Genomic DNA, 57671 nt, shown 5'->3' with positions numbered 1-57671 from the left:
GCACATAATCCAGACCTGCTGCACGAGCAGCTTCTTCAACTTGTGCACTGGTTGGCTGATCCGAACCACCTTCCATATCCGGGCGGTTATTGATAATGGATTTAAAGCCTTTCTCAACTACCTGTGCGATATGTTCTGGACCAATTTGACCTGCAAAGCCTACATTTTCACTCATGATGTCACTCCATCATTTCATTTATAAAGATATGCTTTATGATAGCATTAAGCTTAAAAATGAGCAGAAAGATCTGAAATTTTTATAAACGAATACAACCATAAAATAACGCAACGGAGCGCGTATGCATGTATATACAGTTGAACCACTGTATGTCAAAAGCGGTCAAGATGTCATTGCTGCCGATTTTTATCGCCCCAAGAATATACAAAAACCAGCAGTCATTTTAATGGCACATGGTTTGGCTGCCTTACGTCATTTTGAACTGGTCAAATATGCCCAACGTTTTGCAGCAGCGGGTTATGCCGTCATTTTGTTTGATTATCGCTACTGGGGTGGAAGTACCGGACGACCACGAGAACTGGTTTCAATTAAAGCCCAGCTTGAAGACTGGCGAACTATGATTGCTCACGTTAAAGCACGTAAATCCGTGGATGCTAAACGTATTGTACTCTGGGGAACGAGTTTGAGTGGCGGATATGTACTAACACTTGCCGCAGAATCCAAAGATGTACAGGCCATTATGGTCCAAGTCCCATTTGTGGATGGTGCTGAAAGTGCCAAGTTGTATCCTTTACAGCAGCTGCCTAAAGCGCTGAAAATTTCCAGTCAAGATTATATGGGCTCTAAAGTCAGGATGACGCCACGAACTTTACCCGTCGTGGCCCAGAATGAACTTTGTTTCTTGCCAACACCCGATAGCTACGAAGGTTATCTGTCAATTGTTCATCCAGACCATTACTGGAGCGGAGAAATACCAGCCCGGGTATTCTTTAAACTGATCCGCTATCGACCGATTCAGGATGTGCGCAAAATTACAGTACCGGTTCTGTTTATCGCTGCGCAACAGGATAGCCTGATTCCGATTGAGTCTAGCCGTGAAACGGTAACCAATATCGCACCATTTGCCCAATATCATGAGTGGAATATGCGACATTTCGATATATATCATGGTGAATGGTTTGAAAAAGCAATTTCGACCCAATTAGAATTCTTACATCAATATATTGGAGTTCGTTAGATGATCATTGTATGTCCGTCATGTCAGGCCAAAAACCGTGTGCCTGAAGATAAACTCACCGCGAGTCCTGCATGTGGCCAGTGTCATCAGGGCCTGATTCCACTTGCGCCGATTGAACTGAATGAACAGAATTTTAGCCAGTTCGTGACTGGTAGTGATTTACCGATTCTGATCGATCTCTGGGCGGACTGGTGTGGGCCGTGCAAGATGATGGCTCCGCATTTTGCAACGGTAGCGCAGCAGTATCCAAATGTGGTATTTGCCAAAATTGATACGGAAGCGAACCCAAGACTCAGTGCTGCATTTAATGTTCGTAGTATTCCGACACTGGTTTTAATGAATAAAACTGATGAAATTGCTAGAATAAGTGGTGCACTCAGAGCACCACAGCTACAACAGTGGCTGGATCAGCATTTGAATGCCAAATCTTAATACCCAGGCCTGGAGTTAACGTGTCAGATTCTCATGTACAACCAGAGGGAATTCTTTCCCTACAGACGATTGCAATGCCAGCAGATACCAACTGGAGCGGTGACGTATTCGGTGGATGGATTGTTTCACAAATGGACTTGGCCGGTGCAATTCACGCAGAACGTTTTTCTAAGGGACGTTGTGCGACAATTTCGATTAATCAGATGACTTTTCTGGTGCCAGTAAAAGTCGGTGATGTGATCAGCTGTTATACCAAGATTCTGAAGGTAGGGAATACCTCGATTCAAATGCAAATTGAAGTATGGGACAGTCACGATGATTCCCGTCCCCCTGTACGTGTTACTGAAGGGGTATTTACCTTTGTTGCCGTGGATGTCAAAGGCAATAAGCGCCTGATTCCGGATGAAGCAAAACAAAAGTTCATTGATGCTCAACAAGCGAATTGATGAATGCAAAAACCAGACGATATGTCTGGTTTTTTATTTTTGAAAAATTAAATCATAAAATCTTGATTTTAAAACTTGTCCTGATTTTAAAGCTAAAGATCAAATCACTATTAAGCTCAGAAGAGTATGGTAGTCATCATCTCTATAAATAATAAGAATGCTTTAACTCGATCCCAATTTAATTAGTACAGATTATTAAAATATTAAGAAGCAACTCTATTTTTAAGTTGCGATTTTGCGATCCAGGCCCAGAGCATTTCACACTGAATCGGTGCTTCGCCAGATTCATCTGTTATGACGACCTGCACCAATGTTTCGCCTTTATCTGTATTTTGCATCAATTGCTGCTGTTCAGCAGTCAGAGTGGCTACAGCACGCATTGCCCCTTGGGTAGGACGTTTATAATCAATTTTGATACTTTTGATGAGGACGACTGCAGAATCAGGCACGTTCATTGCGGTGACAAATCCCGTGGCTGTTTCTGCAAGCAGTGCCATGGCACAGGCATGAACCTGACCAATATGGTTCTGCATAGCCTTATGATTGGCCATGCTGACCATGACCTGATCATGACTCACCTGTTCATAGCGAATTCGGGCAGAACCGACCATCGGCACCACACGTCCAAAGGTTTTACTCAGCAGTGCAGTACGAATGCCTTGAGGAAGTCGTGAACTTGCTTTTACCAGTTTGGAGAGTCGATTGCTTTTGGCCATGGTTCTATTATCCGAAAATAGACTGTCTTAGTCTTTAAAGTTGTTGAACTGTAAAGGCACACCAAATTGCTGTTCTTTGAGGAATGCCATAATTTGTTGCAAAGTATCGCGTTTTTTATCGGTCACACGAATCTTGTCGCCTTGGATAGAAGACTGCGCTTTAATGCCACTTTCTTTAATGGCTTTATTAATTTTTTTTGCGGTATCTGAGTCAAGACCGTCTTTCAGTTTAATCACCTGGATATAATTTTTACCTGAAGGTGCACCTTTTTGTGGATCAAGCGCCTGAATATCTACTTTACGTTTAAAGAAGTGATTTTCTAACATGCTATAAACTTGTTCACACTGGAAATCACTTTCAGTCTTGATTTTGATTTCTTTATTTTTTTCGTTCAGCTCGATTGAAACGTCCTGACCACGGAAGTCAAAACGGGTCGCAATTTCTTTTTGCGTGTTTTGAACTGCATGGTTTACTTCAAAAATTTCTAATTCAGAAACAATATCGAAAGAAGGCATAGTTTAGACCTTTACAAATGGAAAGAATATCTGAGATGCTAGGGATGTTTTCTTCATTTGCCAAGTGTTGTTTACATCAAAGGAGTGCGCAATGATCCGTAAACAAGAAATTACAACATTTGAGTTCCCAGAAGGTGCCGTAATCTGGGATGTACGTGATTCTAATGCTTTTGCTGAAGCACATATTAAGGGCGCGGTAAACCAGCCCATTAACGATCTTTCAGCAGATAGCCTTACTCAAGTGTCCACGGATCAGCCGATTTATATCCTGTGTGGTGGAGGGAGTAAAGCCCCTCGTGCTGCTGAAAAATTAGAGGGTTTTGACAGCTCTCGTGAATATGTCATCCTGATGGGGGGTACACGTGCTGCCCGTGATGCAGGCTTGCCGCTGGAACAGGGTGCCTGATTAAGCTTTAAAAAAGAAAAAAGCGCCGTCAGGCGCTTTTTTCTTAGCTAAATTTCTTCAATGGTCCCCTTTGAAAAAGGTGAGCCATATATGGCGCAAGAGGGGTTAAATTCTTTCTATAAACCCCTCCCTTACGGAACAGTGTTCCTCACCCTTTAATAAAGGAAGGGGCTTTAACACTAAGGTTTAAAATAAGGCTTTTTGGTTTTGATTTTCTTTTCAAAGCGTTTGACATCCAGTTTCTTCACTAGATTTGTGGATGCAGGACAAGCTTCTCCTAGAATCTGTGCAGCCAAAATTTCACTACACAATGGAGCAAATAGAAAGCCTTTGGAACCTAAGCCAGCCAGACTATAGATTTCCTGATCTGATTTGAGTTTTCCAAGCAAGGGGAAATAATCTTTGCTCTGGGCACGAACCGAAGCACGACCTTGCCATTCACTGACATCAGCCAAACTCTGTGCATACTCTGGAAATACTGAATGGATCAGTTCACGGTTATGGATATGATCTTCTTCCAGTATCTCAGTATCGTTACGATTCAGGCAGAATGAAGCACCGAGCAGCAAATGCTGTTCATCAAACTGGATACAGTAACCGCCGTAGCTATAGGCAATATTCGGATTGAGTGGTTGATCGCTATTTTTGAGCCAACTGACCTGTCCACGAATGGGTTTCAGTTCAGGATGCTCTTCAAGCAGCTGTGGCGTATTTAATGCGGTACAGACGATGACATGATCAAACTGGCCGAGTGAGCTATCACCATCAAATAATTCTGGACATGAGTGTGGTTCAATTCGGCTAATTTGGGCCTGGATATAGTGAATATTACTATGTTGCAGGATTTCATCACGCAACTGATAAGGCGATACAGCTCCCGCCTGTAACAACGACAATGCTGGATATTTCGCTGTTAAAGACTGCTGATTTTGATCTGGAACTTCTAGAATACCATCAGGATACTCATCAGCCAGAGCCAACAGGTTTTCTGGATTTTTCAATGCCAGCTGCTGAACCTGAATCGCGCGAAAGGCTTTAAACTGTGCATAATGATTTAGGGCGTGTTGCCAAGCCTGGGTCATTAAATGTTCAGCGCTTTGTGCAATCGGTGACAGTTTCGGATTGAGTAGCGCTAATGGATTACCAGAACCACCGGAAAGTGGTGCTGTTTGATCGAATAGGCTGACTTGATGACCACGTAGAGCAAAAGCCCAGGCTATACTTAAACCGGCAATACCAGCACCAATGACTGCGATCTGACGTGCCTGACATTTCAACTCTTTATTGAGCGAAGTTTTTTTTTGAGTATGATGTTCAGGAATTGCTGTTACTGGCTGTGCAAATTCAGGCGGATTCCAGATGGCTTTCAGCATTTCACGTTTATGACCAAAGCCACGTGGACGTGAAATCGAAATACCATGATTTCTAAGACCGCGTTTCAGTATACCTGCGACACTAAAAGAGGCAAAGGTGGTGCCATAATCCGAGAGTCGAACAATATTGTTCAGGACATTCTCTTCCCACATATCCGGATTGCAGGAAGGCGCAAAACCGTCCAGGAACCAGGCATTTACTGGCGCAGTTTTTTCAATGACTGGAAAGACATCATGTGCATCACCTAGCCATAAATCCACAGAAAAACGTTCTTCAGGAAAACTGAGGCGATGACAGCCAGCGATTGGGAGTGGATATTGGGAAATTAGCTGATCTGCAAGGGGTTTTAGTTCCGGCCAAGCATTTAAAGCACGAATCAGATCATCTTTTGATAGAGGAAATTTTTCTACTGAAATGGCATGCAGATGGCTCTGGTTATCTGGACGAACCTGTTGCCACAGTTGCCATAAGGCCAGAATATTGAGTCCTGTACCAAAGCCCGTTTCCCCTACACAAAAATATTCAAAAGGTTTGAGATCCGCGAGCCGGGTACCGAGATCATTACCATTTAAAAACACATGGCGTGTTTCAAGCAGACCATTGTCCTTGGAAAAATAAACATCACCGAACTGTTTGGAAACTGGCACGTCAATGCCATCTACCAACTGCCAATCGAGATCGGCAGTTTGAATTGCATGAGACAAAACGGATACAACCTTGAATACGTCAGGAGAGGGAATAGCTTACCACTGACGACGGCGTTTGGTATAAACATAACTCGCGATCAGGAAGCCAAGTAGTACCCCAACTGCCAATGTCGCAGCACCGTAAAGAAACATTTGTGCACTACGTTCACTTTGTAGCACCTGCACCTGAACGCCGAGATTATCGTTTTTCAGCTGTAGTTCCTGATTCTGGGTCAATGCTTCAAGATTGGCTTTTTCCAGTTGTTGCAGACGTGTCGCCTGATCTTTGACCAAAGCCTTCACTTTGGCATCTTGCTGAGCTTTATTCTGTGCAATATCTTCTGCAGTCAATGGCTTGGCAGCAGGATTTTGAACAAGAGGATTATTCGAAGCAGCCACTGGCATGATGCCAGGTTTATTGGCAGGCAGTGTTTGCGGTGGCGTATTGGCTACCGCGGGTTGCACAGTTGCTGGTGTATTTTGCGCTGGAGCAGCAGATTCCGCTGCCGATGTTGCTTCAACTGCCCAAGCAGTTGTACAGGCAAAAGATAAACCGATTAAACTGGCAATTACAGCGTGCATGAACCTTATCCTTGTGGGAATGCTTTATTGAATGGTTTAACGTCAATATGCGCATAGACGCCTTCTTTTAAGAATGGCTCTTCCTGTAACCATTCCTCCAATGCTTCACGGCTGTCAAAGTCCACAATGATGGTGCTGCCATAAAAACCTGCTTGAGGATTACCTGGTTCTTTTGGCATCGCGCCGGCAACGATTAAACGACCTTCATCATTTAATTTTTGCAGACGTGCAAGATGTTGAGGACGAATCGCAAGGCGTTTTTCGACAGTACCTTCCTGATCGGTACAGCTGACAACAAATAATGGCATGGCAGTTCTCGATGACTTAGTCTAACTTTTATTCAGCAGTTTTAAAGTATTTGCGCAATACAATGAACTGAATAATGATAAAGGAAAACATCACGATCATGTCACCAAATGCGGTAAATTCTCCCCAATATTTTCCATCCATAAAGATATAGGCAAAGAAGCAATGCAAGAAAGACATCACCGCAAACATTGCTGCCCAAGCATAGTTGAGCTTAAACCAGCCTTTTTCAGTTAAATTAAAAACAGGTCCAAACAGACGCTGGATTAATGGTTTTTTATCTTTACTGAACCATGGTGAAAGCAGGAATACGCCAGCAAAAACCAGATTCAGCAAGACAGCTTTTAAGCGGATATAGAAATCATCACTGAGTATTAAAGTGATTCCACCGAAGATTACCGTCATAAACAATACGATCCATTGCTGTTTGTCCAGACGGAATTTCTGCGAAACAAATAACGCGCCATAGACCACTAACATGGAAATGATCAGACCTGTGGTTGCCACAAGAATATTGTTATTGTCGACACCGCCTGCGGAGCCAATCAGCTGGAGTAATGGATGGTTGGTGTCTTTAGGATCTACTGTCTTATATAAATAAAAGAAAATAATGAGTGGCACAAAGTCTAAAAGTGCTTTCATGTTAGAGTATCTAAATCTGATCAAATAAATGTCATAGTATAGAGATGCACGGCGTAGATTTACATACACACAGCAATATTTCTGATGGAACCTTAAGTCCACAGCAGCTGGTTAAGGCCGCGGCAGCGAGCTTTATCCATACGCTGGCTTTGACTGATCATGACACCATTGATGGTTTAGAGCTGGCGCGTGAAGCCGCGAAAGATCACGAAATTAAGATCATTTCTGGGGTAGAAATCTCCAGTCAGTGGTCACGTCCGGCCACCAAGAAAAATTATGGCGTGCATATTGTGGCGTTAGATGTTCAAAATCCTGAACCATTGCAACAGGCTTTAGAACAGCAAAAACGGATTCGCGCTGAACGCTCAAAAAAGATTTGTGATCTACTGATACCATTGATTGGACAAGATATTTATCCAGATGTAGTCGCTAAGGTCGATAATATTCCAGACCGTGTCACGCGAACCCATATTGCCAAAACACTGGTTGAAAAGGGGATAGTCACCCGTCCACAACAGGCTTTTGATAAATATATCAAGGAAGGCAAGAAAGCTTATGTGAAGTTTGATGGACTGGGACTGGAAGAAACCATTCAGGTGATTCATGCCAGTGGTGGTTTTGCAGTCCTAGCGCACCCCACCCGTTATGATCTGTCTGCGACCAACATCCGTTACCTGATAGAAATTTTTGCTAGGTTCGGTGGGGACGCCGTTGAGCTGCCACCAGCAGTTGATCCGGCTTCTACCCGGCAGATGGTAGATCGGATGATTGCTGAACATGGGCTAAAAGTATCTGTAGGCAGTGATTATCATGGGGAAAATATGCCCTGGATTAAGCTCGGCCATATTCCAACAGTTAAAGACGGGCAAGTGGGCATCTGGGAAAGTTTTCGGTAACAGGCGTCAGGCTTCAATAAATAGAGACTGCTTTTGCTGCTGGATTTTTATGCCTAGAAGGCAGGCCAAAGCTAAACTCAGTAATGCCAGTTGCCAAGTTGTCGTAATCGCTGCCATCAGTAATAATGCTGCAATAAGCGTATAGTTCAGTAAATTGCGATAAAGAAAAGGATGGTTCCGGGAAATTACCGCCTGCTGGATGTCTGGATGATGTTTGAATTCTCGATAGCGTAGAAAATCGATCAAATTCGCGAGCGCCAGTTCCAGCTTGTCAAAATGTACTGCCTTGCAGGACATCCGATAGTACTTACCATAATTGGTACTCAGCTTAAGCGTATAAGTTGGAGAGTCATCTTCACGACTCGCCTGAATATGTACAATTCTTGGTAAGTCCAGCATGAGTCGACTGGGAATATGGTCGAAGTAAATCCGTCCGCGGAGCGGTGTCGCGATATAGTACTGCAAATGCTGAAAATTCTGGTCTCCATCATGTGCATACAGTTGAACAATCCAGCGTGTACGCCTCAGGTAATAGACCAGAACCTGCTGGCCGAAGAGCGCATCACTTGGTTGAACATGGATATCCAGATACGACTCTGTTTTAAACACCTGATTCAAATCGACATTAAACCATTGTGGTGCTTCATGCTCATTGATCTTTAATAGCAGTTGCTGCTGTTTGCGTAGCCGGGTCGTATGAATCTGACGTTGGCCCATAATGGTGGCATCTGAGCTGCGTAAGGCTCTTTCACGGATATCCTGAGCCAGTTTCGAATCAATCAGATGTTGCTGAATCAGAAAAGGAAATTTGAAATATTGTTTCCGGTCATAGCTTAGACCAAACACCAGTATGAAACTGATGAGAAGCAGTAAAATTCAGTATTGTTCTAATCCAGAGAATAAAATATCTTGCCAGGCCAATACACAGCCAAATGCGAACACGGCTCTGCTACAAAGCAGTAAAGCCGCTAAAGTTGCACCCAGACGCGTCACCGGTTGCGTTGTATAACGATGAATCCGTTGCTTGATAGTCATGAGATCTTATTTTTATTGTTTTCATTATTTTAATTTTGAATTGAATATATGAGCTGCGTTCAGCTGTAATCGTACTTATTATAATAGATTATGATCTTGGGCTTGAATAGGTGGGGGGGTGGGTTTGCCTAAAGTACCCAATAGTTCAATTTCAATGGTACGTACCATTGAATCAAGGGGTAAGTCATTGCTTTGCGTACCAAAAGGTTCTTCAATTTCTGAACTGAGCGCATCCAGTCCCAAGAAAGTGTAAGCCAAAATTCCGACCAGCAGCGGTGTCACCATTCCAAGGGTCGAACCCAGACTAAATGGCAGCATAAAGCAGAAAAAATATACGGTACGATTCAGCAAGACTGAATAGGCGAAAGGCAGCGGTGTGGTGGCAATCCGATCACAACCTGTCTGTACAATACTCAACTCAGCTACATGCTGGTTCATCTGCGCATAAATGATGTCTGAAATTTCGCCTTCTTTCAGGGCCTGCATAAATTCCCATTGAATCAGACTGAGGGTGTACTGTGGGGCATTGGCCTGTTGATAGAGCTGTTGCAGGGCTTGAGGACTCATGCCACTGGTCTGTACCAGTTCGGTTGGATTGGCAGTCTGATGCCGCAAACGATCGCGCAGTACATTGGCAAAGACAATTACATGCTGGATGACCCGCTCACGGCGTGCCTGCGTCAACATACGGCAGTCTCGGTCAAAATGACGTGCATTGGCAATCAGGATCCCCCAGAGCTTACGCGCTTCCCACCAGCGCTCATAGGCGGCAGAGTTCTTGAAACCAAGGAAAATCGACAGTACTACTCCGATCAGGGTAAAACCGACCAAGGGTAATTCCGGTAAATGTAAATAATTGGTATAAGATAGCCCGCCAATAATGGCAGAAATGAGCATGACCACGCCTAGAGGCGGCAGTACCTTAGGTAAAATCGTTCCCCGCCATGAAAATAATACTTTAAAGATACTGGGTTGGTCACGTACGATCATTTATTGGAATCATCACAATTTTTTTCATGATCTTGTTGAGTTGTGCCTGCTTTGTCAAGTGCTATCGTTCAGGGTTTTACCGTATTGATGAGTTGCTGTTCTGCAAAGGAAAAACTGCCTTCCCGGGCAATAATACAGTGATCAATCAGGCGGATTTCGACCAAGTGACAGGCCTTTGCAATCTGCTGGGTGAGTTCAAGATCTGCTGCGGAAGGTCGAGGCTGACCGAGTGGATGATTATGGGCAATCACAATCGAGGTTGCCTGTTGCTGAATGGCATGGCGTAGTAACTGATTAATCGAAATCTCACATGAATTAATCGAGCCATAAAACATTTTCTTAAAGCTGATTTTTCTTAACCCGGCATCCAGACACAGTACAGCAAAGACTTCCTGAGTTTCTCCCAGCAGTTCAAAGCGCAGATAGTCCATAATTTTGCGGGAATGATTCAGTTCCAATGCATCTTGGCGAAGGTGCTCGGCAATATAGCGCCGTCCCAGTTCCTTAACAGCCATCAGCTGGGTAAATTTACTGACACCCATCCCGTGAAACTGACTGATCTCTTGCAGTGGGGCATCCAAAAGAGTACTTAAATGACCAAAATGCTGAATCAGAAGTCGAGCCAGTTCCACTGCGGAATGCCGCTGGGAACCTGAGCGCAGGAAAATTGCCAGCAATTCGGCATCAGAGAGGCTTTGTGGGCCTGACTGTAACAGGCGTTCGCGTGGACGTTCCTGTTCAGGCCAGTGTTTAATCGAAAATTGCATATTTATTAGACTTATTTATTATTAATTATTGTTTTTCACACAAGAAGGTCTCTTGGGCATGATCTTATTTAATGCTATTGTGAGCGCCACTGCAACAGAAAGGTAGCCTGTTTGTGAGCTTCGACGTAAGTGTAATTCCTCATAAAAATATTATTTTAGCTGTGACAGGCGGTATTGCTGCCTATAAAAGTGCAATTCTGGTCCGTCGTCTGAAAGATGCCGGTTTTAATGTTCGTGTGGTCATGACTCAAGGCGCACAGGCCTTTATCACGCCGCTGACGTTCCAGGCACTGTCGGGTAATCCTGTTCATACTGAATTACTGGATCCAGAAGCTGAAGCAGGCATGGGGCATATTGAACTGGCACGCTGGGCGGACCTGTTACTGGTCGCCCCAGCAAGCTGCGATACTTTGGCCAAATTCGCTGCCGGTCTGGCCGATGATTTGCTCAGTACACTTTATCTGGCGACCAACGCACCGGTCTGGGTAGCACCAGCGATGAATCAGCAGATGTGGGCAGCCAAGCCGACGCAACGTAACTTGGCCACTTTGATTGAAGATGGCGTGCATGTGATTATGCCGGATGCAGGTTCACAGGCCTGTGGCGATGTAGGTTTAGGCCGTATGCCGGAACCGGAAGATCTGGCACGTCAGGTAACCGAGTATTTCCATAAGGCGCAACGAGCGATTGCAGAAAAATTTGGTCAGCTTGCAGGTAAGCGCGTCACGATTACCGCAGGTCCAACGCGTGAAGCGATTGACCCGGTTCGTTATATTTCCAATCACAGTACCGGGAAAATGGGTTTTGCCTTGGCTGCAGCCTGTTATGCCGCTGGTGCAGATGTAACTTTGATTGCAGGACCAGTGACGCTGGATACACCAAATGGCGTTAAACGTAAAAATGTCAGCTCAGCCGTGAAAATGCTGGATGAAAGTCTGCATATGCTAGAACAGGGCTGTGACATTTTTATTGCGACCGCTGCGGTTGCGGATTACCGCGTAGCACAAGTGGCAGAGCATAAGATTAAAAAAGCCGGTGATGAGCTGAATGTCGCACTGATCAAAAATCCGGATATCGTTGCAACCATTGCCCAACAGGAAAAACGTCCATTTATGGTTGGCTTTGCCGCAGAAACACGAAATATTGAAGAATATGCAGCTGGCAAACTGGTCGCTAAAAAACTGGATATGATTGCCTGCAATGACGTTTCCCGTGCAGATATTGGCTTTGCCTCAGATGAAAATGCCATGACGGTATTCTTTGCAGAATCTTATCATATGGAAAAACGTGATCTGGAAAAGGCTTCTAAACAGGAAATTGCCCAGCAACTGGTTGAAGCCATTCATGATGCTCTACATCATGATCCTTCTAAGGATGATGATTTCTAAGTTATTTTATAAAAAAGCCCTGCATAGTCAGGGCTTTTTTATTTCTGCAGAATTGACTGAATGTTCAAAAGAAAACCAAGTATTTTGACCTTGAAAGACACTTTTGGCTATTTCGTGCCCAGTTTGAAAAAGATAAAATCACCTTATAAGAATCAGAATTTTTTTATTTTCCAGCCTCACTAATTTGAGCACTGGGGGTGGTATGAAAAGAATAAGTCTATTGTTTCTGACCTTGCTATTGTTTTCCTGCAGTTACTTTGTCTCTATTGATGAACTGTCGCGCAATATTCAGTCTCAGATGCAACGTGAATTTAATTCCAGTCTGGATTATCGCCATTACCGGTTAAAAGTCATGGATGTAAAAATCATGGAACGTTCTGGTGATCATTTTCAGGCCATTTCTCAGATACAATATCAAGGCCAATCTTTTCCAGTTAAGGTCTCTATCCAGAAGGTGGAGCAGGGTTATAGCTGGCAGCTGGAAGATGATGCTTTTGCCTTTATTGATGAAGTTGAAATTCAGCGTTATGAACAGCAGTTACAGCAGGAACTGGCTATGATTTCTGCAGAATTCGAACAAGATGAAGGTTTTGGGAACGAGAAGGTCAATGAGATCACTGAGGCTGCAACGCGGGAATCCAGGACGACATCACAGCGGGTTGAAGAACCCATTCCTGTGGGAAATATTACCGCTTATACCCAATAAATTATCTAGTCAAAAAACCTTAATAAAAAAGCACCGGGGAAACGGTGCTTTTTAAATTAAAGATTCTGGGTTTGCTGTTCGAGCAGGTAGTCTTCAGTGCGTTTGATCGCTTCCTGAATATTGAACAAGGCATTTTCTACATCTTTTAAGGTTTTGGCATTACCACCGCTTAATGCCTGACGCCATTTACGCGCACCTGGCAAGTTCTGGAACAAGCCCAGAATATGACGGCTAATAATCGAGAGTGGTGCACCTTCTGCCATACGCTGGGCAATATACGGCATCATTTGTTGCATGATCTCAAAACGATCAGGAGCTTCAAGATTCCAAAATTGGCCTAACTCGGCCAGTAAATACGGATTGTGATAGGCTTCGCGACCAATCATCACGCCATCCACATGTTTTAAGTGTTCAACCGTTTCCGCATAGGTTTTGATCCCACCATTGATTTCAATTAGCAGCTCAGGACGTTCCTGTTTTAAACGGTAAACATCTTCATAACGTAATGGGGGAACTTCACGATTTTCCTTCGGGGATAGGCCTTGTAACAGGGCAATTCGGGCATGCACAATAAAATTATTACAACCCGTCTTCGCCACGGTGTCGACAAAATGCAGCATCTCTTCATAAGACTGCATATCATCAATCCCGATACGATGTTTCACCGTCACCGGAATATCCACGGCATTGCGCATCTCACCAATACATTCTGCGACTAGATCAGGCTCCGCCATCAGGCAGGCTCCAATTTTATTGTTTTGTACCCGGTCACTTGGGCAGCCGACATTCAGGTTGACTTCATTATACCCCCAATCCTGTGCCATTTTACTACAGGTGGCCAAGTCTTTGGGATTAGAGCCACCAAGCTGTAACACAACTGGCTGTTCTTGCTGATTAAAGTCCAGATGACGTTTGGCATCACCATGAATGATGGCACCTGTCGTTACCATTTCGGTATAGAGAATAATATTGGGATTAAACAGACGTGCAAAGAAACGATAATCTTTGGTGGTCCAATCCATCATCGGCGCAACACTGATTCGTGGTTGAAGTTGTTGTTCAATGGTTTTGAGATCAGTCATTCAAAATCACGCCTTAAGTTAGAAATGGAAGAGACAGCACGCCGTTGGGTCTTTGGGCGCTCACCGGCAGTGATACGACCAGTAAAAGAGGGCGCAATATTAGCATAAAAATAATCAGGCTTCATGGCTGAGTACTAGCACTGCAAGAAAGCCTTCTAGGAAATTAAAAAGTATTGAATTCATTCAAATAGATGCAGAGGTCAAGGAATAGTTTACTAAACAGTAAAAGAGTTTAAGATAAAGAAAACAGGATAAAAAAGGAGAAAAATAATGATGTTACTAGAAGAGATTTACAAAACAACAAAAGCTCAGCATTCAGAATATTTCAATCTGCGTATTCAACGCAGTCTAAGCTGGTTAAGAAAAGCGGTAGAGTTACAGGCCGATTATGATTTTCAGTTTCTGAGCCTGTGGATTGGTCTGAATGCTCTTTATGTACAGGAAAATGAAGATAGTCTTGATCAGCAGGCCTTATCACAATTTCTCCATCTCATCCTTAGCAAGGATCATGAGAAAAGAATTTCTCAAATTTTATTGGGTCGTTATGAGGTTACGCTGCATGCACTAGTGGATAATCAATATCTCACTCAGCAATACTGGGACTATCAACACAATAAAATCAGCCAAAATGATTGTCGTGAAATACTGAAGCAACAGAAAATAGAGATTCAAAAAGCAGTGGAACAGCAAAACATAATGAAGCTTTTGCTAGAAGTTTTTAAGCGTTTCACTATTTTAAGGCAACAAATTCTGCAGGGTGGAGTGAGTTATGCTAGTGCTGTATGCCGCAAGCAGATGCAGGAAAGTTGTAGTCTATTTTCAGCCTTGCTGAACACCTTTATCTATATATTGCTGGAACATGCAGCAGTGATGGATTCCGGCAAAGCCTACTATCCAGTGGTTCAAGTAAATTAGATGATCATTAGTTGGTTTTTACACGCGCATGATAAAACTGATCAATCAGGGCAAAGACGGTGGCAGCTAGTGCAAATATGAGTCCAGTTAGGCAGCTCATGCTCCAGCCACCATGATGCCACGCGTATACTCCCGCTGCAGAGCCACAGGCACCTCCAATAAAATACAGGGTCATATAAATAGAGTTAATCCGGGATTTGGCATCCGGACGCAGGCGGAAAATTACATTCTGGTTACAGCTATGGGTAATCGCCAGTCCCAGGTTAATTAGCGCATAACCTGCGATATAGCTAATCAAGGATGTGCCACCAAAATAGAGAAACAGCCAGCTGCCTGCCAGAATTGAACAGCCAATCCAGCTCAGCAGTTTGATATAACCTCGGTCTGCCCATCTCCCAATCACTTGAGTTGATAATGCGCCAAAAACTCCTACTAAAGTGACTAATCCCACCATAACATCTGCCAGATGAAAGGGAGACTGTGTTAATAGCAGGGCAATGGTAGAGAACAGAATACTCATCGCAGCAAAGGCAAAAGCACCGGTAAGAGAACGAAATACCAGTCGTGGTTCTTGGGCCAACAGACTGCCCATAGAGTGGAAAATTCTGGCATAGCTGATTCTGAATTTTGGCAGCGTCGGTAGCTGCCCACGTAAATAGATTCCCAGGCACAGCATCGAGACTGAACTCAATGCATAGATGACTTTCCAGTGAAACAAGTCAGAGAGTAATCCGGCAATACTGGTCGACAGCAAAATCCCGACCAGTAAACCACTCATCAGAAAGCCAATCACTTCACCAGTTTTTTCCGGTTTGACCGTCATGGCCGCTAAAGGAATCAGCACCTGTGCCGCCACAGAAAATAAACCGGCGATAACTGTCCCTAACCAGAGCATAGGCAAATTGATTGCTGTGGCACAGATCATCAGTCCCAGCGCAGCCCCCCACATCAGGGCAGGAATCAGCTTGGTCTTATTCAGCATGTCACCCAATGGCACGATGAACAGCAGGCCCAGTGCATAAGACACCTGAGCAAAGGTCACGGTCAGGGCGACTTGCGATTCAGGTACCTGATAATGTTGCTGAATTGATGAAATCAGAGGCTGACAGTAATAATTCGCCCCAGCACATAGACCACATGCAATTGCCATCAGCCAGAGCAAAGGCTTATTTTGACTGATATCCAGTGCAGGATTCATGACAGCTACCTTATAAGAAGCGGAAAACTATTTTTGATAATGGCATCAAAAAGATGCAAAGATTGCAGGCACTATAGGTCAAAATAGCACATGATAAAAGTAGAAAAATACAACAGAAATTGAAGACAGATCTGGTTATTACCATCTCTGAATATCTTCAAAACCATAACTGATGCGTATTTGATCTTTTTTTTTCTTACAAAGTATCTTAAGTTGTCGAAACGGCACTGAAGAAAAACATTGCAATTGAGTCCGAGATAAAACTGTATTTTATTGCACAAATATAGTGCAAATTTGACAATTTATGATGCTGAGCCAGTTTAAGGTATTAATATAATAAATGACTCAAAAATTATTTTTTAACGATTAATAGCGTAGTTTTAGACTTGAGTAGAATAAGTCAAAAGAGCCAATTAAATGAAACATTAAACTCAACTGATTTAAAAATTTTATGATTAAAAAAGGAAAAAGTTATAGGAAAACATGGTTTTCAGTAGTTCCAAATGAATCATTATAATTCAGTTAAATTTGTCAAAGAAGTCAAGGAATCAAAAAGTGCCCAATAAAAGTGCCTAAATTAGGGCATTCTGGCATGGCGGAAAAGGGAAGGATTACAGCAAAAAAAATGGAATGACTGTCAGAATGATCAATGTAACAAAGTGCAACAAAACTTAAGCTAAGAAAAAATGAACAAAAAAGGAAATATCCTTCAAGAGAATGAATATCGTTTATAAATTCAGCAGATCAAAAAAGCAGGGCCTAACTTATAAATGATATATGACAACATCATTTTTATGAATCATCAGTTCAAAATATGGCTATTTATTAAATAAATATTGGGTAGTATTTTGGAATAGTTTGATTAGAATCCAAAAATTCAACAAAAACACATCCTGAGGGGAAACATCGTTTTTGCGATGTTTACTTAAGAAAAAATTAGCTTGAGGGACGCTCATGCAAATCGGAATTCCAGCCGAAACTGTCGTCGGTGAACATCGTGTCGCTGCGACACCTGAGACAGTAAAGAAATTGATCAGCGCTGGTCATAGCGTGATTATCGAACGTGGTGCAGGGGTAAAAGCTGCCTATATCGATAGCGCTTATGAACAGGTTGGTGCAAAAATTACGGATGATGCCTATACCGGTAGCCAGATGATTTTGAAAGTTCGTGCACCGAAAGGTGAAGAAATTCAAAAATTACCTGCGAATGCTACGGTGGTGGCGATGTTTGACCCATACCGCAATACCGAGCTTGACCATTTCGCGGCACAGAATGTGTCTGCATTTGCATTGGAACTTTTGCCACGTACTTTATCCCGTGCGCAAAACATGGATGTCCTGTCTTCTCAGGCAAACCTGTCGGGTTATAAAGCAGTGCTTCTTGCTGCAGCAGAATACCAGCGCATGTTCCCGATGCTGATGACTGCTGCAGGGACGGTAAAACCGGCTCGTGTCGTGATCATGGGGGTAGGGGTTGCAGGTCTGCAAGCGATTGCAACTGCAAAACGTCTCGGTGCTGTTGTAGAAGCAACTGACTTGCGTCCTACAGCTAAAGACCAGGTTGAATCTTTGGGCGGTAAGTGGTTAGACGTACCGATGTCTGAAGAAGAACAACAAAAAGCAGCTGATGCGGCTAAAAATGGTTATGGCTGGATGCCTGGTGAACAGTACATCAAGGATCAGGCGATCATCGTTGATAAAGCAGTTTCCAATGCGGATATTGTGATCACGACTGCATTATTGCCAGGTCGTGATGCACCGCGCTTAATCCGTGCCGAGACCGTTGCCAAAATGAAACCAGGTTCAGTCATTTTAGATATGGCGGTTGAAACTGGCGGTAATGTAGAAGGCTCTCAATGCGGTGAAACGGTTGTGACTGAAAATGGCGTGAAGATTCTGGGTATTCCAAATATTCCTTCAACCTTGTCGACTGAAGCATCTGCACTGTATGCACGTAACGTTTTGAACTTCATTGAAACTTTATTTGATAGCGAAAAGAATTTTGCTATCAATCCAGAAGAAGAAATTCAGAAAGCCCTACTCGTCACTCACGGCGGCCAAGTGCTGTTAAAGCGTGGTTAAGGAGAGTACTCATGGTTGAAACTATTACGATTTTTGTCCTTGCCATCTTTGTAGGCTACTACGTGGTATGGGGCGTGACTCCAGCTTTGCATACGCCGTTGATGGCGGTAACCAATGCACTTTCTTCAATCATTATCGTGGGTGCGATGATTCAGACTGTTGGTTTACCCATGGTCGGTGTTGAAGGCAGCGTAGACTTCCAGACCATTAACGTGGTGAGTGTACTTGGCGCAATTGCAGTATTCCTGGCGAGCATTAACATTTTCGGTGGCTTTGCCGTGACTGCACGTATGCTGGAAATGTTCGAACCAAAACAAAAGAAAAAAGAGGGCTAATTGATGGAATTCATTCGTGAATATGCAAATTGGTTCTATTTGATTGGTGCCATTCTCTTTATCTTGACGCTACGTGGTTTGTCAGGTCCTAAAACAGCAATTGCAGGTAACCGCTACGGTATGCTTGCCATGGCGATTGCGGTATTGACGACTTTCTTTGTCGCAGAAAATCCGGTGATCTGGATGATTCTTGGCGCAATGGTGCTTGGTGCGATCGTCGGTATTGCCCGTGCGAAAACTGTACCTATGACTCAAATGCCTGAAACTGTCGCGCTGATGCACTCTCTGGTCGGTTTGTCCGCGGTTTTGATTGCTATTGCTGCGATTATCCATAACAACAAGTTAATCGAATTGGGTCCAGACCTTTTAGCTGCAAATGGGGTAACTTTCCATGAAATGAGCAAAGTGCATTTGTTCGAACTCTTCGTGGGTTGTTTCGTCGGTGCGATTACTTTTACTGCCTCTGTATTTGCTTACGGTAAACTGGCTGCTAAGAAATGGGCAAAAACCATTTCAGGTGCTTGGGTAAAACCAGTTCAGGCATTGATCTTTATCGCAATGCTGGCAGCAGGGATTCACTTCTTCCTGACTGGTAACATGACATCCTTCTGGGCAATGACCGGTCTTGCACTGGTATTCGGTTGGGTATGGATTGCACCAGTCGGTGGCGGTGATATGCCAGTTGTGGTATCGCTTCTGAACTCTTTCTCTGGTTGGGCAGCTGCAGGTATCGGTTTTACTCTAGAAAACAACATGCTGATCGTTGCTGGTTCGCTGGTGGGTTCTTCAGGTGCAATTCTGTCTTATATCATGTGTAAAGCGATGAACCGTTCGATCATCAACGTTCTGTTCGGTGGTGCAATGGGCGGAACCGCAACAGCAACAGCGGGTGCAGGCGAGCAGGTACAACGTAATCATCGCTCAGGTTCTGCAGATGATGCTGGCTTCCTGATGTCGAATGCAGACAGTGTAGTCATTGTACCCGGTTATGGTATGGCGCAAGGCCGTGCACAGAATGCGGTGAAAGAGTTGGCGAACTTGTTAAAAGAGCAGGGTGTGACTGTACGTTTCGCGATTCACCCGGTTGCAGGTCGTATGCCTGGTCATATGAACGTATTGCTGGCTGAAGCTGACGTGCCATATGAAGACATTCTGGAAATGGATGAGATCAACTCTGACTTCCCGGCAACAGATGTAGTACTGGTAATCGGTGCGAATGACGTGGTTAACCCGGCGGCCAAAGACGATCCAAGCTCACCAATTTACGGTATGCCAATTCTGGAAGCGCACAAGGCACGTACGATTTTGGTGATCAAGCGTTCTATGGCAACAGGGTATGCTGGTTTAGACAATGACCTGTTCTATAACGATAAGACCATGATGATCTTTGGTGATGCCAAGAAAGTTGTGGAAGATATGACCAAAGCCATTAATGGTACGGGTCACTAATTCCTAAAATCTTCTTCCAGATCCTCTTTTGTAAAAGAAAGGTCGAGATGAATTAAAAGATTTAGAAAAAAACCACCTTCGGGTGGTTTTTTTATTTTTGCTCTTATTTTTTATACACCACAGTTAATTGATATTTGATCGCAGATAAATATTTATCTTGTGAATTAGGAATTATTTATTTGTGAAAATTTGATAGGTTTATCATTAAATTGCTTCTTCAAATAATTTTAAAATTCATAAATTGTATGGCATTGTTCTTGCTATTCCTTCATTAAGAGCTAGGGGGATTACATGACAAAAATAAAATATTTAGGGTTTTTACTGGGGCTACTGAGTTTACCTATCTATGCAGCTGAACCAGCAGAAATGGTAAAAAATATCCAGGAAATCCGGATATCGCTGGACAGTGTCTGGGTGGTGATGGGCGGTATTCTGGTTTTCTTCATGCAGGCAGGTTTTGCACTGATTGAGAGCGGATCAGTCAGAAGTAAAAATAGTGTGAATGTTTTAATGAAAAATTATATGGATGCCTGTCTTGGAGGGCTGGTTTTCTGGCTGATAGGTTTTGGGCTTATGTTCGGGATTAATCATACCGGGTGGTTTGGTAGCTCACATTTTGCACCGGATAGTTTAGATAGCTGGAGCTGGAATTTACTCTTCTTCCAAATGATGTTTGCCGCAACAGCAACCACTATTGCCAGTGGTGCCATGGCAGAGCGTATTCATTTTGTCGCCTATGTGGTGAGTGCCGCTTTTGTGAGTGGCTTAATTTATCCAGTTTTTGGCAGTTGGGCGTGGGGGAGTCTATTTGAGGGTGAAGGCTGGCTCAAAGCCATGGGCTTTATTGATTTTGCTGGTTCAACTGTAGTGCATTCGATTGGTGGCTGGGTTGCTTTGGCGGGCATTATTGTATTGGGTCCACGTATAGGGCGTTTTGGCCGCAATGGCCAAGTGCACTATTTACCCGGCCATAATCTGCCTTTAATTGCCTTAGGTGGTTTTATTTTGTGGTTAGCCTGGTTTGGCTTCAATGCCGCTTCCACAGTTAATGCCGATGTCAGCATTGGGCGGATTGCTTTAAATACCCATCTCGCAGCGTGTGCGGCGGCAGTGGCTTATATGCTGTTTGCCCTGGTACGACGTAAAGCAATTTTAATAAGGACTACGATTAATGCTTCCTTAGGTGGGCTAGTGGGGATTACAGCGGGTTGCGCCACAATGAGTCCTATGTTTGCTGTTATAACCGGACTGGTAGCAGGGTTGCTGGTTAGTGTATTGCCAGCACTACTCGAGAAAATGCGTATTGATGATGTGGTGGATGCTGTCACTGTACATGGCTTTTGTGGTGCTTGGGGGACGCTAGCTGCGGGTATCTTTTATGAAAGTAAAATGTTTGATAGCAGCATTATTGCTGTTCAGGCAGTAGGCGTTGGTGCCGGATTTGCCTGGGGCTTCGGGGTGGCATTTATTGTATTTAAAGTGCTGCATATTATTTTAGGTGGTTTACGTGTGAGTGCACAGCACGAGCAGCGTGGTCTGGACTATACCGAGCATGCTGAACTGTCTTATCCAGAATTCCAGCGAGATGTAACTTTCGATACGGATCACATCACCAAACGACATTAATGGACAGGAGGGTATAACATGAATGCAGAAGTGCTCAATCTAGAACAGCGCCGCCAGGCTATTCAGCGTGGGCTACAGCATTATTTTCAAGGACCTCACCTGGAACAGATCGTAGGATATTGGGAACAGGAATATAGCGGGCAGCCTGCTTTTGTACTGAATCGCTTTCTTAGCGAGATTTGTACTACAGAAGAGCTTAAGCAGAACCGGAAAGATATGCTTAAACAGGTACTGCATGAACTGACCATTCTGGAAAAAAGTGAATGGATCGAGTCTGAAGATACAGAGGCAGTATCTCTGAATCAGAAAGCACAGTACCAGGCTTATATTGAGTTTGGAGAATCAGTTCTTGATCAGGTCAAGCTAGAAGATCAGAAAGACTTTTATAGGGAGCTGGCACAGCAACTGGTACAAGACCGGATTTTGTTCCAGGAAACTAGTCAGAAATTGCAGAAAAGTGCGGATTTGCTGAGCTATGTATCTTCAAAACTTTATGCACAAGCCATTACCAGTCTATATCAGGTATTCTGTGACTTCTATGGCCCACAACGTAGTGATCAGGTCTATGCTCAGGCCAAGAATTTGATCAAACAAAAATACCCAGAAGCTAATTTACAGCAACTCCTTTGAATCTTTTCGGTTAAAGTTTATTTTGAGCCAATAAAAAAAAGCGGCCTCCATGGGCCGCTTTTTTAAGAATCTGTTTTATGCCACTGAATCTGCAGGAGCATTGCTCCACAGGCTTTCTAGGTCATAGAATTTACGCGCTGTAGGAAGCATGCAGTGAACCACTACATATCCGAGGTCTAGGAGAATCCATTCAGCATCACGTTCGCCTTCGATGCCAAGTGGACGGAAGCCAGCTTTACGTGCTTCTTCAGCAACATTGTTGGCAAGAGATTTGATGTGACGGGTAGAGGTACCGCTGGCAATGACCATGGCATCAGCAACATTGCTCATACCGCTGACATCAAGCACAACAACTTCTTTGGCCTTTACATCTTCAAGTGCAGCATGCACAACTTTCAAGCAGTCTTGTACAGTCTGTAAGTGTGAATTCATAGTAAGATCGTGAGAATTAGAAGCGCTGGGCGATGGTTCTAAATTCATGGGGGATATAATTTCCTAACAATTATGCATGATCTAATATAGCGGTTTTGCCCCGAAATTTCAAATCAGCACATTGTTCGGTTTGTAATCAATCTGCAAAATATCGGGTCTTCCAGCCAAAAGACGCTGCTGAATGCTTCAGCGGGCGATATTCTGCTGCCACATAGCCTTGATATTGGCTATTCTCTAACCATTGAAAAATCTCGACATAATTGACAATAGCTGTACCCGGTTCATGTCGTCCTGGACAGTCTGCAAATTGAATGTGTCCAATTGTGTCAATATTCTCTTTTAAAGCTTCAAATACATCTTCACCCATCATCGCCATATGGTAACAGTCATATTGCATCTTTAAGGCTGGATGTTGGACTGCTTCGAGCATTTCCTGTGCTTGAGCTACATTTTGCACCAGGAAGCGTGGCATGTCGGTCCCATTGATCATCTCAAAGACTGGCTGAATATTATGATCTGCCAACATCGAACAGGCCATTTTCAGATTATCTGCCAATGTATTCAGGCAAGGTAACAGGTCACTATCCAGCGGCTGTTTACCTGCCAGAATATTGACGCTCGGTACTTTCAGTGCGGTTGCATATGTAATCGCTTGTTGCATCGCTTGATGAAATTCAATCTCCTTGCCGGGTATACCTGCCAGTCCATGACCGCCTTGCATCAGGTCACCTGCCGGGACATTGATCAGGCATAAACTCAGCTGATGCGCTGTCAACTGTGCCTGAATCTGCTCGATAGTTAGTTCATAAGGAAACTGGATTTCTACATGGTCAAAACCATGCTCACGGGCAAGGGCAAAACGCTGCAGCAGAGGGACTTCCGTAAAAATCATGGAAAGGTTGACTGCGAATTTTAACATCTGAAGCTCCTTGCACTAAATATGGAAATAATCGTGAAAATGAAGTTATTGAACGTGCTGAATGACAGTCGCTAGATCCGTTTCGCTATAGCCATTCTCTTGATGAGCCTTGAGCTGAGATAAAGCTTGAGAAGCAACCGGAATATTTAGCGCATGTGCTGCTGCAAGCTGTACTGCATTATTGAGGTCTTTGGACAAGGTCTGAACTTTCCATTGCACCGGTTCAAAGGTCTGGGTGGCCATACGCGGTGCCAGAATCTGAAACGGTTTTGAATCCGCGAAACCACCGGCCAGCGCTGGGGCAAGCAGTGTGGTATCTACTCCTGCACGTCCAGCCAGTGCCACAGCTTCGGCAATCAGTGTACTGTTTGCCGCGACAATCAGCTGATTACAGATTTTCGTCGCTTGTCCTGTACCTGAGTCACCCATGCGAGTCACGCGTTGGGAGAGGACTTGGTAAATTGCAGCTAAAGAAGAAATAGTCTGTTCATCACCGCCGGCAAAGACCACAAGACTGCCTTGTTCAGCACCGGCAGTACCGCCAGAAACTGGGGAATCAATCCAGATCACCTGTTGGGCCTGCGCACGTTGTGCCAGTTCTAACGTCTGCTGCACAGATAAACTGGAGAAATCTACAATCACCTGTTGTGCAACCAGATAAGGCTCAATCTGTTCATACACTGCTTTGACGGCTAAATCGTCCGCCAGACAGATGAGAACTACCGGATAATTTGCAATCTGCTCAAGCTGCAATAGCTGTGCACCTTGAGCAATTAATGCATCACAAGCAGAAGCAGTACGGTTCCAGACAGCAACTTCAAAGCCTGCCTGAATCAGCCGGCTGGCCATACGGCTACCCATCAGGCCCATACCAAGAAATGCGATTTTAGTGGTTTGATCAAACTGCATGATGCTATCCGATATCTACTGAGATGATGATCTTATGAATACTGGCGAGGCTGGAACTGGACTTCTGGATTCTTGTCTTTCTTGCGTGCCAACTGGCTGTTTTTGCCGAGGAGTAATTTTAACTGCCAGATTTTTTCCATACGTAAGGATTTGTTTGGTTGATGTTCCATGGCATCCAGCACATATTTAGACGCCATTAAAGCATCTGGAGAACGCTGCAACATTTCTTCAGCCAAGGCTTGTGCTTTTGCTAGAGGTTGCTCATCTACATGAGTGATCAGGCCGATCTGCTTGGCATAGTTACCGTCAAAAATACGCGCGGTCAGTGTCAGTTCTTTGGCTAGATCCAGACTGATTAAGCCTTTTAACGAACGGCTCAGACCCATATCTGGTACTAAGCCCCAACGGCTTTCCATAATTGACATTTGAGTCTGTGGATGAGCAATCCGAATATCTGCTGCCAGTGCCAGCTGCATGCCTGCACCAAAACAATAGCCTTCCAAAGCTGCAATCACGGGAACCGGTAATTCTTGCCAGATCAAAAATGCTTTCTGAAATAGACTCTGACCCGGACGCAGCAGTTCCCAGGCTGCATAGGCACGATTTTTTGGATTATTTAAATCAGCGAGATCAATCCCGGCACTAAAGACCTGTGCTTCACCTGTCAGAATGACACAGCGGATACTTTTATCCTTTTTGATCGTGTTGGCGGTTGCAACAAGTTCACGCAATAGCGCAAAACTCATGGCATTACGTTTGTCCGGACGGTTTAAACTCACCGTAGCAATTCCATTATTTTTTTCTAAACGAACCAGTGACATGGCTAAACCCTTCATTTTTATTGCCCTGAGCATAGCATGTGCGTTAGATCACGTGCATGACACTTAAGTCACGCTTTGTGATTGTTCTTAACTTGCGCATTAGATCATATGCTTATTTAGCACCTGTTGTGCAGCCTGTTCCACCTGGCCAATGCCTGCTTTAAGCTCATCGAGGCGTTTCATCACCTCCTGAACAAAGGCTTCATCAGCTTTGCGGCGTTCTTTACGTAGGGTAGAAACAAACTGTTCAAAACTGCCTGTCAGCTGTTGCAGGTTCGGCGTACCCACATAACGTGTCGCGCCGTAGAGCCGATGCAGTACATGTTCCAGTTGTGGAAAATCTTCCAGTTCAATCAGCTGTTCTATTTCACTGAGTTCAGTTTCAAAACTGTCGACCAGCATTCTCAACAGATCTACGGCCAGATCTTCCTTATTGGCAGCCAGTTGCAGACTTTGCTGCCAGTCCAGAATATTGCTATCCAGAGCATCAATGACATTCGCACGTTCTAGCATGGGTGCCTTGCGGAAATTTTCCGTGGTCCATTGAGTCAGAATCTGGATGATCTGTTCAATCTGAATGGGCTTGGTGACATAATCATCCATGCCACCCTGTAGCAATTTATGCTTTTCATCAGACAGGGCATGTGCAGTCAGGGCAATAATCGGCAAACGTCGATGGTTTTCAAAGGTGGATTCCAGCGAGCGGATGGCACGGGTTGTATCCATGCCGGACATTACCGGCATCTGAATATCCATAAATACCAGATCAAATGCACTTAAACCTTCTTCATGGCGTTGCTGGATAATATCAATCGCCTCCTGACCGCTAGTGGCCTTGGTCGTGGTGACATTCAGTTCACCCAGTAGTGCTTCCAGTACAATCAGGTTGGGTAAATGATCATCGACTGCCAATATATGCAGCCCTTGACCATTAAAGTCTTCATGAACCTCTTGATCGAATACGGGCTGGTTATTCAGGAGTTGAATCAGGGCACTACGGCTAAGTGGCTGGTAGAGCGCACGGGCACGGTATTCATTCAGCATGTTTGGATCAAGCTGCATCTGATAGCCATAAACTGCCAGGTTGCCATGATAACGCGCACGAATTTCCTGTAGCAAAGCCTGACTGTCACCGCTATGATCAACGATTAGCCAGGTATTTTCAGTCGTGGTTTTTAGATGATTCAGACGGCTAAACAGATCCAGAATCGAAGCACACTCGGTATGCTTCACGTTATAGTTTTCCAGATAATGACGCAGTACATTCGCTGTCGCTGGATGTGCCAGATAAGAGACCACAGTCAGATTGCTAAAGTCTGGGTGTTCGATCACATCATCTTCATCGACCAGGAACTGGGCGGTAAACCAGAAGGTTGACCCTTTCTCGGTTGGGGCGCGTTCCTGGTTGTCTTCAAAGCCGATCTGGCCATGCATCAGACTGACCAGCTGTTTGGAAATCGCCAGACCTAATCCAGTGCCACCAAACTGACGTGTAACTGAGGTATCGCCTTGAGAGAAGGATTCAAACAGCTTCTTGCGGTCAGTGCCGCTGAGGCCGATACCACTATCCTGTACGCTAAAATGCAGCAGACATTGCCCGATATCATCGTGTTCCATTCGTACCCGCACGATGATTTCACCATCCGGTGTAAACTTGATCGCATTGGAAATCAGATTAGTCAAAATCTGCTTAAAGCGCAGTGCATCACCGTTGACGCATTTGGGTACATTATCGGCATAGTAGAAGGCCATATCGATATGCTTCTGCGCTGCCAGTGGCGAGAGCATGTCCATTACATCAAAAATCGCTTCTTCCAGATCAAACAGCGCCGTTTCGAGTTCTAGTTTACCGGCATCAATCTTGGAAAAATCTAGCACGTCATTGATCAGGGCCAGCAGATGCGCCGATGATTTACGGATGGTTTGTAAATACAGACTCTGCTCATTACTTAAATTACCCTGACGCAGCAGCAAATGAATAAAGCCATCAATACTGTTTAATGGGGTGCGTAATTCATGTGAAATATTGGCTAAAAATACTGACTTGGCCTGATTGGCAGAAATCGCCTGGTCACGGGCCTGACGGTAGGTGATGTTCTGCACTTCGAGAGTGTCGAGGGTGCGGCGCAAGTCATCTTCGGTCTGTTCAGTATGTTCGCGCAGTTCCAGAAAACTGAAATGCAGCCGTTTTACCACATTGGCAATATCGCGCTGTAACAGGCGCAGTTCACCAGTACTGTTGATGACCATATGCTGATCCAAAGTATCCGCATTCAGGCGTTGTAACTGCATGCGAATTTCATACATCGGCGCAATCCAGCGGCGCGAGTAGAAATTCAGACACAATAAAAGTAGCAACAAAGTCAACAGGCCGGTAGCAATCAATACGATCATCACGCGGTAGCGGGCAATTTCGAGGGGCTGATTGTCCAGCTCAATCGCAAGCCAGCCCGGACTGCCCGTATTGTCATTAATGCGAACCGCAAAAATGTGATTATTCTGATTGACAATCGGGCCAACAAAACTAGCTTCCTGCTTGAACTTTGGCCAAGGTGCCTGGTCTTGAAAACCAATACCGAGGCGGTTTTTGCCTTGAGGATCCAGAATTGCAGCACGAACCAGATGCTTTTCATTGAGCATGTTTTGCATGGCATTGCGTGCCTGTTCATACTGCCAGGGGGAGTAATTGACAATATCCAGCGCAGATTCAGAAGTGGCCTGAAAACGGGTCAGAATGGCAATCGCCATCTGTTTTTGCTGGGCACGGGCTGCATTGGAGGTTTCTGTCAAAACCAGTGCTGCACCCACACAAGCCAAAATTGTAATTGGCACAAAGATCAGGGCAATCAACTGGCCATAGGCATGATTTAAGTGTAGGCGTTTAAACAGCTTTTTATTGATATTTGACATGATTCAAGCAGTGTTTTCCTTATGCTCCGCATATTAGCACGCTTTAAATCTTCAGTTAAAATTTCATCAAGATTTTTCGCAATACCAAATCAAACAGACTTTTTAAGAATAAATCTGGATATGAAAAAAATTCAAATAGATAACGTATAAAATGCTAAGAAATGAAACCCTTTAAATCTGAAATTGACCTGAGAAATATTGAAATAACAGCGTTTAATTTACAAATAAACTACTGACAGAAAAATGTTTTTTAATTTTTAGACAATGCTGCACGAGTTTTAATCGGTTTTCTGAAAAAGACTGGCTAAATGGGTGCAGGGAAATGCAAATTTTCATACAATAGCCGCACCTCGACATAGGTGCAAATAATGAGTAATACAACCCCTGATTTTCAAGCAGACGAATTTTTACTGGACTACTACGTAGGCAAAACGCCACTGGTACGTCTACAGCGTCTGGCAAATCACACTCAAGCGACAGTGTTAGCAAAGCTCGAAGGCAATAATCCTGCAGGTTCGGTGAAAGATCGTCCGGCCTATAACATGATCATGCAGGCGGAAAAGCGTGGTCAGATCAAGCCAGGTGACACCCTGATTGAGGCGACGAGTGGAAATACAGGGATTGCATTGGCAATGGTTGCGGCAATGCGCGGCTACAAAATGAAGCTGATCATGCCGAATAACATGAGTCAGGAACGTAAGGATGCCATGCGTGCTTACGGTGCCGAACTGATTGAAGTGACCAAAGAGCAAGGCATGGAGGGTGCACGTGATCTGGCACTGCAAATGCAAAACGAAGGCAAAGGCCTGGTCCTAAACCAGTTTGGTAATCCGGACAATGTTGAAGCGCATTATCTGACCACTGGTCCGGAAATCTGGCAGCAATCGGGTGGCAAGATCACTCACTTTGTCAGTTCGATGGGTACGACCGGTACTATTATGGGTGTATCTAAATACCTGAAAGAGATGAATCCGGATATTCAGATTGTTGGTTTACAACCTTCTGACGGTTCAAGTATTGCGGGGATCCGCCGCTGGCCAGAAGAGTATCTGCCAACCATTTTCGACCGTAGCCGTGTGGATCGTATTATCGATATTCCACAAATTGAAGCTGAAAAAACCATGCGCAAGCTGGCACAAAAAGAAGGGATCAGTGCTGGAACTTCTTCCGGAGGTGCAGTCTGGGCATCGATCAAGCTGGCAGAAGAAAATCCAGGTGCCGTAATCGTGTGCATTATTTGTGACCGTGGTGACCGTTATCTGTCTACAGGTTTATTCTCTGTACAAGATCCTGAATAATTCCTGAGTAATCAATTTATGCGCTTGCCTGTTTTAACGTTTGATATTGAAACCCAGACCGATCTTAAATCAGGCGCACATCTGTTTGGCCTGGACCTGCCCGAACAAAGCCTGGATCAGGCCCTGACCAAACTGCGTCGTCAGGAATCCGGTTCTGATTTTCAGCGTCTTCCACTACATGAAATTGTCTGTATCTCCGGACTGTGGATTGATGAGCAGGGCATGAAACTGTTTTCCTTTAGCCGGGAACAGAATTCAGAAGCTGAAATTTTACGAAAATTTTTATCGATTTTTGATAAGCGTCATCCAACTCTAGTGAGTTGGAATGGTTCACAATTTGATCTGCCCGTGATTCTTTACCGGGCCATGTACCATGGCTTGTCTGCGCCAAGTCTGTTTGATCAGGGCGAAATTGATACGCAAAAGCGCTATAATAACTATCAGAACCGCTACCATCAGCGTCATGTCGATTTGATGGATGTGATGGCCATGTTTCATGCCCGTCATTTCCAGAAATTGGATGACGTGGCGCACTTGCTCGGTTATCCAGGCAAGCGTGGCGATGGTGGCTACCATGTGCCTGAATATGTGCGCAATCAGGAATGGGACAAGCTCACCAGCTATTGTGAAGGTGATGTCCTGAATACCTGGCTGGTCTATATTCGCTGGCAGTTGCTAAAGGGACAGTTATTGCTGCCTGATTATCAACATCTGCTACAAAGCACGATCCAGTATTTGCAAATGCAACCGCAGCATGCGGACTTTTTATCGGTCTGGCGTGAAACGTCACGACGGACTGAATTTACTCAATTTGATTTTCCCATCTCCACACATTAGGTTTTCATGAAACATCGAGCTCAACCACGGCCCAAGCAGCAACCCGAATACATCTTCCAGGTTGAGTCACTATCGCATGAGGGGCGTGGCATTGCTCACTATGGTTCACATCCGGACCATCCAGCGGACAAGCACGGTAAAAAAGTTTTTATTCGTTATGCACTGCCTGGTGAAACAGTTCGTGCCCGAATCACCCGTGAAGTGAAAAAGCTAGAAGAAGCTGACTCGCTTGAATTGTTGAGTGAAGCATCAGAAATTCGCATACAGCCCCCTTGTACACATTTTGGGATTTGTGGGGGCTGCAATATGCAGCATATCGCTCCGGATGCACAGATTGAGCTCAAACAGAGTGTGTTGAAATCACATCTGCAACATTTTGCTGGAATTCAGCCAGATGAATGGCTGGCGCCATTGCGTTCACAACGTGAAGATTACCGTCGTAAAGCCCGTATTGGCGTACGTTATTTACCCGGTAAAGACAAGCTGGTGGTGGGATTCCGTGAAAGCCAAAGTAACAAGCTGACTTCGATTGATCGCTGCATGATTCTGGATCGGGAGTTTGGCTCGGTTACACGTCTTAAACAATTGCTCCAAAGTCTAAATGGTAAGGCTGACGTTGGTCATATAGAATTGGCCATGGGTGATCAGGAAATCGCATTAGTAGTTCGTGAAACTGCACAATTACCTGAACAGGATGTCAACCAATTACGCGAATTTGCGTTACAGAAGGGGTGGCAGCTTTATATTCAGCCAGCAGGTCAAAACCAACTGACGCGTATTGATCACCCGCAATTGCCTGCGCGACTGCATTACCGTCTGGATGACTTTGATGTTGATTTTGGCTTTGATCCGCTAGATTTTACCCAGGTCAATTCCACAGTAAACCCGCAGATGCTACGTCTGGCATGTGATTTGCTACAACTACAACCAGGAGAGCGTGTTCTGGATCTGTTTTGCGGATTAGGAAACTTTTCTTTACCATTGGCGCGCTGTGTTGGTGCGAGTGGAAGCGTCGTAGGGGTTGAGGGTAGTGAAGAAATGGTGCAACGTGGTGCGGAAAATGCCAAAATAAATGGTATTGCACAACTTTCATTCCATTCGCAGGATTTAACCCAGGATTTTTCGCATCATTCTTGGGCAAATCAGGGTTTTGATGCATTACTAATTGATCCGCCTCGTTCAGGCGCAGAAGAAGTGATGCAATATATTCCTAAGTTTGGTGCAAAAAGAATCGTTTATGTATCATGTAACCCGGCAACTCTAGCCAGAGATGCTGGATTGCTGGTACAACAGGGGTATCGTCTGAGCAGGGCCGGTGTGATGGATATGTTCACACATACGGGCCATGTTGAGTCGATTGCCTTGTTCGAAAAAGAAAATTAAATAAACGATTAAAGAGATGATGTATATAAAAGTAGGAGAATGGTATGGTCACAGTACGTGAACAGCTGCCTGGGCGACTGAATGAGTTGTCACAGGAGGCGACTGTAGAACATGCCGATCAAGCCCTGCAGGATATGACCGAATGGTTAGATCGTGTACGCGGCATATTAGATGGGGCCCCATTAAAACAGCTCGAAGAAGTCGCCCATCTCACTTTAGAAAATGAGTTAGAAACCACGGTTCAGCATCGCTCCAATACTTTCTATACCGGTATTGAGATGGCGGATATCCTTGCCCATTTGCATGTTGATGAAGATACCTTGTCTGCAGCCATGCTGTATCGTTCGGTACGTGAAGGTGTCACACCGCTTGCAGACGTACTGGAGAAATTCGGTGAGAGTGTACATGGCCTGGTGAAAGGCACTCTGTCGATGGGTAAGCTGTCCGAGCTGATTGAAAATAACAAACGTCTGGAAGACCATTTCAACAATAACCAGCGCGAGCATTTGACCGGCATTTACAAGATGCTGATCTCAGTCACCGAAGATGTCCGTGTGGTACTGATCAAGTTGGCCGAGCGTACCTATGCATTGCGTGAACTGGCGAAATCACCTCGAGACCGTCAGGAACGTGTTGCACGCGAAATTCTGACCATCTACTCGCCACTGGCACATCGTCTTGGTATTGCCCAGTTGAAATGGGAGCTGGAAGATCTGGCTTTCCGTTATCTGGCGCCAGAACGTTATAAAGAAATTGCTTCTTTACTGAATGAAAAGCGCTTGGAGCGTGAACATTATATTCAGTTTGTAATCGACAAGTTGCGTGGTGAACTGGCTGAGCATGGCATTGAGGCCGAAATTACCGGTCGGGTCAAACACATTTATTCGATTTATCGAAAAATGAAGAGCAAGGATCTGAGCTTCGATCAGCTCTATGATATCCGTGCTGTACGTGTCCTGGTAAATTCAGTACCTGAGTGTTATCACACTTTAGGTATCGTACATCAGATCTGGCGTCATATTCCGCACCAGTTTGACGACTATATTACCAATCCGAAAGCCAATGGTTATCGCTCACTGCATACTGCCGTGATTGCAGAAAACAAATCGCTTGAAGTGCAGATTCGTACCTATCACATGCACGAAGAGGCAGAGCTAGGTGTATGTTCACACTTTAACTATAAGGAAGGGGCAAAAACCACAGACCATTCCTTTAACCATCGCCTGCATTCTTTACGTGCCGTATTGGAGCATTACCAGGAACGTAATGATGCCAGTGCACATAAAGATTCTGAGGCAGAAGTTGAGAATTTTGAACAGATTCAAGACTTTGAAGGCTTTGAAAAAATTTATGTGTTTAGCCGCGATGGAGATATTAAAGAATTGCCGCGTGGCTCAACAGTCTTGGATTTTGCCTATCATGTCCATACCGAAGTGGGTAATAAGTGCTATGCCGCACGAGTGAACCAGCGCTACGTGCCGCTGACCTATACTCTGAAAACCGGGGAACAGGTCGAGATTCTGACCAAAAAAGACCGTGAGCCAAACCGTGACTGGCTGGTGAACTCGCTCGGTTATATCAAGACTGCACGTGCACGTGACAAGTTACGTCACTGGTTCCGTCAGCAGGATCGTAGCAAGAATCTGGAAGTTGGCCGTGAAATTCTGAATAAAGAACTTTCACGTCTGGCAATTCACCCGAAATCGATCGACTTGGGCGACTATTGCAATCACTTTAATGTGAAGAGTGGCGAAGACATCCTGATTGGTATCGTAAATGGCGATATCAGCCTGCATGCGCTGATCAATCAGGTGAATCGCCATATGCACCTGGATCAGGATGAACCTGAACTGGTACTGAAGCCAGCGCTGAATCCACGTGCCAGTCATACTTTGTCTGCTCATGGTATTCTGATTGATGGCTTAGACAATGTTGAACTACATGTGGCGCAATGCTGTCAGCCTGTACATGGCGAGTCGATTGGGGGCTATATCACGCTCAATCGTGGAGTAAGCATCCATAAGGTGGCGTGTCCGGATTATGTGCGTATGATTTCACAGGAACCAGAACGTGCCGTAGAAGCTGATTGGGAAATGCAGCCAACCCGTGGTCAGAGTGTCCAGATTGTAGTAGAAGCTTATGACCGCCGTGGCCTGCTCAAAGATCTGACGCAAGTGATCTTCTCTGATCAGATCAATATCCGTCAGGTAAATACCATTTCAGAAGCTGATGGTATTGCCAATATGAAACTATTGATCGAAGTCAAAGGTCTGGCCCAGCTGTCCAAACTGCTGGCTCGATTAGAACAGCAGCCAGGGATTATCAGTGCCCGTCGTTTGGTACAAGGTAATTAAATCTACTGATTAATTTGTCTAGAAAAGCCTGCCATTTATTGGTGGGCTTTTTTATTGTAAGGTGCTCAGTAGCACTTAATAAAAATGAAGTCACCCAATTGCGATGAGTACGACAGAACTATTTGAACGTAGACGGGAAAATCTGAGCAGGATCATTGATCAATGGATTGCCAGTCAGCGCTTTAAAACAGGCAAAGAGATCTGTGAATATTATGGCCTGTCTGCGACTTATGTCGCTCAGTTACTGAATAGCAAGCGCCAGATTGGAGAAAAGGCGGCTCGGGAACTGGAACAGCAACTCGGCTTGAAATCTATGAGTCTGGATCAGCAAGAGCTTCAGATAGAACAAGTAAAAAATACTCTGGTTCTTCATTTATATAGCATGCAGGCGGTGGAGCAGGAACTGTTTTGCTTAAGGCCTCTGGCTGCTGTTCATTATGAAATAGAGTCTACGATTCAGTTGCAGGCGAATCACCATGCTCTGCAAATCAGCAGCGATGCCTATCAGCCTATACTTAAACCGGGCTGGTGGCTGCTATGTGACCGTCAGCGGCCCGCCCAAACGGCTGATCTGCTTTGCATACAGTTCATCAATAAATTCTGTTTAATTTTAGAATTACAGCGAGAAACTGAGCAGGAGTTACAATGTCAAAGTCTGGATGGCAAACGTCAGGTTCGTTTTCAGAAACAGGACGTTCAGCAAGCTGAGGTAGTGATCGCCATCCTGCATCCAGAACAGATTCAACGGCGATAAAAAAGCCCATCTGTAGATGGGCTTTTCATATTTTAAAAGAAGGCTGAAATTATGGAATTTCGTTTTCTTCCTCAAACTCAGGTTTCACTTGCACAATGAAATCCTGACGGTTCAGGCCACGCCATAAAGCAAAGGCTGTACCGATATAGATGGATGAATAGGTCCCTACAAAAACACCAACAAACATGGCGATCGAGAACCATTTCAAACCATCACCACCCATGATCATCATGGCTACGACTACCAGCAATAACGTCATAGAGGTATGAATGGTACGACGTAAAGTTTCAGTCAAGGCAATATTGATGATTTCCAATGGTTCAGCACCACGGATTTTACGGAAGTTTTCACGAATACGGTCAGAGACCACGATGTTATCGTTGAGTGAGAAGCCGATAATCGCCAATAACGCTGCCAGTACGGTTAGGTCGAATGGCCATTGCATCATGGCAAAGATACCCAGTGTCACCACGATATCGTGGAACAAGGACAGTACTGCACCAATCGCCAGCTTGAATTCAAAGCGGATGGTGACATAAACCAGCATCAGCAGCAGGGCAAGGGCAACCGCACCTGCAGAACGCACGTACAGCTCATTACCCACCTGACCACCAACCACATCAACTTTTGGTACTTCAGCTGCATTACCTGGCAGCTGAACTGCTGTGGTAATGGCTTTGGTCAAGTCTTCTGCTTCAACATCTTCCTGAACAGGCATACGCACCATCAGGTCACGATCTGACCCTAAGGTTTGTACCACAGCATCATTAAAACCAGCTTCACTCAATGCCTGAGTAACTGATTCTGGCTGAACCGGATTAGTATAGTTCAGCTCTGCTGCCACACCACCAGTAAAGTCCAGACCCAGGTTCAAGCCTTTAGTGGCAATAAAGAAGATGCTGGCAACCGTTAATAAAATTGAAAACAATGCCGCAGGCAAAGCAATTTTCATAAACGGGATAACACGTTCGTGATCCGGGCGGCCGTATTGTTTTGAATTAGGTTGAGTATTCTCAGTCATCAGTGATCTCCTTAAATGCTCAACTTTTTCAAGTTACGTTTTTTGCCATAGATGATCTGTACAATCGCACGGGTTACAGTAATTGCTGTAAACATCGAGCAGACAATACCAATCATCAGGGTCACGGCAAAGCCTTTGATCGGGCCGGTACCAATCGCGAACAGAATGAACGCCACCAGGAAGGTAGTTAAGTTCGAGTCGAAAATGGTGTTATAGGCACGATCATAACCGGCCACAATCGCCTGTTTTGGCGAAGCGCCCCATTTCATTTCTTCCCGTATTCGTTCACAGATCAGGACGTTGGCATCGACTGCCATACCAATGGTAATCACGATACCGGCAATACCTGGAAGGGTAAGCGAAGCACCAATCCATGACATGACTGTCAGGATCATCGCCAGGTTAAATACCAGGGCAAAGTTGGCAATCACACCAAACAGACGGAAGAACACGACCATCCAGATCGCCACTAAGATAAAGCCGATTTGGGTAGATAATACACCTTTATCGATGTTTTCCTGACCCAGACTTGGCCCAATCACACGTTCTTCAACAAAGTACATTGGCGCAGCCAGTGCACCGGCACGTAACATCAAGGCAAGTTCAGATGCTTCCTGTGGAGAATCCAGACCGGTAATACGGAACTGAGAGCCCAATACCGCCTGAATGGTTGCCGCGTTAATTACCACAGATTCGGTATATGGCGTACGAACTTCAGTTTGCTGACCCGTTGCAGGATCTTCAACATAGCTGATCTTCTGCTTGTTCTCGATGAACAGTACAGCCATACGTTTGCCAACGGCATTACGTGTGGCATCCGACATGAGCTTACCGCCCGCAGCATCGAGGGTAATGTTTACCTCAGCACCACCAGTGTCCTGGCTAAAGCCACTTGAGGCATTTTGAACACGTTCACCCGTCAGAATACGGGTACGGTTCAGCAATAACTGACGACCGCTGTCCAGAGATTCATAAGCAAATGCTTCAGTACCAGGGGGCAAGGTACCTGTTGCCTGACCCGTATATGGATCGATATATTGATCGTTCAGATCTGAGACCAGACGGAACTCGAGGTTTGCAGTACGGCCAAGGACACGTTTTGCCTCAGCAGTATCCTGGACACCAGGAAGTTCAACCACAATACGGTTGCTGCCCTGAGTTTGTACCAGTGCTTCAGCCACACCTAGCTCGTTAATACGGTTACGCAGTGTGGTTAAGTTCTGGTTGACTGCATAGCTTTCAATTTCCTGCTTACGCACATCGGTATAGTTCAGGCGCAGGGTAGATCCGGTATCCGTCGCTACAGCCTGCTGGGTGAACTCATTGTCATTACGGCGCAGAAAGTCCATTACCGCAGAACGATCATCATTATTGGCAAACTGCATGGTAATGGTGTTGTTGCTGAGGGTCAGGCTGTTGAATTTCAGATTGTTATCACGTAATTGACGACGCAGGTCAGTTGCCGATGTTTCCATACGCTGCGCAATCGCCTTGTCCATATCCACTTCTAGCAGGAAGTGAACACCACCACGCAAATCCAGACCCAGCTTCATTGGCTTGGCGCCAATTTTTTGCAGCCATTCTGGTGTTGTTGGTGCAAGGTTCAATGCTACAACATAATCATCGCCCAGGCCGCGACGCAGTGCTTCCTTGGCTTTGAGCTGTGCTTCGCTAGAATCAACGCGGAGTAAGGCCGCATTGTTGCTGAAGCTGTTGTCATGAGTTGCAATATTTTCAGTTTTTAATAATTGCTCTGCTCTTTGTACGATGCCCGCATCGATCTGAGTGCCGGCTTTGGCACCCGAAATCTGTACGGCAGGTTCATCTGGATACAAACTAGGCAGGGCATATAATGTACTGATCGCCAGGACAACCAGGATCAGTACATATTTCCATGCTGGGTAACGCATTTGTTTTCTTCTTAAAATTAAAAAGTCGTGCAGGGAGCACGACTTCTTTTGATTAAATGTTATTTAAAGTGCCTTCAGGAAGTACTGAGACCACGCTCGCACGCTGAACTTTTACTTCCACGCCACGGTTGAGTTCAACCACAGCAAAGTCACCTTCAATTTTTGTGATTCTGCCCATTAAGCCGCCTGCAAATACCACTTCGCTGCCAACACCCAGACTTTCAATCAGTGCACGATGCTCTTTGGCACGTTTAGATTGAGGACGCCAGATCAGGAAATAGAAGATTGCTACGAATACCGCAATCATCAAAAGGTTCGCCATCAGGCTTGGTTGTTGTGCAGCTTCACCTGCAGCGTGAGCAGTCGAAATAAATAGGCTCATTTACATTTTCCTAAACTAAAAATGGTTAATTAACTGAATGATAATAAATTGACTTGTTCTGCAATTTACCTTGTCTTTTTCTTTAGCGCAAATACTGAAAGATTAATCTTCAGGACAAGGCGGCACTTGCATGCCACGACGGGCATAAAAGTCCTCAACAAATTGCTCGAATGTGCCTTGATCCAGTGCTTCGCGCATCGCTTCAGTCAGACGCAGGTAATAGCGCAAGTTATGAATCGTACCGAGCATAGAACCTAGCATTTCACCGCATTTCTCCAGGTGAAACAGGTAGGCACGGCTAAAGTTTTGGCAAGTGTAGCAATCGCAGGCTGGATCAAGCGGACTTTGGTCATGACGGTATTTCGCGTTACGGATACGTACTAAACCGCCGGTCACAAAATAATGACCGTTACGTGCATTTCGGGTTGGCATTACGCAGTCGAACATGTCGACACCACGGCGTACTGCTTCCACGATATCTTCCGGTTTACCGACACCCATCAGATAACGTGGTTTGTCTTCCGGCATTTTCTCTGGAAGATAATCCAGCACCTTGATCATTTCTTCTTTCGGTTCACCAACAGACAGACCACCAATGGCATAACCATCAAAGCCAATTTCAAGCAGGCCTTTTAAGGATTCATCACGCAAATCTTCGTACATACCGCCTTGAATAATCCCGAACAGGGCATTGCGGTTTTTCAGTACGTCGTGATGTTGAGTCTTACAGCGTTTGGCCCAACGTAAAGACAGTTGTAGCGATTTCTGTGCTTCTTCATGCGTTGCCGGATAAGGCGTACATTCGTCAAAAATCATCACGATGTCAGAGTTCAGGGTGTGCTGAATGTCCATCGAGATTTCAGGAGACAGGAATACTTTGGAACCATCAATCGGCGAGCGGAAGGTCACGCCTTCTTCCTTGATTTTACGCATCGCACCGAGGCTAAATACCTGGAAGCCACCAGAATCGGTCAGGATCGGGTTGTTCCATTTCATGAACTGATGCAGACCACCATGCTCACGGATGACGTCCAGACCTGGACGCAGGTACAGATGGAAGGTATTGCCCAGAATTACCTGAGACTTAATTTCTTTAATGTCACGAGGCAACATGCCTTTTACCGTGCCATAAGTCCCCACCGGCATGAACATTGGGGTTTCAACCACGCCATGCTCAAGCGTTAAACGGCCACGACGGGCACGGCCCGACTGCGCTAATTTTTCAAACTTCATAGGAGTTCCAAATCAAGGCGAAAAAACAGTTCGCTGATTGTTAATGCTAAAACCGGCTATTTTCCTTGATTCTGACCGTAAACGCCAGCGCTCCATCCAGTCCGGGCTGTTTATTTATGTTGCCTGTATGAATGAAAAATGAAGAATAAGTTTGTGATCTAACGTTCAAACTGGCGGATGCGCTCCTGAATTTCCGCCTGTGTCATGGCACAACTGCCATCAATCTCAGTTGCCATTGCTGCGATATGCTGGATCAGTTTCTGGATATAAAGATTGGCATCGACAAAATGCGGTTCCAGGGTCAGTAAATAGGCCTGATGGGCTACATGTAAATAATCATAAGCTTCTAACTTGACCAGCTGCACCAGATCAATCAGCAGATCTTTATCGTTCTGGTTTAGCTTAAATGACTTTGACATGGCAGGTTGATTGGCAGGCTGTTTGCTGAACAGAAACTGTTGTCTTAATGGACTTTCCGGATTTAGAGAAATAGCCGATTGAAATTCTATTTGTGGCTGTGTTGGCATATGGATAAAAAACACAATCCGGTTTAAGTCCAGGCCATAATCCTGTTCTAAAGCATCACGTGCCTGTTGAAAGAGCTTTAGCAGTACATCCAGTGTATTGGCCTGATCGGTCTTGCTATGTTCCAGCAAAGGGTTGCCGAAACTATGCTGGTTCTTGAAATAGCTGTCCAGCAGTGCACGAAACTGCGTCATACCGTTATTAGAGCTATGGACGGTACGGTAACGCCATTTCGCTACATTCCAGCGTTCAGTTTCAGACAAATACTGTGCACGATCTTCCTGGTCGTTAAAAATACTGCGTTCGGTTGATATGGCGAGATAATCCACTCGCAGAAACTCGTCAAAGACCAGGCTACAGGCATATATTTCGTCGTCACTATAATGATCATAGAGTTGATAAAATTTCTTGATCAGGACTTCCTTTAAGGTATCGAGATGATCCAGCATAGTTTTAATTCTTTATTTTTATTCTGAAGCAAAGTGCCTTAGCTGGAATCTCCTGATTCATCGCTAAGGCAGTTGGGTATTTCTTATCATCGCATGAATATACGTCAGGGTTTAAAAATTCGGACGATAGTCAAAACTTTGGGTCACGGCCTGATCGCGGAAAGGACGCACAGCTTTCTTTTGTAGTAGCATGTTATTGATTATATTATGCGGGAAAACCTGAATCTGGTTATTAAACAGTTCGACATTGCGATTATAGATACTGATTGCGGCACCGACATTTTCATTCTGTTCTTCAATTTCGTTCATCATTTTCAGATAAATTTCATTGGCTTTCAATTCAGGATAGTTTTCGATCACCACATTCAGGTTATGCATCAGCTCCCGGTTCAGGCTTTCGATCCGTTGTAATTGCCCAATATCGGCATCTTTAATATTCAGGTTCATGATGTTCTGACGCAGTTCAGTCACTTTCTCCAGCGTGCCTTTTTCGAAACTGGAATACTGTTCGACCAATGGTTGCAGCCCATCCAGAATTTTCAGTTTCTGCCTTTCATAGCTGGCAACATCAGACCATGCACGAATTGTGGCATTATGATAACGTACGATGCTGTTACGGATCATGATGATGGCAACAATCAGCAGAATCGGGATAATGACAAAAACAACAAATCCCATAAAAGCAGTCCCCAGAGAAAATAATTATTTTAAAAACTGAATCAGGTCAGTTTGCAGCTTTTCCAGTTCTACTAATTTAAACGTTCTCAGATGTCCACGCAATGCAGAAATATCCTGGATATTTTGCTTGCGCTCAGGCGCATTAAAAATGTCATGTGGCCCTAAATAGCACAGCACACGTTGTTGGGGATGAAAAATAAGATCACCTTCACGGTATTGGAAAAATTGACTTAATCGGAGCACAAAACCCGGGCTGAGCTGTTTTGCCATTTGCATGGGATCTGTGCCATAAAATTTTAAACGCTGATTGGTGCGTATATCACTGCTATGCCAAGGATGGCGATAAGGTGAGGGGAATGGACGTCTTGATGTGCTAATGGCAAGCCCTTGCACAGAGACATCAAAGACAAATGCACCCCACAAATTTTTATGTTGTTCAATGAGTTTGACGGTATTGCCATTTTTGTCGATGGTTTTAATTTCATCTACATAGTGGTATTCAAACAGCAAGACTTGGTGTTCTTGTCCATTTTCATCTAACCATGTGGTGCTGGCATAACGTGAGATGTCATTGCGTAATGAGCCACGTTCAAACACAGGAAAAAGGCGTTTTAAATTGCCAATAAATTGCCGAGGATTAAGTGGCATTGAAATATGCTGTGGCTGTTGTTGAAAGTGGAGATGATATTTATGCGTCAGCACACGTTCTTCTAAATATTCAATCACATCATTGATGGAGCGCTCTTGCTCATAAATCAGATAGGCCCAAAATAACATGCCAAAACCCAAGGCAAAATTGCATTGCAGCCAGAAATTGTGCGGTGCAATGATAAGGCTGAATACTTGCATCAAGCCAAAGAGTGCCAAGAACCACGGCAGGGTGTTTTCAAACTTTAGAGAAATTGAACCTTGCCATGGATGCAAGCCATTAAGAATGTCCTGATGGCTTTTGGCATCACTCGATAAGTGCCACAGCCGATCGATATTTTTAAACACCACTTCATTTTTCTTACGACGAATATGAATGGAGCGTTGCACTGCATCGATCGGCATAGGCGGGTCCTTATTTGGCCTGATCAATCAGCATGGCATCACCATAGCTGAAGAAGCGGTATCTGCTTTCTACGGCATGCTTATAGGCATTTAGAATATTGTCACGATTTGACAACGCTGATACCAGCATTAGCAGGGTAGATTCAGGCAAATGGAAGTTGGTAATCAGACGATCTACCACTTTAAACTCATAACCCGGATAAATGAAGATTTGGGTGTCACCAGTCCAGCCTTTCAGCTCACCACCATTGGCCTGTGCCGCACTTTCAGTCGCGCGAGTCGCTGTTGTCCCGACAGCAATGACTTTATTGCCACGTTCTTTCGTAGCTTTGATCAGGGCCATGGATTCATCAGAGACCTGACACCATTCACTGTGCATAATGTGGTTTTCAATATTGTCGGTACGAACCGGCAAGAACGTACCTGCACCCACATGCAGGGTCACAAACGTTTTTTGAATGCCTTTTTCTTCGAGTTTTTTCAGCAAGTCTTCATCGAAGTGCAAGGAAGCTGTCGGTGCAGCCACACTGGCTAATTTTGTTGGGTCATTGAAAACCGTTTGATAGCGTAAAGTATCAATCTCTTCCGCTTCACGGTTGAAATAAGGTGGAATAGGCAGGGCGCCGTATTGATCCAGGACATCTAAAATCGGCTGGGAGAATTCCACAACAAACAGATTCTCATGACGGCCTTGAACAGTCACTTTAACGGTATCCGGGCCAATAAACAGTTCAGCACCGGCTTTCGGTGTATTACTGGCTTTAATGTGACAGTGCGCGATGAACTGATCCATCATGCGTTCAACCAGAACTTCAACTGCACCACCTGACGCACGTTTACCTTTTAGGCGGGCTTTCATCACCTTGGTATCGTTCAGAACCAGCAAATCACCTTCATTCAATAAATCCAGAATGTCGGTAAATTGGTGGTCATGATATTGACCTTCAGCATCGAGGTGTAAAAGGCGGGAAGCACTACGTTGTTCAAGCGGATAGCGAGCAATCAGCTCATCGGGGAGATCAAAGCTAAAATCAGAAAGTTGCATGACAAGTTACGGTAATAAAAACTGGGCTTAGTATAAACTTTTTTCCTTTTTAAGGAGGAAATTGCAGCTTTATAGATCAAAAAAATGAGTTTTGTTTTAAAATTAAACAAATGCAGAGAATCTGCGTTGACATCTGATTGAAACCGAGTAATATACCTTTCATCCACTCCCGAGGTGGTGAAATTGGTAGACGCGGTGGACTCAAAATCCACTGTCAGCGATGACGTGTCGGTTCGAGTCCGACCCTCGGGACCAAAATTCTAAAGAGCCCCAAGCATATTCAGTCTTGGGGTTTTTTATTGCCTGATATTTAATTTAACTATTTTAATTCCTTTAATTTCAGTAACTAAAGTGTTAAATGAATTCTTTGCTATAAAAAAATCCCTCTAAATTTAGAGGGATTTTTTTATTTCAAAAGCTTTAGGGTGCAGGATTTGGTGGAATCAGTTTATCCAAATCTTTATCGGACATCTGGTCGAGCTCAGCAATATCAGTTTTGATTTTCCATTGAGATTCATCATCCACCGGATTCGGCAGGCGTGCTTCTAACCAGTCACATACCACATCCGGCGGGAAATCTGCATGATTGCATTGAATCACCCAGCACAGGAAATCCTTCGCTTCACCATTCATATACGGAGGAGGAGATACCGGTAAAAACTGCGTCGGTAGGCGTTCATTCTTGGAAATATAATTCAGAACATGACCGAGTTCCTGTACAGTTTGCCAAGCCAGCGGATGGTCTACATCAATACGGAACTTGAACCACCATGCCTGCTTGCCATCAGATCCATAGCTATCAATCAGGTTTTTCTGAACACTTGGGACTTTACAGAAATATTCATATAAACGATCAAAACTTAAATCGGACACGATGTTGGACTCAAAATTCGGAAAATCAAAGTTTAGCACAAAGCGTGCACGCAGCACCTGAGCCGCAGCACAAATGTCTTTTCACTATCGGCTGTAAAACCTTGTGGTATAACTGGATAAATTCATATTTTCTCCGCAAATTCTGTATAAAATATAGACAAACCTATCAAAGGAAGTTCCTATGAAAATCATCTTGTCCAGCACCTGTCTAGCTGCACTATTATTTGGAGCTTCTATCCCAGCGGTAGCAGGAAATAACTGGGTCGGCTATACCAGCAAAGAGACTTATAAACGCCCGCAGCATCCACGCCCACCACAGCAGTATTATCCGCAGCGTCCGCGACCGCCTGCACATCATTATCCGAATCAGTGGGGTCACCCACCGATTCAAAACGGGGTGAGTATTCGTTATCAGGCACCGACCACTATTTATCAAAACTCGACCAGCTATAGCTGGGTAAATGGCGATCCGAACGTGGCACATATTGAAAGCTCACGTTATGTACTGATCAATGACTGGCGCCGTTTGGGTCTGCCTGATCCTCCTGCTGGAATGCACTGGATCTATGAAAATGGACGTTATGTGTTGGTGAATAATCGTTAAACCGCCCTGAATGAAGAGATACTGCGGTTATGCGTCAATAACTCAAAAAAACAAAATAATTTCCTCACCGGTGAGGAGAGGGCTAGGGAGAGGTGATCTGGAATAATATGTTTCTCAAATTCTAAATGAAATTAACACGTATACATTAAGTCCCTCTCTCTAACTCTCTCCCAAAGGGAGAGAGGATTCTTCAATACAGTTATGAATAAAACATTTTATGCCAACTCATCATCTTCAGGGCGAGGGGTCTTGCCTTGAGGAACTGGTTTTTCAGTATGTTTGTCTCGGATAATTGATGGATAGTTCCAGGATGCATAACGCACAATTAAAATGGCGAAAGCCAAAATGAGGATAGAACCCGTAATAATCACTTGATCCATACTGGCTTTATGTGTGTGTTGAATATCAGAAATCAAGAGACGTGTCAGCGCAGTAATCGCAATGTAGATCAGGAATCGGACTGGCATATGATTGGTTTTAAAATAAATACCCACCATCGCGCCTAATTCAAGATAGATAAATAACAGCAGAATATCATCAATACTGGCAAATTTTTTGACTGTCAAAATGTCGATGACGGTATGACTGGCAGACCAGATCACCATACAGCCAATAATGAACAGGGCGAGATAATGAAAACTTTCTACGGCAAGATTACCGCCGCGGTCGAGGAGGGCTTCTATTTTCTTGGCTTTGGAATTAGGTTTCATCACTATGTCCTCCTGATTAAAAATAAATAATTTATAAATCTTAGGAAATTTTCTGCAAATTTCATGCAAAGAAAATGAAAATATGGAAAATAAAAATGTAAAAAGATGAAAAAGTGTACTTTTTTCATACCAAATTGCTATATTGTAGAAGTTATACATCGAATAATGAGGGAGAAAAAAGATGTTAGAAAAAATCCAAAATAAGATTAATCAATTAGAAACAGGCAAAAAATTAATTCTGGGTACAGGGATTAAAAGTGATGACATGCAGAAAGTATTAGAGTTGTGTGAATCTTTGCAGTCTGAAGGGGAAATCCGAATTGTGAACAAGCATCTGAACCCTAAGGTGGCCAATCAGCCAGATACGATTCTGATCGAAAAAGTTTAAAAGCATAATAAAAAACGCCTGCAATTGCAGGCGTTTTTTATGGCTTAAATATTTTAAGACTGAGTTGTGAAGTACTCTTCAGAGAACTGTGTTAATGCTTCTGAACCTGCTTTGACTTTAGTAATACGCAGTGCCAGTTCAGGCAGAATGCGTTGTACGAAATAACGAGCAAGACCCAGTTTGTTCTGATAGAACTCACCTTGTTTATCTTTCGCAGCATGGGCAATGCGCGCGAACATATAAGAGAAGCTCAACAGGCCTACTGCATGCAGGTAATCTACTGCTGCACCATTCGCGTATTCTGGATTTTCTTTCGCAGCTTCAATAATATGCTGGGTTACTGCTTCAACTTCTGCAGCCGCATCAAGGGTCGCATCTTTAATAAAGTTCAGGTCAGCATCCAGTGCATTGGTAAAATCACGGATTTCCTGAATGTATTCAGCAATAAATTCACCGTTACATTTAATGGTCTTACGGCCAATCAAGTCTTGTGATTGAACACCGTTAGTCCCTTCGTAGATCTGTGAAATACGCAGGTCACGGATACACTGTTCCATGCCCCATTCACGAATATAACCATGACCACCGAAGACCATTTGTGCATCAAGTGTTGCATTGAAAGCTGTATCAGTCAGATACGCTTTCGCGATTGGTGTTAACAGTGCAACACGATCATTGGCTTTCTTAATTGCTTCTGCATCAGTCGAGAACTTGGTGATGTCAAGCTGTTGACCAACGTACACAGCGAATGCACGAGAAGCTTCATTGTTTGCACGTACATTTAAAAGCATACGACGGACATCGCCATGTACTAGAATGCTGTCTGCTGGTTTGTTTGGAGACTGAACGCCAGAAGCACTACGGCCTTGCAGACGATCTGTCGCATATTGCGCCGCATTTTGGTAAGCGAATTCAGAAGCGCCTAAGCCCTGGATCCCCATAGACAGACGTTCGTAGTTCATCATCACGAACATGGCTGCCAGGCCTTCGTTTTCTTTACCTACCAGGTAACCTTTGGCACCGTCGAAGTTCATTACGCAAGTGGCAGATGCTTTGATCCCCATTTTGTGTTCAATCGAACCTGGACCTACCGGGTTACGTTCGCCCATCGAACCATCTTCATTCACAAGGAATTTAGGCACGATGAACAGGGAAATACCGCGAGAGCCCGCAGGCGCATCCGGTGTTTTTGCCAATACCAGGTGAATAATGTTTTCAGCCAGGTCGTGGTCACCACCAGTAATGAAGATTTTGGTACCGGTAATGCTGTAAGTACCATCACCATTGCGTTCAGCTTTGGTTTTGATGATACCGAGGTCAGTACCCGCATGTGGTTCGGTTAGACACATGGTGCCTGACCATTCGCCAGAGTAGATTTTTGGCAGGTAAGTTTCTTTCTGTTCTTGAGAACCATAGCTGTTCAGTGCCATACCCGCACCGACAGACAGCAATGGATACAGCATGAAAGAGGGGTTAGTAGCGAAAAGCATTTCATCTGACAGAACGGTCAGCATTTTTGGCATTTCCTGACCGCCCCATTCAGCATCAGCACCAAGGCCAATCCAGCCGCCTTCAGCATATTGTTTGAATGCTTCTTTAAAGCCTGCAGGTGTGGTCACAGCGCCATTTTCATATTTCGCGCCTTCTTCATCACCGGTACGGTTCAATGGAAGGGTGACGTTCTGCGCAAATTTAGCCATTTCTTCAAGAATTGCTTCTGCTGTTGCAGCGTCTAAATGGGCTAAATTTTCATTGGCTTGCCAGAATTGTTCGGCATTGAATACATCGTTCAGGATGAATTTCATATCGGCAAGTGGCGCGTTATAAATTGGCATAGTGGGTCACCTGTTTCTTGTTTGAATCGATTGATTTTAAGTCAGTCTAATGCATTAAAAATCTTATTGTTAGACGACTAAAGGTTAATTCTGTAACGCTTTATAAAGAAAAAGGACGCTTTAAAAGTAACCGTCCTTTTCCTTGTTTCTGCATTTAAAATTGCATCAGCTTAGAATGCGAAATGTTCCGCATCCAGGCTCATTAACGGCTCTACACCAGTCGCAATCAGGTCAACGTGTGAACGAACACGTGGCAGGATTTTCTTGAAATAGAAACGTGCAGTCGTCAGCTTCGCGTTATAGAAGTCTACGTCTGTAGTACCTGCAGCCAATTGCTCTTGAGCAACCAGTGCCATACGTGCCCACAGGTAAGCAAGCGTTACATAACCAGAGAAGTACAGGTAGTCTACTGCAGCAGCACCCACTTCTTCAGGGTTTTGCATTGCACGCATACCGATCTGCATGGTCAGGTCGCCCCATTCCTTGTTCAGTGCAGCCAATGGTTCAACGAACTCTTTCAGACCAGCGTTGTCTTTGTTCGCTTCAGCAAACTTGTGGATGATCTTGGTGAAGTCTTTCAACATTGCACCTTGAGTACCCAAAACTTTACGGCCTAACAGGTCAAGCGCCTGGATTTCAGTCGTACCTTCGTACAGGCAGGCAATACGTGTATCACGTACGATTTGCTCCATGCCGTGCTCAGAGATAAAGCCGTGACCACCAAATACCTGTACACCATGTTTCGCAGCTTCTGAACCAGTTTCAGTCAGGAATGCTTTCGCAATTGGCGTCAATAGAGACAGGATGTTGTCAGCAAATTTGCGGTCTGCTTCTTCTACACCATGTTCAACCACATCTGCATATTGAGCCAACAGGTAAACCAGTGCACGACCACCTTCAGCAAATGCTTTTTGAGTTAACAGCATATTACGTACTGCTGGGTGAACGATAATCGGGTCTGCTTCTTTGTCAGGTGCTTTAGGGCCAGTTAAAGAACGCATTGCCAAACGGTCTTTCGCATAAGCTAACGCGCCTTGGAAAGAAGACTCAGATGCAGACAAACCTTGTACAGCAGTACCGATACGTGCAGTGTTCATGAAAGTGAACATGCAGTTCAGACCACGGTTTTCAGGTCCAATCAGGAAGCCTTTTGCGTTATCAAAGTTGATGACACACGTTGCATTACCATGAATCCCCATTTTGTGTTCGATCGAACCACAACGTACGCCATTACGCTCACCGATAGAACCGTCAGCATTCAGGTTGAACTTCGGTACGATGAACAGTGAAATACCTTTAGTACCTTTAGGTGCACCCGGTAGACGAGCCAGTACGATATGGATGATGTTTTCAGCCATGTCATGTTCACCAGCAGAGATAAAGATCTTCTCGCCAGAGATTGCATAGCTGCCGTCCGCTTGTGGTTCAGCTTTAGTACGGATAATACCTAAGTCAGAACCTGCATGAGATTCGGTTAAACACATGGTTCCGGTCCAGACACCTGATACCAGATTAGGCAGGTAAGCATCTTTTTGTTCTTGAGAACCATGGTGTTCTAAAGTACGAACCGCACCATGAGACAGGCCAGGGTACATGCCCCATGCCCAGTTCGCAGTACCGACCATTTCAGAAATGCTAATACCTAAAGAGTTCGGTAAGCCTTGACCGCCATATTGCTCTTCAGCAGAAAGCGATGGGAAACCCAGTTCGATATATTTTTGATACGCTTCTTTGAAGCCTGTTGGAGTCGTTACAACACCGTCGTTCCAGGTACAGCCTTCGCGGTCACCCACCTGGTTTAAAGGAGATAATTCATTTTCACAGAAATCAGCGGCAGCTTCCAGGTACTGGTCCACCAGCTCACGGCTTACGTTATCTTGGAATGCAGGCAGGCTGGCATAATGTTGTTCAACATTTAAAAGCTCATGCAAAACAAATTGCATATCACGTAAGGGCGCTTTGTATTGTGGCATATCGGTTTCCTCAATACTGGTTTATACCAGCGTTATAATCCTGAATTAAATTGAAACGTGCCTTCATTAACACGTATTGACATGGTCTAATCGTGCAACATCTTCCTTGTTGGCACAAGCATTTCAAGGCTATTTCTTGGTGACTGTAAAGTCAAAGATAATTACCCTTGAAATCTTAAGTATATTGAGTGTAAACGTTTTTATAAAAAAATATCTGACACGAATGGTCAAAAACCTGCACACTTAGATAGACTTAGTTCTAACAATCAACACGCATAAAAAAAGACACCCGGAAGTGCCTTTTTTAATAATAAATTTGAAACGTTCAGTTAAGAAGCTTTAACGGCTGGTGCTTTAACTGGAGCATTTGGCTGGAAACGGACGTGACACTGTCCATTAATGATTTGTTCACCTATTTTGAGCTGTACAGCTGCGCCATCTTTTTTACCCTGACAGGCCTGAACAACAGCTTTTTGCTGTGCCTGACGTTGAGCCAGACGCTGGTCGAACTGTTTTACCATTTCCGCACGTTGCGCATCAGTTAATGCTTCACCACGGTTTAATGCTCCACGGAAGTCACCACGCATTGGGCGATGTTCACCTTTCATGCCACGGAACTCGCCACGCGCAGCTTTCATATCTTTACGGTCTGCTTTGAAAGAGATCTGACAAATACCGTCTACAGTTTTATCACCGGCTTTCACCTGAACTGCACTGCCAACAGCTTTGTTATCACAGGCCTGTTGCATTTGCTTATGCAGCTGCACACGTTGTGCACGCATTTGCTTGAACTGTTCGCGCTGCTCTGGAGTCAGATGACGACCTTTATGATCTTGTTGATGTTTCATCATTTGCGGATGATCTTCACTTGGTGCATGCTTAGTCGATTGACACGCGGTCAATGCCCCCATTGATAACACACTTGTACCCAGGACGATGATTTTTGTCATTGCTTTCATTGTATTTGTCTCCAAGCCACGAGCTTGATCTGTATGTTGCAAAGAATAAATAATAAAGATGAAGAAACAATGAAGAGTTTTTTCAGCTTGTGTTCGCTACAATAATGAATCTAGAGGAAAAACTGAGAATCTGCTTTTGAATATTCGCCGCATTCCGATTGCACTCCGGCTGTTTTTAACAGTGCTATTTACCACCTTGGTGATTACCACGGTGAGTCTCGGTGTGCTTCATCTCAACATGCAGCGTAATTTCACTCGCTATGTTGCCGATGTGGAAATGCAGAAACTGGATCATGTCATTGAAAACCTGGCCGAAGTCTATGGCGTTTATAATGACTGGGGCAATGCAATTCAGGCTCAGATCCTACAGATCGAAGGTGAGGCAGCGCCGGACGATTATGACCGTTTGTCACGCTGGTGGTTACGTCGTCAGTATGATATTGCCTTACAGCAACGTTATTTTCAGGATCACACCCTAGCCAATGTAGCACCAAGCCTGATGGGCACAGATGCTGAACAACGTACTGTAAATGAGGAAGAACTACGTGTATTGGCAGCAAATTTACCTTCGCAGTTTCAGCCTTTTGAAGGTTTAAAGTTCCCGCTGAGTTCTAATCAGAACCTGTTTAGAACCGATCGTAAAAATGGCTCGCAGTTAACAACACAGCCGCAAGCGGGTAAAAAACAGTTTATCCAGATGCCTGACCGTTTGGGTCTGAGCTCACGTCTATCGCTCTATGATGCCAAACGACGTTTTGTCGTGGGTGAACCTTCCGATGAGCAGATTTCTTATCGCCCGATTATGGTAGACGATAAAATTGTCGGTTATCTGGGGCTAAAACCGGTACTGGATCAGGAAGATGCATTAAGTATCAATTTCTTTAGTAATCAGAAACGTTACCTATTCCTGGTATATGGCCTCAGTATCCTGACCAGTCTGATCGCTGCACTCCTGTTAGCGACTTATTTCAAAAAGCCGATTCAACGCTTGTTGCAAGGTACACGTGAGTTAACCAAAGGTAATTATCAGCATCAGGTTAAAGTCAACCGCAATGATGAGCTGGGTGATTTATCCAATGAGTTAAATCAATTAGCTGTCATTCTCAATCAACATGAGACTTCACGTCGCCAATGGGTAGCGGATACCTCGCATGAGCTGAAAACACCACTAGCCGTGTTGCAGGCACAGATTGAAGCGATGCAGGATGGAATTCGTAAGCCAACCCCAGAACATTTTGCTTCGATGCTGGCACAGGTGACCAGCCTGAAAAAACTGACTCTAGATTTGGCAGCCCTGGCACAGGCTGATGCCCAGCAATTGCAGGTGTATGTCAGTACGATTAATCCATGGGATGTGGTACAGCAGGAATTAATGAACTTCCATCCAAAGTTTGAACAGGCGCAATTAACTGTGACTGCGGAAGGTGAAGGCGCAGATGTAGAGCTGGATCTGGACCGCTTTAAACAGATCGTGGCCAATTTGCTGAGCAACAGTATTCGCTATACTGAAACGGGTGGACAGGTACATATTCATACTGAACAGAATGACAAAGAATGGACCTTATATGTCGATGACAGTCCGTTTGGTCTGACCGATGAACAGCTGGCCCGAATAGGTGAACGTTTCTATCGTGTAGATGACTCGCGTACCCGTGCCACTGGTGGTACCGGACTGGGTTTGGCATTATCGTGTAAAATTACGCAAGCATTAGGTGGAAGTTTAAGCTTCGATCATTCGCCACTCGGTGGATTACGTTGCAAGCTGACTTTTCCTAAACAAATAAAATCATAAGGAAGTTTATTCATGAAACACATTATGCTGGTTGAAGACGAAGTCGAACTTGCACAATTGGTGCGAGACTATCTAGAAGCTGCTGGTTTTGAAGTCAGTATGTTTCATGATGGACAGGAAGCTTATAACAGTTTCACTCAACGTAAGCCGAGCCTGATGATTCTGGACCTGATGGTGCCACGTATGGATGGTCTGACCATCTGCCGTAAGGTGCGTGAGCAGTCCGATCTACCGATTATTATGGTGACGGCACGTACTGAAGAAATTGACCGTGTACTCGGCCTGAATATGGGTGCAGATGACTACATCTGTAAACCATTTAGTCCGAAGGAACTGGTCGCGCGCGTGCAGGCAGTTCTACGCCGTCTGGATCGCAAAGCCGAACCGGAAAGCAATGATTTGTTCCGTATGGACAAATCACAACAGCGCATCTGGTATCAACAAAAAGCGCTGAACCTGACCCCAACAGAATTCCGTTTATTAGAACTGTTTTTGGAACATGTGGGTCAGGTGTATTCACGTGCGCAATTGCTGGATCATATTAACCCGGACAGCTTCGATGTGGCAGACCGTGTGATTGACAGTCATATCAAGAACCTGCGCCGCAAGATTTCCGAGGCTGCTGAAACGGGTAACCGTCATGAGTGGATTCAGGCAGTTTATGGTGTAGGTTACCGTTTTGAATATCCTGAGGACTAACTCTGGTTCAAGGAAATCACGAAAGCGAATAGATTTTCTCTATTCGCTTTTTTATTCACTAAAGAATACTGTGGTACGTTTTACTATAAAAATAGCGCGATAAAAGCAACTTAAATGAATATCTGAATTGATGAGGAATAGCAGATCGATATTCGAGCACGTAAAAATTTAATGAAAGAAACCTTCCTAAATAAGAAAATAAAAGTTTAAGAACTAATCACTTAAATTTATGAGTTAGCTGATTGGCACTAGACTCGGTACAATCCTATTTTTTTATTCATCATGAGAATATGTTTTGGAGAGTGAAACACCGCAGCTTCAACGCCGTTTGAAGAATCGTCATATCCAGCTGATTGCCATGGGCGGTGCGATTGGTACCGGTCTATTTCTAGGTTCAGCTCATATTATTCAGTCTGCTGGTCCATCCATTATTTTGGGTTATCTGATGGGCGGTTTGATTGCTTTCCTGATTATGCGCCAACTCGGTGAAATGATTGTACATGAACCTGTAACCGGTTCATTTAGCTATTTCGCCTTTAAATATTGGGGGAAGTTTCCAGGATTTTTAACAGGCTGGAATTACTGGATTCTGTATATTCTGGTAGCGATGACTGAGCTGACTGCGGTTGGTAAATATATCAATTACTGGTGGCCAGAAATTCCGGCATGGGTTTCGGTTTTATTTTTCTTTATTCTGGTCACTGGCATGAATTTGACCAATGTAAAGATTTATGGCGAATCTGAATTCTGGTTATCAATGATAAAAGTCCTTGCGATTGTCGCGATGATTTTATTTGGGATTTATCTGCTGGTCACTGCTGATGTTGATTCTACTGCTTCAATAACGAACTTATGGGCACATGGCGGTTTCTTCCCGAATGGTTTTGAAGGCCTATTTTATATGCTGGCCTTTATGATGTTTGCATTTGGCGGGATTGAGCTGATCAGTATGGCTGCTGCGGAAACCGAAAATCCGGATCAGAATATTCCAAAAGCTGTAAATCAAACTGTAATTCGTGTATTTCTATTTTATATCTGTTCACTTGCAATTCTATTATCACTTGTGCCGTGGAATCAGCTGAATTTAGGTGATTTAGAGCATAGCCCGTTTGTGATGATTTTTAATCTGATGGGTATTGATTGGGCCGCCCACTTATTAAATTTTATTATTTTGACAGCCTCGCTATCGGTGTGTAATAGCGGGATGTATGCCAATAGCAGAATGCTATTAGGTCTGGCAGAGCAGGGTAATGCTCCAAAAGCCTTTAAGAAGGTGAATGCACGAGGAATTCCAGTGCCAGCGGTGCTATTCTCAGCATTACTGATTTTTGGCTGTGTTTTATTAAACTATTTTGTACCTGAAAAAGCACTAAGCTATCTAATTTACATTGTGGTGGCAGCAGCAGTACTGAACTGGATCATGATTACACTGATTCATCTTAAATTTAAGCAAGCCATTCGCCTCCAAACTGTACAAACTAAATTCCCTGCATTGTTTTCACCCCTGAGTAACTATCTGGTTTTAGTCTTTATGCTGACAGTGCTCTATATCATGTGGGATCAAGGTTTCATGTTGTCAGTGCTGATGCTGCCAGTGTGGATTGTAATATTATTTATTCTTTTCAAAATATTACAAGCCAAGAAAACTTAAATTTTTTATCCTTTTAAAAATGGGTTCATTAGAGCCCATTTTTATGTGCCTTTTTTCATGCTTTAGTAGAAAATAATAATGTGATTTATATTTGCTTGATTAATTGAAATTGGAATAAATTGATTTGTCTATATTCTATTTAAAACAAGGTGATAAAGTTTTTATTAAGAATAAATGTAGTAAATAATTAGAATTATTTTCATAAAAAAATAAGTATTAAAAGATAATTTAATTGAGGGGTTGATTGAATCAAAAAAATAGAATTTTATTTTAATAAATACTTTTTGAATAATTGGGTTTGAAATAATTTATATTTTTATTTTCTATGGATTTGTTATATATTTTTTAGGCTTCTTAATAATAAAAATAAATACCTATTAAAAGGCGAATTATAAGAATTAATTTATTATTTTAATAAGGATTTTACTCATGAAACTCAATATTATAGCAACAATGCTGCTTGCCTCTACGGGAATGATAATGACTGGCTGTGGTTCAGATTCAGGCAGTTCTGGTAGCTCTACACCACCATCTCAAACGACCCCGGAAGAAACCGTCACGCCAGCAAATGGAGTAGAACGATTAATCATTACCGATGCAAGTCATCTGGCGCTTGCAGATGCTGACATTCGAATTTTATCAGCTGCACAATGGAGTAATAACGTCACCAGTATTTCTGATAATAATACGGTTGATCACAGTCTCTTTGTCCAGTATGACCGTCTTCCGGTGATTAATGATTTTTCCTCGGCACGAGAATATACAACAGACCATTTGGGTGTTTCTGGTTCAGTTCATTTAGCACCAGGTATTTACTATATTTTGGTCAGAAAGCATTCTGAAACTGCAATCGTGCCATTCATTATTCATCCGACAAATACCAATAAGGAATTGTCGATCAATGTGCCTTTGACTTGTAATAATGCTGAATGTGAAACGATTCATCCGGTAAATGAAGCAATTATTGGGACACTATCAGGGCAAGTTTTGGCGCAAGGTCAGCCTTTGGCAAATGCACAGGTTTCATTATCAGGTGGTGCCGCTACCAATGGCGCATTCGTTACAGCATTAACTGATGCGAAAGGATATTTCAGTCTAGCTTTTAATGTATCTGATGAGCTTGGCGATACCTTAAAAAATGCAACGCTTATGATCAGCGCACCCGGGTATATAAGTCTAACAAAGCAGGTTGCAGTGACGTCCTCTATTTCAGGGGGTAGTCAATTTACCTTGATACCAAATACTGAAGCTACGACCAGTATTTGGCAGGAAACTTTTGAAGAAGACTCTGCTACCCGAGATGAATGGGAAAATGCCTCTACAGTTGAAGAAACAAAATGGTCTTTACTGCAAAAAAATCACAAGATTATTAATAAAGATGTGAACCGTTTAGTGACCTTGGCACCAGATGATAGCAGTAATGGCAAACTGCCAGATCCTGCTCAAGGCAATTATGCATATTGGTATGGCAATGGTGTTGCAGGTAGTTTCTTAAATAAAGAAGCCAGTCTTTTAACCGAGGAAGGGCAACCAGTAGAAACCAGACTGAATGGTGGAACGTCAGCACAGGCGTATTATGGAACACTGACTTCACCAGTAATTGACCTGAGCACTACACAAAAACCAATCAGCTTAAGTTTTAAAACCTGGTGGGAAATTGAATCAGTAAATCCAAGTAGCAGAGGGTATGATGCCATGGATGTGGAAGTTTCAGTGAATGGAGGGGAATTTAAAAAACTGGCGCGATTAAATCCGCTGTCTGATCCGCAAACAGATTATAACCGCTGGTCAATTCCATTCTCAAACTTTGGCTTTAACCTTGCACCTCAATTTGCCCAGCAAGAAGCTATTTCTTTAGATGAATATGCGGGGCAATCCAAGGTTAAAATCCGGTTTAAATTCGATACTGTCGATCAGTACTATAATGCATATCGTGGCTGGATTATTGATGACATTGTGATTCAAAACCAGCCTGGTACTTTCCCGCTTTATAGCAACAATGAGGAAGTAGATGACGAGGTTTCGATGTTTGTCGCAAAAGCAGCGAAAGCTTTAATGCAATTGGCATCGAGTTCCCGATGGATAGAAAATCCGCCAGAGCGTACTCAATAAAATAGCATGTAAATAAATCATATAAAAAGCGAGCAGACTAATCTGCTCGCTTTAAACTTATAAGAAATTCAAAATGTTTTTCTTTTTAGAAAAATATAAACCTTTCATCTATATCTTTCCGGTTGCTCCCAAATAATTTACCTGGAAGTGAAGCGACCTCGGTCATCGCGTGGCGGGGTATTTCTTCCGCCTCGACCTCCCGAACGACCGCGATCGTCATCATCATCACGGCTGCGACTGCGTCCACGACCACCTGAGCGACCACGATCGTCATCATCGTCGTCATCACGGCTGCGGCCACGACCTCGACCGCTGGAACGACCACGATCGTCATCATCATCGTCGTCATCACGGTTACGACCACGGCCTCGACCATTTGAGCGGCCACGATCGTCATCATCATCGTCGTCATCACGGCTGCGTCCACGACCTCGACTGCTGGAACGACCGCGATCGTCATCATCATCGTCATCACGGCTGCGTCCACGACCTCGACCACTTGAACGGCCGCGATCATCATCATCGTCATCACGGCTAAGGCCACGTCCACGAACATTTGAGCGGCCACGATCGTCATCATCATCGTCATCACGGCTGCGACTGCGTCCACGACCACTTGAACGGCCGCGATCATCATCATTATCGTCATCACGGCTACGGCTACGGCCACGACCTCGACTGCTGGAACGACCGCGATCGTCATCATCATCGTCATCACGGTTACGACCACGGCCTTGACCATTTGAGCGGCCACGATCGTC

Annotated in this window: 56 protein-coding genes and 1 tRNA gene (1 of these 57 only partly in view); 25 read left to right on the top strand and 32 right to left on the bottom strand. The window is 44.2% G+C overall.

Annotation, left to right across the window (positions count from 1 at the left end; translation table 11 throughout):
- Window positions 1–175: the 5' portion of a protein tyrosine phosphatase family protein gene (locus tag F899_RS13265; protein WP_005223291.1), read on the bottom strand. 161 nt of this gene lie to the left of the window's left edge; the window shows 175 of its 336 coding nt (coding positions 1–175); its start codon is at window positions 173–175; its stop codon lies beyond the left edge, outside the window.
- Window positions 176–299: 124 nt separating this feature from the next.
- Between F899_RS13265 and F899_RS13260 the strand changes: the two genes are divergently transcribed.
- The 3 genes from F899_RS13260 to F899_RS13250 all read left to right on the top strand — a co-directional run bounded on the left by F899_RS13260 (window position 300) and on the right by F899_RS13250 (window position 2074).
- Window positions 300–1196: an alpha/beta hydrolase gene (locus tag F899_RS13260; RefSeq protein WP_005223289.1), complete on the top strand. Its 897-nt coding sequence runs from the start codon at window positions 300–302 to the stop codon at window positions 1194–1196.
- Window positions 1197–1628 carry a thioredoxin TrxC gene (gene trxC, locus F899_RS13255; RefSeq protein ID WP_005223287.1) on the top strand — a complete coding sequence of 144 codons (432 nt, stop codon included), beginning with the start codon at window positions 1197–1199 and terminating at the stop codon, window positions 1626–1628. It abuts the gene before it with no gap.
- 74 nt (window positions 1629–1702) lie between these two features.
- Window positions 1703–2074 carry an acyl-CoA thioesterase gene (locus tag F899_RS13250; protein ID WP_218954330.1) on the top strand — a complete coding sequence of 124 codons (372 nt, stop codon included), beginning with the start codon at window positions 1703–1705 and terminating at the stop codon, window positions 2072–2074.
- A gap of 203 nt (window positions 2075–2277) precedes the next feature.
- Here the strand turns inward: F899_RS13250 and F899_RS13245 are convergent, their stop codons facing one another.
- Complete coding sequence (locus F899_RS13245; RefSeq protein ID WP_005223282.1) at window positions 2278–2790, bottom strand: DUF4442 domain-containing protein; 513 nt, start codon at window positions 2788–2790, stop codon at window positions 2278–2280.
- 27 nt (window positions 2791–2817) lie between these two features.
- On the bottom strand, window positions 2818–3306 hold the full coding sequence (locus F899_RS13240; RefSeq protein ID WP_004816006.1) for a YajQ family cyclic di-GMP-binding protein: 489 nt from the start codon (window positions 3304–3306) through the stop codon (window positions 2818–2820).
- A 91-nt stretch (window positions 3307–3397) separates the two neighbouring features.
- Between F899_RS13240 and F899_RS13235 the strand changes: the two genes are divergently transcribed.
- Window positions 3398–3712 carry a rhodanese-like domain-containing protein gene (locus tag F899_RS13235; protein ID WP_004816007.1) on the top strand — a complete coding sequence of 105 codons (315 nt, stop codon included), beginning with the start codon at window positions 3398–3400 and terminating at the stop codon, window positions 3710–3712.
- A gap of 179 nt (window positions 3713–3891) precedes the next feature.
- Here F899_RS13235 and F899_RS13230 read toward each other — a convergent pair whose 3' ends face one another.
- Genes F899_RS13230 through F899_RS13215 form a run of 4 tightly spaced genes read right to left on the bottom strand, consistent with a single transcriptional unit; the run spans window position 3892 to window position 7302 of the window.
- Window positions 3892–5790, bottom strand: coding sequence for a bifunctional tRNA (5-methylaminomethyl-2-thiouridine)(34)-methyltransferase MnmD/FAD-dependent 5-carboxymethylaminomethyl-2-thiouridine(34) oxidoreductase MnmC (locus tag F899_RS13230; protein ID WP_005223281.1), 1899 nt, complete (start codon window positions 5788–5790; stop codon window positions 3892–3894).
- Window positions 5791–5829: 39 nt separating this feature from the next.
- Window positions 5830–6354: an SH3 domain-containing protein gene (locus F899_RS13225; RefSeq protein WP_005223275.1), complete on the bottom strand. Its 525-nt coding sequence runs from the start codon at window positions 6352–6354 to the stop codon at window positions 5830–5832.
- 5 nt (window positions 6355–6359) lie between these two features.
- Window positions 6360–6662, bottom strand: coding sequence for a YciI family protein (locus tag F899_RS13220; protein WP_004816011.1), 303 nt, complete (start codon window positions 6660–6662; stop codon window positions 6360–6362).
- A gap of 28 nt (window positions 6663–6690) precedes the next feature.
- Entirely contained in the window at window positions 6691–7302 is a 612-nt protein-coding gene (locus tag F899_RS13215; RefSeq protein WP_004816013.1) for a septation protein IspZ, read from the bottom strand.
- Between the two features lie 44 nt (window positions 7303–7346).
- Here F899_RS13215 and F899_RS13210 point away from each other — a divergent pair, with 44 nt between their 5' ends.
- A complete protein-coding gene (locus F899_RS13210) occupies window positions 7347–8198 on the top strand; it encodes a PHP domain-containing protein (protein ID WP_005223262.1) in 852 nt (283 codons plus the stop codon).
- A 6-nt stretch (window positions 8199–8204) separates the two neighbouring features.
- Here the strand turns inward: F899_RS13210 and F899_RS13205 are convergent, their stop codons facing one another.
- The 4 genes from F899_RS13205 to radC form a co-directional block, all read right to left on the bottom strand.
- Window positions 8205–9044 (bottom strand): hypothetical protein, encoded by an 840-nt coding sequence (locus tag F899_RS13205; RefSeq protein ID WP_005223257.1) that lies wholly within the window; start codon window positions 9042–9044, stop codon window positions 8205–8207.
- A gap of 30 nt (window positions 9045–9074) precedes the next feature.
- The gene (locus F899_RS15850) at window positions 9075–9233 is read right to left on the bottom strand and encodes a hypothetical protein (protein WP_005223256.1); all 159 of its coding nucleotides are present in this window, start codon (window positions 9231–9233) and stop codon (window positions 9075–9077) included.
- A 78-nt stretch (window positions 9234–9311) separates the two neighbouring features.
- Window positions 9312–10223 (bottom strand): bestrophin family protein, encoded by a 912-nt coding sequence (locus F899_RS13200; RefSeq protein WP_004816019.1) that lies wholly within the window; start codon window positions 10221–10223, stop codon window positions 9312–9314.
- 68 nt (window positions 10224–10291) lie between these two features.
- Entirely contained in the window at window positions 10292–10990 is a 699-nt protein-coding gene (gene radC / locus F899_RS13195) for a RadC family protein (RefSeq protein WP_004816021.1), read from the bottom strand.
- A gap of 113 nt (window positions 10991–11103) precedes the next feature.
- On the opposite strand from radC, the gene coaBC reads away from it, so the two are divergent.
- Together coaBC and F899_RS13185 are read left to right on the top strand one after the other, a co-directional pair.
- A complete protein-coding gene (gene coaBC / locus F899_RS13190) occupies window positions 11104–12378 on the top strand; it encodes a bifunctional phosphopantothenoylcysteine decarboxylase/phosphopantothenate--cysteine ligase CoaBC (RefSeq protein WP_005223254.1) in 1275 nt (424 codons plus the stop codon).
- A gap of 202 nt (window positions 12379–12580) precedes the next feature.
- Window positions 12581–13084 carry a hypothetical protein gene (locus tag F899_RS13185; RefSeq protein ID WP_005223251.1) on the top strand — a complete coding sequence of 168 codons (504 nt, stop codon included), beginning with the start codon at window positions 12581–12583 and terminating at the stop codon, window positions 13082–13084.
- A gap of 56 nt (window positions 13085–13140) precedes the next feature.
- Here F899_RS13185 and dusA read toward each other — a convergent pair whose 3' ends face one another.
- Window positions 13141–14166: a tRNA dihydrouridine(20/20a) synthase DusA gene (dusA, locus tag F899_RS13180; RefSeq protein ID WP_005223250.1), complete on the bottom strand. Its 1026-nt coding sequence runs from the start codon at window positions 14164–14166 to the stop codon at window positions 13141–13143.
- Between the two features lie 270 nt (window positions 14167–14436).
- Here dusA and F899_RS13175 point away from each other — a divergent pair, with 270 nt between their 5' ends.
- Window positions 14437–15081 (top strand): hypothetical protein, encoded by a 645-nt coding sequence (locus tag F899_RS13175; protein WP_005223247.1) that lies wholly within the window; start codon window positions 14437–14439, stop codon window positions 15079–15081.
- 7 nt (window positions 15082–15088) lie between these two features.
- Here F899_RS13175 and F899_RS13170 read toward each other — a convergent pair whose 3' ends face one another.
- Entirely contained in the window at window positions 15089–16279 is a 1191-nt protein-coding gene (locus F899_RS13170) for an MFS transporter (RefSeq protein ID WP_005223246.1), read from the bottom strand.
- Between the two features lie 954 nt (window positions 16280–17233).
- Between F899_RS13170 and F899_RS13165 the strand changes: the two genes are divergently transcribed.
- The 5 genes from F899_RS13165 (at window position 17234) to F899_RS13145 (ending at window position 22401) form a co-directional block, all read left to right on the top strand.
- On the top strand, window positions 17234–18361 hold the full coding sequence (locus F899_RS13165; RefSeq protein WP_004816032.1) for a Re/Si-specific NAD(P)(+) transhydrogenase subunit alpha: 1128 nt from the start codon (window positions 17234–17236) through the stop codon (window positions 18359–18361).
- 11 nt (window positions 18362–18372) lie between these two features.
- The gene (locus tag F899_RS13160) at window positions 18373–18696 is read left to right on the top strand and encodes a proton-translocating transhydrogenase family protein (protein WP_005223244.1); all 324 of its coding nucleotides are present in this window, start codon (window positions 18373–18375) and stop codon (window positions 18694–18696) included.
- Between the two features lie 3 nt (window positions 18697–18699).
- Window positions 18700–20145, top strand: a complete 1446-nt coding sequence (locus tag F899_RS13155; RefSeq protein ID WP_004816035.1) for an NAD(P)(+) transhydrogenase (Re/Si-specific) subunit beta — start codon at window positions 18700–18702, stop codon at window positions 20143–20145.
- Window positions 20146–20436: 291 nt separating this feature from the next.
- Window positions 20437–21771, top strand: coding sequence for an ammonium transporter (locus tag F899_RS13150; RefSeq protein WP_004816037.1), 1335 nt, complete (start codon window positions 20437–20439; stop codon window positions 21769–21771).
- An 18-nt stretch (window positions 21772–21789) separates the two neighbouring features.
- Complete coding sequence (locus F899_RS13145) at window positions 21790–22401, top strand: hypothetical protein (RefSeq protein ID WP_004816039.1); 612 nt, start codon at window positions 21790–21792, stop codon at window positions 22399–22401.
- 75 nt (window positions 22402–22476) lie between these two features.
- On the opposite strand, the gene rsfS is transcribed toward F899_RS13145, so the two are convergent.
- The 5 genes from rsfS to F899_RS13120 form a co-directional block, all read right to left on the bottom strand.
- Window positions 22477–22881, bottom strand: a complete 405-nt coding sequence (gene rsfS / locus F899_RS13140; protein WP_004816041.1) for a ribosome silencing factor — start codon at window positions 22879–22881, stop codon at window positions 22477–22479.
- An 88-nt stretch (window positions 22882–22969) separates the two neighbouring features.
- Window positions 22970–23752, bottom strand: a complete 783-nt coding sequence (locus F899_RS13135) for a hydroxypyruvate isomerase family protein (RefSeq protein WP_004816043.1) — start codon at window positions 23750–23752, stop codon at window positions 22970–22972.
- A 45-nt stretch (window positions 23753–23797) separates the two neighbouring features.
- Window positions 23798–24661: an NAD(P)-dependent oxidoreductase gene (locus F899_RS13130; protein ID WP_004816044.1), complete on the bottom strand. Its 864-nt coding sequence runs from the start codon at window positions 24659–24661 to the stop codon at window positions 23798–23800.
- 32 nt (window positions 24662–24693) lie between these two features.
- Entirely contained in the window at window positions 24694–25482 is a 789-nt protein-coding gene (locus F899_RS13125) for a crotonase/enoyl-CoA hydratase family protein (RefSeq protein WP_026056767.1), read from the bottom strand.
- A 99-nt stretch (window positions 25483–25581) separates the two neighbouring features.
- Window positions 25582–28392, bottom strand: coding sequence for a GacS-like sensor histidine kinase (locus F899_RS13120; RefSeq protein ID WP_005223240.1), 2811 nt, complete (start codon window positions 28390–28392; stop codon window positions 25582–25584).
- A gap of 368 nt (window positions 28393–28760) precedes the next feature.
- Here F899_RS13120 and cysM point away from each other — a divergent pair, with 368 nt between their 5' ends.
- From cysM to F899_RS13095, 5 genes are all read left to right on the top strand, one after another.
- Window positions 28761–29690 (top strand): cysteine synthase CysM, encoded by a 930-nt coding sequence (gene cysM / locus F899_RS13115; RefSeq protein ID WP_005223237.1) that lies wholly within the window; start codon window positions 28761–28763, stop codon window positions 29688–29690.
- A gap of 18 nt (window positions 29691–29708) precedes the next feature.
- Entirely contained in the window at window positions 29709–30527 is an 819-nt protein-coding gene (locus tag F899_RS13110) for a 3'-5' exonuclease (protein ID WP_005223235.1), read from the top strand.
- A gap of 6 nt (window positions 30528–30533) precedes the next feature.
- Window positions 30534–31910, top strand: coding sequence for a 23S rRNA (uracil(1939)-C(5))-methyltransferase RlmD (gene rlmD / locus F899_RS13105; RefSeq protein ID WP_005223233.1), 1377 nt, complete (start codon window positions 30534–30536; stop codon window positions 31908–31910).
- Window positions 31911–31954: 44 nt separating this feature from the next.
- Window positions 31955–34264 carry a RelA/SpoT family protein gene (locus tag F899_RS13100; RefSeq protein ID WP_005223232.1) on the top strand — a complete coding sequence of 770 codons (2310 nt, stop codon included), beginning with the start codon at window positions 31955–31957 and terminating at the stop codon, window positions 34262–34264.
- Between the two features lie 103 nt (window positions 34265–34367).
- On the top strand, window positions 34368–35018 hold the full coding sequence (locus F899_RS13095) for a hypothetical protein (protein WP_005223231.1): 651 nt from the start codon (window positions 34368–34370) through the stop codon (window positions 35016–35018).
- A 49-nt stretch (window positions 35019–35067) separates the two neighbouring features.
- On the opposite strand, the gene secF is transcribed toward F899_RS13095, so the two are convergent.
- The 8 genes from secF to queA all read right to left on the bottom strand — a co-directional run bounded on the left by secF (window position 35068) and on the right by queA (window position 43314).
- Entirely contained in the window at window positions 35068–36042 is a 975-nt protein-coding gene (secF, locus tag F899_RS13090) for a protein translocase subunit SecF (RefSeq protein ID WP_171058629.1), read from the bottom strand.
- 8 nt (window positions 36043–36050) lie between these two features.
- Window positions 36051–37949, bottom strand: a complete 1899-nt coding sequence (gene secD / locus F899_RS13085) for a protein translocase subunit SecD (protein ID WP_005223230.1) — start codon at window positions 37947–37949, stop codon at window positions 36051–36053.
- Between the two features lie 52 nt (window positions 37950–38001).
- Window positions 38002–38331, bottom strand: coding sequence for a preprotein translocase subunit YajC (gene yajC / locus F899_RS13080; protein WP_004816064.1), 330 nt, complete (start codon window positions 38329–38331; stop codon window positions 38002–38004).
- A gap of 102 nt (window positions 38332–38433) precedes the next feature.
- Complete coding sequence (tgt, locus tag F899_RS13075; protein ID WP_004816067.1) at window positions 38434–39564, bottom strand: tRNA guanosine(34) transglycosylase Tgt; 1131 nt, start codon at window positions 39562–39564, stop codon at window positions 38434–38436.
- A 158-nt stretch (window positions 39565–39722) separates the two neighbouring features.
- A complete protein-coding gene (locus F899_RS13070) occupies window positions 39723–40538 on the bottom strand; it encodes a DUF4303 domain-containing protein (protein ID WP_005223229.1) in 816 nt (271 codons plus the stop codon).
- A 111-nt stretch (window positions 40539–40649) separates the two neighbouring features.
- Complete coding sequence (locus tag F899_RS13065; RefSeq protein ID WP_005223221.1) at window positions 40650–41216, bottom strand: LemA family protein; 567 nt, start codon at window positions 41214–41216, stop codon at window positions 40650–40652.
- A gap of 24 nt (window positions 41217–41240) precedes the next feature.
- Window positions 41241–42269 (bottom strand): hypothetical protein, encoded by a 1029-nt coding sequence (locus tag F899_RS13060; protein WP_005223219.1) that lies wholly within the window; start codon window positions 42267–42269, stop codon window positions 41241–41243.
- Between the two features lie 10 nt (window positions 42270–42279).
- Window positions 42280–43314: a tRNA preQ1(34) S-adenosylmethionine ribosyltransferase-isomerase QueA gene (queA, locus tag F899_RS13055; RefSeq protein ID WP_005223217.1), complete on the bottom strand. Its 1035-nt coding sequence runs from the start codon at window positions 43312–43314 to the stop codon at window positions 42280–42282.
- Window positions 43315–43482: 168 nt separating this feature from the next.
- Between queA and F899_RS13050 the strand changes: the two genes are divergently transcribed.
- A tRNA-Leu gene (locus F899_RS13050) sits at window positions 43483–43569 on the top strand.
- 165 nt (window positions 43570–43734) lie between these two features.
- Here the strand turns inward: F899_RS13050 and F899_RS13045 are convergent.
- Entirely contained in the window at window positions 43735–44187 is a 453-nt protein-coding gene (locus F899_RS13045; protein ID WP_034434284.1) for a hypothetical protein, read from the bottom strand.
- A gap of 181 nt (window positions 44188–44368) precedes the next feature.
- Between F899_RS13045 and F899_RS13040 the strand changes: the two genes are divergently transcribed.
- Window positions 44369–44791 carry an RcnB family protein gene (locus tag F899_RS13040; RefSeq protein WP_005223214.1) on the top strand — a complete coding sequence of 141 codons (423 nt, stop codon included), beginning with the start codon at window positions 44369–44371 and terminating at the stop codon, window positions 44789–44791.
- Between the two features lie 215 nt (window positions 44792–45006).
- Here the strand turns inward: F899_RS13040 and F899_RS13035 are convergent, their stop codons facing one another.
- On the bottom strand, window positions 45007–45501 hold the full coding sequence (locus tag F899_RS13035; protein ID WP_004816082.1) for a phosphate-starvation-inducible protein PsiE: 495 nt from the start codon (window positions 45499–45501) through the stop codon (window positions 45007–45009).
- 181 nt (window positions 45502–45682) lie between these two features.
- Between F899_RS13035 and F899_RS13030 the strand changes: the two genes are divergently transcribed.
- Entirely contained in the window at window positions 45683–45889 is a 207-nt protein-coding gene (locus tag F899_RS13030) for a hypothetical protein (protein WP_004891465.1), read from the top strand.
- 53 nt (window positions 45890–45942) lie between these two features.
- Here the strand turns inward: F899_RS13030 and F899_RS13025 are convergent, their stop codons facing one another.
- The 3 genes from F899_RS13025 to F899_RS13015 form a co-directional block, all read right to left on the bottom strand.
- Window positions 45943–47724: an acyl-CoA dehydrogenase C-terminal domain-containing protein gene (locus F899_RS13025; RefSeq protein WP_005223205.1), complete on the bottom strand. Its 1782-nt coding sequence runs from the start codon at window positions 47722–47724 to the stop codon at window positions 45943–45945.
- Window positions 47725–47894: 170 nt separating this feature from the next.
- Complete coding sequence (locus tag F899_RS13020) at window positions 47895–49697, bottom strand: acyl-CoA dehydrogenase C-terminal domain-containing protein (RefSeq protein ID WP_005223202.1); 1803 nt, start codon at window positions 49695–49697, stop codon at window positions 47895–47897.
- Window positions 49698–50026: 329 nt separating this feature from the next.
- The gene (locus tag F899_RS13015; protein ID WP_005223201.1) at window positions 50027–50656 is read right to left on the bottom strand and encodes a hypothetical protein; all 630 of its coding nucleotides are present in this window, start codon (window positions 50654–50656) and stop codon (window positions 50027–50029) included.
- A 136-nt stretch (window positions 50657–50792) separates the two neighbouring features.
- On the opposite strand from F899_RS13015, the gene baeS reads away from it, so the two are divergent.
- The 4 genes from baeS (at window position 50793) to F899_RS12995 (ending at window position 56910) form a co-directional block, all read left to right on the top strand.
- Window positions 50793–52448, top strand: a complete 1656-nt coding sequence (gene baeS / locus F899_RS13010; RefSeq protein ID WP_005223199.1) for a sensor histidine kinase efflux regulator BaeS — start codon at window positions 50793–50795, stop codon at window positions 52446–52448.
- A gap of 12 nt (window positions 52449–52460) precedes the next feature.
- Window positions 52461–53147: a response regulator gene (locus F899_RS13005; protein ID WP_004891477.1), complete on the top strand. Its 687-nt coding sequence runs from the start codon at window positions 52461–52463 to the stop codon at window positions 53145–53147.
- Between the two features lie 295 nt (window positions 53148–53442).
- On the top strand, window positions 53443–54798 hold the full coding sequence (locus tag F899_RS13000) for an amino acid permease (protein ID WP_005223197.1): 1356 nt from the start codon (window positions 53443–53445) through the stop codon (window positions 54796–54798).
- Between the two features lie 429 nt (window positions 54799–55227).
- A complete protein-coding gene (locus F899_RS12995) occupies window positions 55228–56910 on the top strand; it encodes a carboxypeptidase regulatory-like domain-containing protein (protein WP_005223195.1) in 1683 nt (560 codons plus the stop codon).
- A gap of 137 nt (window positions 56911–57047) precedes the next feature.
- On the opposite strand, the gene F899_RS15845 is transcribed toward F899_RS12995, so the two are convergent.
- The coding region (locus F899_RS15845; protein WP_005223193.1) for a hypothetical protein at window positions 57048–57671 on the bottom strand (624 nt) is incomplete at its 5' end.

Origin of the sequence: Acinetobacter sp. CIP 101934, assembly GCF_000369585.1 — a bacterium.
Taxonomy (GTDB): Bacteria; Pseudomonadota; Gammaproteobacteria; order Pseudomonadales; family Moraxellaceae; genus Acinetobacter; species Acinetobacter schindleri.
Note: the sequence above shows the minus strand (reverse complement) of the source record. Positions and strands in the feature narration are given on the sequence as shown.

Bases quoted from the DNA above. Each gene is read 5' to 3' on its own strand.
- F899_RS13260 (WP_005223289.1), top strand. From the start codon at position 300: ATGCATGTATATACAGTTGAACCACTGTATGTCAAAAGCGGTCAAGAT.
- trxC (WP_005223287.1), top strand. From the start codon at position 1,197: ATGATCATTGTATGTCCGTCATGTCAGGCCAAAAACCGTGTGCCTGAA.
- F899_RS13250 (WP_218954330.1), top strand. From the start codon at position 1,703: ATGCCAGCAGATACCAACTGGAGCGGTGACGTATTCGGTGGATGGATT.
- F899_RS13245 (WP_005223282.1), bottom strand. From the start codon at position 2,790: ATGGCCAAAAGCAATCGACTCTCCAAACTGGTAAAAGCAAGTTCACGA.
- F899_RS13240 (WP_004816006.1), bottom strand. From the start codon at position 3,306: ATGCCTTCTTTCGATATTGTTTCTGAATTAGAAATTTTTGAAGTAAAC.
- F899_RS13235 (WP_004816007.1), top strand. From the start codon at position 3,398: ATGATCCGTAAACAAGAAATTACAACATTTGAGTTCCCAGAAGGTGCC.
- F899_RS13225 (WP_005223275.1), bottom strand. From the start codon at position 6,354: ATGCACGCTGTAATTGCCAGTTTAATCGGTTTATCTTTTGCCTGTACA.
- F899_RS13220 (WP_004816011.1), bottom strand. From the start codon at position 6,662: ATGCCATTATTTGTTGTCAGCTGTACCGATCAGGAAGGTACTGTCGAA.
- F899_RS13215 (WP_004816013.1), bottom strand. From the start codon at position 7,302: ATGAAAGCACTTTTAGACTTTGTGCCACTCATTATTTTCTTTTATTTA.
- F899_RS13210 (WP_005223262.1), top strand. From the start codon at position 7,347: ATGCACGGCGTAGATTTACATACACACAGCAATATTTCTGATGGAACC.
- F899_RS15850 (WP_005223256.1), bottom strand. From the start codon at position 9,233: ATGACTATCAAGCAACGGATTCATCGTTATACAACGCAACCGGTGACG.
- F899_RS13200 (WP_004816019.1), bottom strand. From the start codon at position 10,223: ATGATCGTACGTGACCAACCCAGTATCTTTAAAGTATTATTTTCATGG.
- radC (WP_004816021.1), bottom strand. From the start codon at position 10,990: ATGCAATTTTCGATTAAACACTGGCCTGAACAGGAACGTCCACGCGAA.
- F899_RS13185 (WP_005223251.1), top strand. From the start codon at position 12,581: ATGAAAAGAATAAGTCTATTGTTTCTGACCTTGCTATTGTTTTCCTGC.
- dusA (WP_005223250.1), bottom strand. From the start codon at position 14,166: ATGACTGATCTCAAAACCATTGAACAACAACTTCAACCACGAATCAGT.
- F899_RS13175 (WP_005223247.1), top strand. From the start codon at position 14,437: ATGATGTTACTAGAAGAGATTTACAAAACAACAAAAGCTCAGCATTCA.
- F899_RS13170 (WP_005223246.1), bottom strand. From the start codon at position 16,279: ATGAATCCTGCACTGGATATCAGTCAAAATAAGCCTTTGCTCTGGCTG.
- F899_RS13165 (WP_004816032.1), top strand. From the start codon at position 17,234: ATGCAAATCGGAATTCCAGCCGAAACTGTCGTCGGTGAACATCGTGTC.
- F899_RS13160 (WP_005223244.1), top strand. From the start codon at position 18,373: ATGGTTGAAACTATTACGATTTTTGTCCTTGCCATCTTTGTAGGCTAC.
- F899_RS13155 (WP_004816035.1), top strand. From the start codon at position 18,700: ATGGAATTCATTCGTGAATATGCAAATTGGTTCTATTTGATTGGTGCC.
- F899_RS13150 (WP_004816037.1), top strand. From the start codon at position 20,437: ATGACAAAAATAAAATATTTAGGGTTTTTACTGGGGCTACTGAGTTTA.
- F899_RS13145 (WP_004816039.1), top strand. From the start codon at position 21,790: ATGAATGCAGAAGTGCTCAATCTAGAACAGCGCCGCCAGGCTATTCAG.
- rsfS (WP_004816041.1), bottom strand. From the start codon at position 22,881: ATGAATTTAGAACCATCGCCCAGCGCTTCTAATTCTCACGATCTTACT.
- F899_RS13135 (WP_004816043.1), bottom strand. From the start codon at position 23,752: ATGTTAAAATTCGCAGTCAACCTTTCCATGATTTTTACGGAAGTCCCT.
- F899_RS13130 (WP_004816044.1), bottom strand. From the start codon at position 24,661: ATGCAGTTTGATCAAACCACTAAAATCGCATTTCTTGGTATGGGCCTG.
- F899_RS13125 (WP_026056767.1), bottom strand. From the start codon at position 25,482: ATGTCACTGGTTCGTTTAGAAAAAAATAATGGAATTGCTACGGTGAGT.
- F899_RS13120 (WP_005223240.1), bottom strand. From the start codon at position 28,392: ATGTCAAATATCAATAAAAAGCTGTTTAAACGCCTACACTTAAATCAT.
- cysM (WP_005223237.1), top strand. From the start codon at position 28,761: ATGAGTAATACAACCCCTGATTTTCAAGCAGACGAATTTTTACTGGAC.
- F899_RS13110 (WP_005223235.1), top strand. From the start codon at position 29,709: ATGCGCTTGCCTGTTTTAACGTTTGATATTGAAACCCAGACCGATCTT.
- rlmD (WP_005223233.1), top strand. From the start codon at position 30,534: ATGAAACATCGAGCTCAACCACGGCCCAAGCAGCAACCCGAATACATC.
- F899_RS13100 (WP_005223232.1), top strand. From the start codon at position 31,955: ATGGTCACAGTACGTGAACAGCTGCCTGGGCGACTGAATGAGTTGTCA.
- F899_RS13095 (WP_005223231.1), top strand. From the start codon at position 34,368: ATGAGTACGACAGAACTATTTGAACGTAGACGGGAAAATCTGAGCAGG.
- secD (WP_005223230.1), bottom strand. From the start codon at position 37,949: ATGCGTTACCCAGCATGGAAATATGTACTGATCCTGGTTGTCCTGGCG.
- yajC (WP_004816064.1), bottom strand. From the start codon at position 38,331: ATGAGCCTATTTATTTCGACTGCTCACGCTGCAGGTGAAGCTGCACAA.
- tgt (WP_004816067.1), bottom strand. From the start codon at position 39,564: ATGAAGTTTGAAAAATTAGCGCAGTCGGGCCGTGCCCGTCGTGGCCGT.
- F899_RS13070 (WP_005223229.1), bottom strand. From the start codon at position 40,538: ATGCTGGATCATCTCGATACCTTAAAGGAAGTCCTGATCAAGAAATTT.
- F899_RS13065 (WP_005223221.1), bottom strand. From the start codon at position 41,216: ATGGGATTTGTTGTTTTTGTCATTATCCCGATTCTGCTGATTGTTGCC.
- F899_RS13060 (WP_005223219.1), bottom strand. From the start codon at position 42,269: ATGCCGATCGATGCAGTGCAACGCTCCATTCATATTCGTCGTAAGAAA.
- queA (WP_005223217.1), bottom strand. From the start codon at position 43,314: ATGCAACTTTCTGATTTTAGCTTTGATCTCCCCGATGAGCTGATTGCT.
- F899_RS13040 (WP_005223214.1), top strand. From the start codon at position 44,369: ATGAAAATCATCTTGTCCAGCACCTGTCTAGCTGCACTATTATTTGGA.
- F899_RS13035 (WP_004816082.1), bottom strand. From the start codon at position 45,501: ATGAAACCTAATTCCAAAGCCAAGAAAATAGAAGCCCTCCTCGACCGC.
- F899_RS13030 (WP_004891465.1), top strand. From the start codon at position 45,683: ATGTTAGAAAAAATCCAAAATAAGATTAATCAATTAGAAACAGGCAAA.
- F899_RS13025 (WP_005223205.1), bottom strand. From the start codon at position 47,724: ATGCCAATTTATAACGCGCCACTTGCCGATATGAAATTCATCCTGAAC.
- F899_RS13020 (WP_005223202.1), bottom strand. From the start codon at position 49,697: ATGCCACAATACAAAGCGCCCTTACGTGATATGCAATTTGTTTTGCAT.
- F899_RS13015 (WP_005223201.1), bottom strand. From the start codon at position 50,656: ATGAAAGCAATGACAAAAATCATCGTCCTGGGTACAAGTGTGTTATCA.
- F899_RS13005 (WP_004891477.1), top strand. From the start codon at position 52,461: ATGAAACACATTATGCTGGTTGAAGACGAAGTCGAACTTGCACAATTG.
- F899_RS12995 (WP_005223195.1), top strand. From the start codon at position 55,228: ATGAAACTCAATATTATAGCAACAATGCTGCTTGCCTCTACGGGAATG.